The organism is Agromyces ramosus (assembly GCF_004216665.1).
Lineage (GTDB): Bacteria > Actinomycetota > Actinomycetes > Actinomycetales > Microbacteriaceae > Agromyces > Agromyces ramosus.
Genome location: NZ_SGWY01000002.1, coordinates 151,042 through 208,712, shown reverse-complemented (window position 1 = coordinate 208,712; position 57,671 = coordinate 151,042). Strand labels below are relative to the sequence as shown.

Genomic DNA, 57,671 nt, shown 5'->3' with positions numbered 1-57,671 from the left:
CGACGAGGTGTACGAGCACCTCACCTTCGGCGCACCGCACACGCCCATCGCGTCGCTTCCGGGCGCCCGCGAGCGCACGATCTCGATCTCGTCGGGCGGCAAGACCTTCAGCACCACGGGATGGAAGATCGGCTGGATCACCGCGCCGGCGGCACTCGTCACCAGCGTGCTCGCGGTGAAGCAGTACCTCACCTTCGTGAACGGCGCCCCGTTCCAGCCCGCGATCGCCACCGGCCTCGGCCTCCCCGATGCGGTGTTCGCGGATGCCGCGGCGACCCTCCGCGACAAGCGCGACCTGCTCGCCGCCGGGCTCGAGGCCGCGGGGTTCACGGTCTCGCTCCCCGACGCCGGCTACTTCGTCGTCGCGGATGCCGCACCGCTCGGGTACTCCGACGGCGCGGTGCTCTGCCGGGAGCTGCCCGAGCGCGCGGGCGTGGTCGGCGTGCCCGTGTCGGCGTTCGTCCATCCCGACCGGCAGGACGCCTACCGCAGCCTCGTGCGTTTCGCTTTCTGCAAGCGCCACGACGTGCTCGAGGAGGCGTCGGCGAGGCTGTCGCGGCTCACCGCGGGCTGATGCGCTCGGTCACGTCGAACCGGCGCAGCGCGAGCGCCGGGTTGACGCGGCGCACGGCGTCGATGCGGTCGCGGGAGACCCACGCGATCGCGACATCCGTCGCCTCGCCGATCGTGGCGACCTCCACGCCCATGGGATCGACGATCATGCTGTTGCCCGCGCCCACCGGCGGGGCGTGGTCGGCGGCGGCGACGTACATCGTGTTCTCGAGGGCGCGCGCCGTCGTGAGGACCCGCCAGTGCGCCTCCTTGAGCGGCCCCCGAACCCACTCGGCCGGCATGCACACGACATCGGCGCCCGCGTCGACGATGCGACGGGTCACCTCGGGGAAGCGGGCGTCGTAGCAGGTCTGCAGGCCGAAGCGGAGGCCGCCGGCCTCGAACACCTGCGGTGCGTCGATGTCTCCGGGCGCCACCCACTCGGACTCGCGCTGCCCGAACGCGTCGTAGAGGTGCAGCTTGCGGTAGGTGGCGACCACGCCTGCGCCCGGGGCGACGGCCACGACCGTGTTGCCCACTCGGCGCTCGTCACCGCCGAGTCGCTCGATCATGCCGGCGACGACGTGCACCTCCAGCCGGGTAGAGAGCGCCGCGAGGTGCTCGGTGAACGCGCCGCCAACCTCCTCGGCCGCCGCCTGCCAGTCCCACCCGGGCTCGGGCGTGAAGTAGCTCGAGTACTCGGGGAACACGACGAGCCCCGCGCCGCGCGCGGCGGCGAGCTCCGTGAGGCGGGTGATCTCGGAGCGGTTCGCCTCGGCGTCCGCGCCGGGTGCGAACTGGGCGACGGCGATCGGGAAGGCGCTCGAGGCGTGTCCGGACATGCGGCCAGCGTAATCGGCGCGCGCTCCCGGCCGCGACGGGATCACCCGGTGACGAGCTCGACTGTCACTCGATGATGCACGGGAGGGACTTCACGCCGAGGAGACGCCCTTCGTACGACATCACCTCGATGTCGTACGGATACCCCGGATCCACGACCACGTAGCCCGTCGAATCGTAGTACCACCAGTCCCATTCGCCGACGACGACCGGGCAACCGGGCCAGTAGTCGCCGTACGCATCGATCGTGAGCTCGGTCGGGTATCGGCGGAGGCCCGGTGGGGGGCCCGACGGCGTCGTGGAGGCGCCGGAGGCGGGACTCCCCCCGCTCTCGCCCGACTCCCCCGTCGCGGCTGCCGCGGCGGCGGCGGATGCGGCTGCGGCTGCGGCCGCCGCCTCCGCTGCCGCGACCGCTTCCCGATGCGATCCGACGACCCGGTCGGCGGCGCGGCGCAGGACGCCGATCTCGGCGACGCCGAGGTCTTCGGCCGCCCTCACGGCCGCGACGGCCCGGTCGAGCTCGTCCCTCGCCGCCTGGTCGGCGGACGAGTACTCGCCCTTCCGCGCTTCCGCGGCGTCGGCGACGGCCTGCCGGAACACCCCCAGGGCCTCTGCCACCTCATCGCGTCGCCCCGCGATGGCTCCGATGTCGCGCCCTTCGAGTGCCTCGTCGAGGGCCCGCAGGGCCGCATCGAGCGCGCTAGCGACGTCGGGTCGAGCGAGGTCGCCCGAACCTCCGATGACCGCCGCCGCCGCATCCGCGACCCGACGAGCCTGCACCCCAGCAGACGCGACCGCCGCGGCCCAGCGCTCGGACGCCTGTTCGCGCTCGTGCTCCTCGGCCGCGCGAGACGCTGCGGCCCGATCCGATGCGGAGGCCGCGGAGGCTTGGAGCCCGAAGCTGGCGGTGGCGATGAGCGCGACGAGCGCGACGACGGCGAGTTTCCCTGTGCTGGACATCGAAGAGGAGCATATGCGGTCGGTCGCGCACGGCGGCGCGCTCTCCACACCCCCAATCCGCGGGCCTGCTCCGGACGGGCCAGCGAGCCCACCTGGTCGAGCACTGGCACGATGGACGCATGATCCGGTACGCCGTCGATGCCGTCGTTGCCCTGCGTCTCGTTCGCGAGCACCGGGGCCCCCATGAACGCCACCGACTCGTCGGGCCATCGGTCCTGCGTTCGCATGCGCTCTCGATGCTCTACCGGGAGGTCCGCGACGGGAGCCTCGACGAGAAGGCGGGGCTCGAGCAGCTCGAGGCGATCGCCGGATTGAAGATCCGGCTGCTCGGCGACCGGGTCTCCAGGTCCACTGCGTGGAGGCTCGCGAAGCGACTCGGTTGGGACGACACGACCACGGCCGAGTACCTCGCGGTCGCGGTCCTCCAGGCGGATGCGCTGGTGACCGAGGACGAGCAGCTGGTCGCCGGCGCGAACGGCCTCATCCCGCTCGCCTCGTACGCCGATCTCCTCCGCTGATTCACGATTCGCGCCGCACGTCGGCCTCGACGTGGCGATAGCCCGCCGTCTCGTAGCCGACCGCGACGACGAACGGCGACAGCGTCACCACGAGGAGGCACCATCCCAGGGGAACCCCGACGGTGGCGAGCAGGACGCCGACGACCAGGAATGCGGCCATGCCGGCCGCGAGCATGACGTGGAAGGCGTCGACGGCGCGGAAGAGGATCGACCAGAGGACGAAGTAGGCCAGCGAGAAGACGAGCACGGGGATCGCGACCGACATCACGACGCCGACCGTGCCGATCTTCGTCTCGCCCTCCGCGGCGTAGGCCGCGACGTGGAGGCCGGCACCGACCGCGGCGAGCGCGCCGAACACGACGATGTGGCCGTAGCCCCATGCCCACTTGCGCTCGCGATGCCGGGCGAGGACCGGCGCGGACGGGAGGATGAAGTAGGTCCACCAGAGGCCGAAGGTGAGGCCCGTGCCGGAGACGACGATGAGGACCGCCTCGCTGCTCCAGCCGACGTGCGCGACGACCGCGGCGACCGCGGCGATCGTGCCGAGGATTCCCTCGCCCAGCGTGATGATGACGAGCAGCCCGTACCGCTCCGCGATGTGGCCGGCATGCCACGGCGTGCCCTGCCAGGCGCCGTCCGCGGCCTTCGCATTCCATGTCGCGAACGGATGGCCGGCGAACTCGGCGAGCCAGAGGACGACGAGCACTGCGACCAGGACCGGACCATCCTCGATCCTGAGGAGTGCGACGGTCAGCCACGCGGCCTGGATCAGCACGTTGAAGCCCGCATACCGCAGGGCGACGCGCCGGTTCGCGGGATCCTGCCCGGCGACGCGCAGCCACATGAGCACCAGCGACACCCGCATGATGACGTACCCCACCGCCACGAGCACGAAGTCGAACGACCCACCGCTGTCGATCGACTTGAAGACCGCGGGTATTCCGAGCGCGAGGACGATGACGCCGACCATCTGCACCATCGTCAGCACCCGTTGCAACCAGTCGTCGGTGTCGAACGCCGACGCGAACCACGTGAAGTTGATCCACGCCCAGCACACCGAGAGGAGCACGAAGGCGAATCCCCACACGGCCGTGGCGATGTGCGCCTCCGCGACGTAGTGCGCCAACTGGTCGCCCGCCTGAGAGAACGACACCACGAACGTCAGGTCGAACAGCAGCTCCAGCGGGGTGACCGGGCGATGCGCCTCCCGCGGATCCCTGCCGAGCATCCGTCGGAGGCCGTGCGGCCGCACGTACTCGACGACGGGGTCGGAACCTGACACGCGAACAGGATAGGGAACACGAGCGGGGGTCGTCCACCGAGCGCAGCCGGAGACGGCGTGGCACCCGATACCCGACGCCGACGGACGGGACCGGCGTGTGGATGTCGGTCGACGCACACCGAACCGGCCCGGAAACGCAGAGGATCCCGGCCTCTGACGAGACCGGGATCCTCTGTTTCGGTTGCGGGGGCAGGATTTGAACCTACGACCTCTGGGTTATGAGCCCAGCGAGCTACCGAACTGCTCCACCCCGCGGCACAAGAGATAACTTATCACGCGCTCCGAACGTCGGCCAAATCGTGGGCGCTCACACCACCATCGCCACGAGCACGAGCACCGGCAGCGCCACGAGCACGATCACGTTCTTCCAGTAGCGCAGCTCGGTGAACAGGATCACGAACGCCAGCACCACCATCGCGATGCTCGGGAAGGCGACCAGTGTGCGCCCCACGTCGGCGAGTCCGAGGTTCACGGCCAGGACGCCGGTGAGCACGCCGATCCCCCAGATCATGTTCGCGAAGCCCGTGTACACGGCCCACGGGCGCACGGCCTCCTCCGCCTGCGGCTCGATCAGGAAGAAGCCGTAGAGGCGCCGGCTCCGGAAGAAGAACGCCCCGAGGAGCCCGACGACGACGAGGGCGAGCCCCTCGACGACAGCGAGCACCTGGGCGACCACGCTCATGTGGCTCAGTGTGCTCGGCAGGTGCGGGGGCGACAAGTCCCCAATGCGGATGTCACGCCGCCCCGCTCGAACGGCCCTCCGAGGGTCAGACGCCCGGTGTACTGGCGACGAGTTCGTACGACAGGGGCAGCCACCGCTCGACCGGCCAGGAGAACATCCCCTGGCCGACCGGCACCGTGACCGGGAAGATCTGCCACGGCACCTGGTAGTGCTCGGTGAACGCGTCGATCGAGAGCCCGGCGTCGCGCAGCGCGCCCATGACCTCGTCGAGCGGATGCATCCACTCCCACGTCGTGGCATGCTCGATCCGCGCATCGCGGTCGGCGTAGTCGCTGGGGTCGTCGAACTCGATCGCATCGGGCTCGGCGTACGGGAATGCGAATCCCGGCAGGCCGCCGGGGCCGCCGTCGCCGTCGAACACGAATGCGGCAGGATGCCCGTCGGCGAAGTAGAGCCGGCCCCCCGGCTTCAGGTACCAGGCGACGATGCGAGCCCACTCCGCGACATCCGGAAGCCAGCCGATCGTGCCCCATGTCGTGAACACGAGGTCGAACGACCCGGGCTCGGGCAGGACGTGGCGCGCGTCGTAGACGTTGGCCTCGACGAAACCGGCCCGGTCGGCGACCCCGAGCTCGGCGGCCATCCGCCGCGCCTCCTCGACCGCCGGTCGGGAGAAGTCGAGGCCGATCACGCTCGCGCCCCGGTTCGCGAGCGAGAGCGTGTCCGATCCGAAGTGGCACTGCAGGTGCAGCACGCGCACGCCGTCGAGTCCGTCGGGATAGAGCCGCTCGATGCCGGCGCGCGCGATGGGATCGAGCACGCCCTCGCCGCGGCGCAGGGGCTCCTGGTCGTAGAAGTCCGAGGCGAGGTGGACCGGGACGCGCTCGTCCCAGTTCCTGCGGTTGTCGTCGAGCCAGTCGCCGCCGCGGAGGTCGACCGACTCGGTCACTGCCCCGCCTGCTCCGATGCGGGAGCCGTCAGCTGGATGAGCTGCGCGATGATCTCGGCGAGCTGCGCATCGGCCGCGCCGTATGCAGCCCAGTCGCCCTCCGCCAGCGCGGCCTGCTTGTTCTGGAGCGCGACCTTCGCCTCGTTCAGCAGCGCCTGCACCTCGTCGCTCGGCGCGATGGGCGTCGTCGGCTCGCCGCCCTCGGCCGGTGGCGGCGTGGGCTCGGCACCCGGATCCACCTCGTTGTCGCCGGCTTCGGCACCCGAGTCGCCGCCGAAGAGCACGTCGAGCGCGAGGTCGAGCGTGTCCTGGAACGCGATCTGGTCACCGAACGCGACGAGCACCTTCTGCAGCACCGGATAGCTCGTGTTGCCCGTGGACTTCACGTAGACCGGCTGCACGTAGAGCAGGCCGCCGCCGACCGGCACCGTGAGCAGGTTGCCGTTGATCACGTCGGACTGGCCCTGCTTCAGCAGGTTCAGCGACTGCGAGACGGTCGGATCGCTGTTGAACTTGGCCTGCACCTGGCCCGGCCCCGGCACGTTGTCGTCCTCGGGCAACGTCAGCAGCCTGAGCTTGCCGTAGCCCTCGGCCTTCTCGCCGTCGGTCGCGCCGGCATCGGCGTCGACGGCGAGGTAGCCGCGCAGCACGTTGCGGCTCTGGTCGCCACGCGCCTCGGGGATGAACGTCGAGTACAGCGAGTACGACGGTGCATCCTGCCCCGGCATCTGCATGGTCAGGTAGTACGGCGGCTGGAGGAGCGTGGTGTTCGCGCCCGCGGTCGGGTCCTTCGGCGTCGTCCAGGCGTCCTCACGCGAGTAGAACGAGCCCGGGTCGGTCACGTGGTAGCGACCGAGCACCGCCCGCTGCATCTTGAACAGGTCGGCGGGGTACCGCACGTGGCTGAGCAGGTCGCCCGACATCTCGGTCATGGGCTCGATCGTGGCCGGGAAGATCTTCTGCCACGTCTGCAGGATCGGATCCTCGTCATCCCACGCGTAGAGCTTCACCGAGCCGTCGTAGGCGTCGACGGTCGCCTTCACGGAGTTGCGGATGTAGTTCACCTCGTCGAACGGCAGCGACTGCGGCAGGGTCTCGCTGTCGGCGATCGCCTCGCTCATGCTCACCTTGTTCGAGTACGGGTACTGGTCGGTGAGGGTGTAGCCGTCGACGATCCAGACGATCCGGCCGTCGACCACCGACGGGTAGGTGTCGGAGTCGAGCGTGAGGTACGGCGCGACCTTCTTCACGCGCTCGATGGGGTCGCGGTCGTAGAGGATCTGCGAGTCGTCGTTCACCGCGTCGGAGAGGAAGATCTGCTCGGACTGGAACTTCAGGGCGTACACGAGCTTCGTGAACACGTTGTCGAGCTTGGGTCCGCCGTCGCCCTCGAACGTGGTCTGCGTCTGCTGCTCGCTCTCGCCGCCGGCGGGGTAGTCGAGCTCCACCGGATCGGCACCCTCGGGGGCGCCCACGATGGAGTACGCCGGCGAGTCCTCGCCGAAGTACACGCGCGGCTCGAACTCGCCGAGCGAACCCGTCGACGGGATGCCCGACTGGAGGAACACCGGCTGGCCGTCGACCGAGCGCTGGTTGCCCGCCGCGGCCACGAGACCGTAGCCGTGGGTGTACACGATGTGCGAGTTGAACCACGTCTCGGCGTCGCCGAGGCCGGCGAGCTGCAGGTCGCGGACGGCGACGACGGTGTCCTGCGTGGCCCCGTCGATCTCGTAGCGGTCTACGTCGAGGGCGTCGGGGAACTGGTAGTACTGGCGGAACTGCTCGAGCTGCTGGAACGCGGGGCTGATCACGAGCGGGTCCATGAGTCGGATGTTCGCGGTGGTCTCCGCGTCCTCGCGCAACGCCCCCGGCTCCGCATCCGTCTTCGCCTCGAAGGGGATGGTCTCGATGTCGTCGACGCCGTACGCCGCTCGCGTGGCGTCGATGCTGCGTTCGATGTACGGCGCCTCGAGCGACCGGGCGCTCGGGTCGACCTGGAACCGCTGGATGATCCACGGGTAGAGCGAGCCGATGATCAGGCTCGACACGATGAGCAGCGCGGTGCCGACGAGGGGCAGGCGCCAACGCCCGATCAGGGCCGTGATGAGGAACAGGATCGCGACGCCCACGGCGATCGCCGCGAGGATCTGGCGGCCGGGGATGACGGCGTTGACATCGGTGTACCCGGCACCCGTCATGAGCGTGCTGTTCTCGGTGACCGTGGCGTACTGGTCGAACCAGATGCTGATGCCCTGGAGCAGCAGGTAGAGCCCGGCGGTCACCGCGATCTGGATGCGCGCCGACTTCGAGATCACGACCTCGCGCCCGCTGACCCGGATCGACCCGTAGAGGTAGTTCGTCGCGATCACGAGGAGCAGCGACAGCAGCACGACCGCGGAGGCGAAGCCCACGATCGAGCGGTAGAAGGGCAGCTCGAACACGAAGAAGCCGACGTCGAAGTTGAACTGCTCGTCGTTCGTGCCGAAGGGCGTGCGGTTGAGCCAGGTGAGCGTGAGCTCCCAACGGCTCGACGCCGAGACGCCCGCGAAGATGCCGAGCACCACCGGGATGCCGTACATCGCGAGCCGTCGAAGCGGCTCGAAGACCTCCTGGTAGCGGTCGAGCTGCGAGTTGAGCTTCGCGTAGACCGGCCGCGTGCGGTAGGCGATCTGGATCGAGGCCCAGACGGGCACTGCCATCGCGAGGAAGCCGATCAGGAAGAGCACGAGGCGTGCGATCCACTCGGTGGTGAGCACGTTGAGGAATCCGAGCTGGTCGAACCAGAGCACGTCGGCGTAGAGTCCGACGAACACGAAGAACGCGATGATCAGCAGGGCGACCACCCCGATCGTGATGGCGATCGGCGCTCGGCGGCGCGGAATCCTCGGTTCTTGCGTCTGTGCTGACACTCTCGGCCTCATGTTCGGTCGCTGTGGGATCGAGACTCCATCCTAGGGTCGCGATCCTTGGAAACGGCTGTTCAGCCCGCGGGGCACGAGGCGAAGCCGGAGGTGTCGGTTCCCTCGCCGATCGCCTCGACGATCGCGCGCGCCTCGTCGAGCGTCGACACGGCGAACACGCTGAGTCCATCGGGCACGTGGCCGGTGACCTCGTCGCAGTTCGCGGCGGGCGCCAGGAACCAGTCGGCGCCCGCATCCTCGGCACCCCAGAGCTTCTGGCGGACGCCGCCGATGGGGCCCACCTCGCCGGCCGAGTCGATGGTGCCCGTGCCCGCCACGATCTCACCGCCGGTCATGGGCCCGGGAGTCAGCTTGTCGATGATGCCGAGCGCGAACATCATGCCCGCGCTCGGTCCGCCGACGTTGTCGAGCTGCAGTTCGACCTCGATCGGGAAGTCGTAGACCATGCGGACGCCGACGCCGAGCGCGACGGTGTCGTCGCGTTCGACAGGGGTCACGGCGATCGTCTGCTCGACTCCGTCGCGCACGACCCGGAGGTTCGCCGGCTCGTCCGGGCCGTTCTCGCGCACCGCGGCGCGCAACTCGTCGACCGAGTGGACCGCGGTGCCGTTCACCGCCGCGATGACGTCGCCCTCCTCGAGCACGCCCGCAGCCGGGGAGTCGTCGAGGACGCCCGCGACCGTGACGTCGCGCGGGAAATCGTAGCCGAGCTCGACGAGGGCCGCCGCGATGGCGTCCTGCTGCGAGTCGACCATGGCGGCCGAGTTCTGGGCGTCGCGATCGGCGTCGCTGACGCCCGGCGGGAAGATCGCCTCGACCGGGACGGCCGACCTGGTGGGGTCGAACCACGTGCCGAGCACGTCGAGCCAGCTCGGCGTCTGCCCGGGGCGCCCGAGCACGGTGACCGTGAGCAGGTTGAGCTCGCCGTCGGTCGGGAACGTCTCCTCGTCGGGGATCTCGATGAGGGGCACCTCCTCGCCCTCGTGCTCCGCGACGCCCAGGGTGTCGTAGACGGGGCCCGGCTGCTCGATCACGTACGGCGACGGCAGCAGCGCGAAGCCGACGCCGATCACGACCGCGATGCCGAGGGCGGCCCAGCCGATGCGCTCACGACGGGAGCGGCCCTGCGGGCGCGGCGACGGGTCGTCGTCGAAGAGGGCCATCCGTTGGTTCCTTCCGGGCGACCGAGTCGCCGAGTGCGAGCGCCGAGGCCGGCGTTGTTCGCGAAGGGCGGACACCGGGAAGCCCCAGCCTAGGCCATTTCCCAGACACGTGCCCGTGCGCCGGGGCTACGGTTGAAGTGACGCGACTGGAGGTGGCTCACGTGGCCGATCGGGACGACGAGCCTGGCGACAAGAACCCTGAGGACGAGTTCCGCGACATGCTCCGCGAGCTCCTCTCGGGGTCCGGCGGAATCGATCCGTCGCGACTCGCGGGCGCCGCCGGACTGCCCAACGATCCGGCGAGCCTCGCCGCGCTCTTCGGCCAGCTGCAGCAGGCGATGGACCGCGGCGGCGACGGCATCGACTGGAGCGTTGCGTTGCGCCAGGGCGAGGAGCGCGCCGCATCCGGCCAGCGGCAGCTGACGCCGGAGGAGCGCACCCGTCTCGACCAGGCCCTGCAGGTCGCCTCGCTCTGGCTCGACGAGGTCGTCGACTTCTCGGCCCTCCCCGAGACCCCCGAGCTGCTCACCCGCCGGGCATGGGTCGCCGCGACCATGCCCGTGTGGTCGCAGCTCGCCGAGCCGGTGGCGCTCAGCATCTCCGACTCCCTCACCCGGGTCATGAGCGAGCAGGCCCCCGAAGAGCTGAAGTCGATGATGCAGGGCGCGAGCCGCATGATGCGCGGCATCGGCGGCGCGCTGTTCGCGATGCAGCTCGGCCAGGTGGTCGGCCAGCTCGCGACCGAGGTGGTCTCGGGCGGCGACATCGGCATCCCGCTGCAGACCGACGGGCGGGCAGCCCTGCTGCCGCAGAACGTCGCCGAGTTCGGCGACGGCCTCGACATCCCGACCGACCAGGTCGAGCTCTACCTCGCGGTCCGAGAGCTCGCGCACGCGCGCCTCTTCCGGCACGCCAGGTGGCTGCGGCTGCACCTCATCACGGCGATCACCGCGTTCGCCAAGGGCATCGACATCGACACCGACCGGCTCGAGCAGCTCGCAGAGGGGTTCGATCCCTCGAACACCGACGAGCTCCGCGACGCCGTGGTGAACGGCGCGCTGATCAGGCCGAAGAGCGGCGCGCAGGAGGCCGCGCTCGACCGGCTCGAGACCATGCTCGCCCTCGTCGAGGGCTGGGTGGACGCGGTCACGGCCGACGCCACCGCGCGACTCCCCAAGTCCGACGCGATCGCGGAGTCGATCCGCCGACGCCGGGCCTCGGGCGGACCGGCCGAGTCGGCGTTCGCGACGCTCGTCGGGCTCGAGCTCCGACCGCGCCGCCTGCGCGAGGCCGCGGCGCTGTGGCGTGCCGTCACCGACGCCGTGGGCGTCGAGGCGCGCGACGCGCTCTGGGCGCACCCCGACCTGCTGCCCACGTCGTCCGACCTCGACGACCCGAGCCGGCTCATCGCACGACTCACCGGCGCCGACACGGCCGAGTCCGAGGCCGACGACGAGTTCGACCAGGCGCTCGAGCAGCTGCTGCGCGGTGAGACGCCCGCCGCGCCCGGCGAGGACGGCGAGGACCCGCGGGCCTGACCCCTGTGGACGGATCGCGCGCGTGCGCGCGGGGGTCGGGCATGCTCTGGGCATGGTCCCGCGCATCGACCCGGCACTCCCCCTCGTGTGGCGCTCCCCCACCGACCTGCAGCTCGGCGCGACGGCGGCGCGGGTCGTGCTCCACGATGCCGGAGCGCTCGAGACGGGACTGATCGCCGCGCTGCGCCATGGCGCGAGCATCGAGACACTCCGCACGATCGGCGCGGGCCTCGGCGGGCGCCCCGACGAGGTCGACCGGCTGCTCGCCGCGCTGCGACCGTCGTTCGAGCCCCAGCGACGGCCCGCGGCATCCGTCGACGGCCACGCCGCACCCCCCGTCGTGGTGGTCGATGCCGACGGCGCGGTCGGCGCGCGGCTCACGGCCGACCTCGCCGTGCTCGGCTACGACGTGGTCGAGGCCGATCGAGCAGACGGCGACCCGGACGCCAGCGACGCAACTCCGGGCGATCGTGCGGCGCTGGCCGTCATCGCCGCGACCTGGGCCGTGCGCCCGGCGCGCCACCTGCCCTGGCTTCGCCGCGACGTGCCGCACCTCGCCATCGTGTTCGACGACACGGGTGCGCGTGTCGGCCCGCTCGTCGAGCCCGGCCTCGGACCATGCCTCCGGTGCCTCGACCTCGCCCGCCGCGACGAGGACCCCGCGTGGCCCGTGATCGCGGCACAGCTCGCGGGTCGCGACGCCGCGACCCGCACCGACCGTGCCGCGATCCAGGTCACCGCGCTCGCGGTCGCCGTCATCGACGACCGTCTCGCGCACGACACGGCCGCGCTGACGGATGCCTCGCTGACACTCAGCCGCGAACGGCCGGGCGCCCCGCCGCGGCGACGCCGGCACGCGCCGCACCCCGAGTGCGGCTGCCGAGCTCCTGGAGGAACCGCGACGGCTCCCGTTCGCCTCGATGGGCGCCCCCCGAGCGCGGCCAGCTCAACGTCAGCCGACGCCGTGCCCGCGTGATGCCGACGTAGAGGAGTCGTCGCTCCTCGTCGATCGCGTCGAAGCCCTTCGCGTACGCGATCGGGAGCATGCCCTCGGTGAGGCCGACGATGTGCACCTCGTCCCACTCGAGGCCTTTGGCGGAGTGGAGGGTCGCGAGGGTGACCGCGGACACCGTCGGCTCGTGCTGGGCCTCCGCGCGGGCGCGGAGGTCGTCGGCGAACGCACGGAAGGTGGTGCCGTCGGGCGCGTCGTCGACGAGGCGCGCGATCGCGTTCAGCGACTCCCACCGAGCCCGCACCGCGCCCGGCCCCTCGGGCGCCTGCACGGTCCAGCCGAGCGAACGCAGCACGTCGCTCACCGACTTGAAGAGCGGTTCGCCGCTGATCGTGAGCGCCGCGGCGCGCAGCGCATGCACCGCCTCGCGCACCTCCGGCCGGTCGAAGAACCGGGCCGCCCCGCGCACCCGCGAGCCCACCCCGACCTCGTCGAGCGCGCGTTCGAGGATGGCCGACTGCGAGTTCACCCGCATCAGCACGGCGATGGTCTCGGGCGGCACGCCGGCGTCCACCCGGTCCCGGATGCGAGTGGCGACGCCCCTGGCCTCCGCGAGCTCGTCGGCGTAGTCGAGCACGACCGCCTCGCCGGGCTGCTCGCGCGCGGGCGCCGATGGCCCGGGCGACCCCGTGGTCGACGCCGACCGCGCGGACGACGTGGCCCCCGCGGTCGACGCCGGCCCCGCGGTCGACGCCGGCCCCGCGGCATCCGCCGCCGTCGCCGCGTGCCCCAGGGTGACCGCCTCGAGCTGCAGGGCACCGGCGCGGCCCCGCATGAGCCGGTTGGCGACCGCGATGATCTCCGGCGTCGAGCGGTAGTTGCGCTCGAGCCGCACGAGCGTCGCCTCCTCGTACCGCCGCTGGAAGCCGAGGAGGTAGTCGGGCGTCGCGCCCGCGAACGAGTAGATCGTCTGGCTCGCATCGCCGACGACGCACACGTCGCGGCGGCCTCCGAGCCAGAGGTCGAGCAGCTGCTGCTGGGCCGGCGAGACGTCCTGGTACTCGTCGACGACGAAGTGGCGGTAGCTCTCCCGCACGTGCATCGCGACCGAGGGCTCCGACTCGATCATGCCCGCCGTGGCGAGCAGGACGTCCTCGAAGTCGAGCATCCGGCGTTCGTCCTTGAGCTGCTCGTACCCGGCCACGAGCGCCAGGAGCTGGTCGGGCGTGAGGGTGCCCGGCGCGCCCCGCGAGGCGACGCGCTGCTCGTAGTCGTCCATCCCGAGCACGCTCACCTTGCGCCACTCGATCTCGGCCGCGACGTCGCGCAGGGTCGGCACGTCGACCCGCAGGCGCAGGCGCTCGGAGGCCTCGCCGAGCAGTCGGCCCTTGTACTCGAGCAGCCGCGGCGCCGACCCGCCGACGACGAGCGGCCAGAAGTGATTGAGCTGCGCGAGCGCCGCCGCGTGGAAGGTGCGCGCCTGCACGCCGTCGGCGCCGAGCACCCGCAACCGTGCGCGCAACTCGGCGGCGGAGCGCGCCGTGAACGTGAGCGCCATCACCCGCGCCGGGTCGTAGGCCCCCGACGCGACGCCGTAGGCGATGCGGTGTGTGATGGCGCGTGTCTTGCCGGTGCCCGCACCGGCGAGCACGCACACGGGGCCGATCAGCGCCTCGGCCACCACCCGCTGGTCGTCGTCGAGGGCGGCGAGCAGGGGGTCGGATGCCACGGTCACGTCGCCGTCCACGGACGGGACTCGGGGATCGGGCCGCCATACCAGCGCTCGAGCAACCAGCTGGCGATCGACGTGCCCCCGGGCAGGGAGATCTCCTCGGCCGCCGCGGCGAGCTCCGCGCGCGTGAACCAGCGCAGCTCGAGGATCTCGACGCCGTCGGGCGCCGCGGACGACGGCGCGGCGCCGTCGACGACGCGCGCGGTGAATCCGAGCATGAGGCTCGCGGGCAGCGGCCACGGCTGCGAGCCGCCGTACTCGACGCGATCGACGTGCACGCCGGCCTCCTCGCCGACCTCGCGCACGACCGCGGCTTCGAGCGATTCTCCCGGCTCGACGAACCCGGCGAGCAGCGAGAAGCGGTGCTGCTCCCAGAGCGCGTTGGAGCCGAGCAGCACCCGGTCGTCGTCATCGGTCACGAGCACGATCACCGCCGGGTCCGTGCGCGGGAAGAGCAGGTTGTCCTCCCGGTCGCAGCGGCGCGCCCAACCGGCCTGCACGACCGTGGTCGTCGATCCGCAGCGCGGGCAGAACGGAGCGGCCTCGTGCCAGTTGGCGAGCGCGAGCGCCTCGGTGAAGAGCCCGGCGTCACGGTCGCCGAGCACCGGCGCGGCGGCACGGAGGCCCGCCCAGCGCGCCGCCTCGGGCTCGATGAGTGCCGCGGCATCCGCATCGAAGACCCGCACCTCGACGGGGGTGCCGGCGGGCAGGTCGTCGGCGGCGCCTCCGGCGCCCGCGGCGCGGGCGTCGACGGCGAGCGTGCGCCCGAGGTACAGGCGCAGCCGCTCGCCAAGCACCGCCGACGGGTGCAGGAACTCGAGGGTCGGCGCGGAGCCCTCGACCCGCTCGGCGAGGAGCACCCGACCGCGGTGGAGCGCGATGACCCGTGCGGCCGGATCGGCGTCGAAGTGCGCCGGGAATCGGTCGTCGGCGCGGGCCGCTCCGTCACGGTCGAGTGCGGCTCGCGCGAGCGGCGGAGCTGTCGGTTCGCGCACTGGCCACCTCTCTGCGCTTCAGGGCGGAGTCGGCGGGAAGGCGTGGCGGTCGCCCGCGCGGCGGATTCGCCTGCTTAAGCTGTGTGCCATGGCCAGACCCCCTCTCACTCTAGCCGCGTTGGCCACGGCGGCGGTGCCCGGACTCGAGGTGCGTGCGGCCCGGTCGCACACGCGCCGCAGCCACGGGGGCTACGACGCCGTGGAGCTCCGCTCGGTCGACGGACGCCACCTCGTGATCCGCGCCCCGCGCTCGCAGAGCGCCGAGACGGAGCAGTCCGCCGACCTCGTCGCGATCCGCGCGATGACCCCGGGCATCAGGTCCCGCCTGCCCTTCGCGGTGCCCGGCTTCGTCGGCCAGGCCCCGATCGACGGCACGCGCGCCATCGTCACGGAGTTCCTGCCGGGTGCGGTGCGCACGGCCGACGAGCTCACCGAGCATGCGCCGCTGGCCACGGCGGTCGGCGTTGCCATCGCCGCCGTGCATGCGCTGCCGAGCGGGTTCGTCGGCGACGCGGGCCTCCCCCGCGAATCCGCCGACCAGGCACGCGACGGCGTCGTCGAGCTGATCGGCCGAACCGCGGACACCGGGCGTCTCCCGGCCGCGATCCTGCGCCGATGGGAGCAGGCGACCGATGACGAAGCGCTCTGGCGGTTCCGGCCCACCGTGGTCAACGGTGCCCTCACCGCCGACTCGATCCTCGTCGAGGGCGACGCCGTGACGGCGATCGTCGGGTGGGCGGCCCTGTCCGTCGGCGACCCCGCCCGCGACCTGCACTGGCTCCTCACCTCGCGCGGGGCATCCGCCGAGGCCGCGCTCGACGCCTACGTGGACGGACGCGGCGGCGGCGCCGACGCCCACCTCCCGCAGCGAGCCCTGCTGTACGGCGAGCTCGAACTGGCGCGGTGGCTCCTCCACGGCGTGGAGCAGCGCGACGCCGCGATCGTCGACGACGCCGTCTCGATGCTCGACGGGCTCGCGGCCAGCGTGCACGACCGTTCGAGCGAGCCGCTCTCGCCCGAGACGGGACCCATCCTCACCGTGGGCGACGTCGAGCGGATGCTCGACGACACCCCGCGCGACCGCCTCCCGAGGGAGGGCGGCGCGACGCTGCTGACCGACAGTTACGACTTCTCCGAGCTCGAGCGCCGCGAGGCCGGCGAGCGCGCTTCCCTGCCGATGGACGCCACCGCGCCGATCCCGCTCGACCTCAGCGACTGGGGCGATGCGACACCCCCGGCGACCGGCGCGTCTCAGCCGACCGCGGGGATCGACGCCGAAGCCGCGACCGAGGCCCACGAACGGCGCAATGCCGCCTCGTCGTAGAGCCGCTCGGGCCGGATGACCCGGTCGTCCTCCACGAAGTAGAACACGGCGTCGACGGTCTCGGGGGCGACACCGGCCCACATCGCGTACGCGAGGCGGTAGAGGGCCAGCTGGGTCTGCTTCAGTTCGAGGTCGCGCTCGTCGCGCGGAGCCTTGCCCGTCTTCCAGTCGACGACCTGGTGCCGGATGCCGCGTGCCGCCAGCTCCCCGTCGGGCGGCACGTCGTAGACGGCGTCGAGCTTGCACACGAACACGTGCTCGTCGATGGGCAGGTGCAGTTCCAGTTCGACCGCGACGGGCCTGCGCCCGCCCCACTCGGATGCCTCGAAGGTGGCCTGCAGGGCGCGCAGGCGCTCGACCGTGGCATCCTCGATCGACTCGCCGGGCAGTTCGACGTCGAGCGCAGCGGGATCCGACCACCCGTCATCGATGGCGGGCGCGTCGCCCTCGCCCGTGGCGCGATGCTCGACCCACGAGTGGAACAGCGTGCCGATGCGGGTCGCGCGGTAGGGGCGTTGGGGCATGGGCCGCCGAAGCTGCTCCGCGACCGCCGCGGGATCGTCGACGAAGTCCTTGAAGCGCGATGCGGGGACGCGGGTGGGGATCGCCGGGGCGTCGGGTCCCTCGAATCGTCGACGGCGGTCCTCAAGCAGCAGGCGGAGCTCGTCGGCCAGCCCGGGGCCGATTCCCGCGCCGCTCGGGCGCTCCGCGGCGGCGCGCACGGCGTCGGCGGCCGCGTGCACCCCGCCGTGCCGAGCGCCGAGGGGATCGAGCGGCCAGCGCCGACGTGCTCCCGCACCCTCGCGCGGATTCTCGGGCACCTCGGGTGCGGTGGGCAGTGCCGTGGGATCGAGGATGCCCGCCAGCGCGAGTTCGCGCAGGAACGTGCTCGGCTTGCGGGGCGACTTCTGCGATGCCCACCACGAGCCCGTGAGCAGGAGCTCGGAGCGCGTGCGGGTGAGGGCGACGTACGCGAGTCGCCGCTCCTCGTCGGCGTGCCGTGCGCGATTCTCGTCGGCGAACGCCCGCACCGCCTCGTCGAACAGGGACTGACTCTGCACCCCCCGCCACTGCAGCTCGGGCAGCTCGGCCCGATCACCCTTGAAGTCGTTCGGCAGCTCGCCGAACGCGAGCCAGCCCTTCGTGGTGCGGGGCTTGGACGGCAGCTCCTCGTCGACGAGCCGCGGGATCGCGACGACGTCCCACTCGAGGCCCTTCGATCCATGGATCGAGAGGACCTGCACCGCCCCGGGCTCGGGCTCGTCCTGACGCGGCGCGAGGCGGTCGCGCTGCTCCGCCTCGGTGAGCCATCCGAGGAAGGCGCCGAGCGTCGGGTGCTCGGCGACGTCGGCGAATCCGGCGAGCAGCTCGTCGAACGCCTCGAGGCTGGGAGCGCCGAGCGGCTGCGCCGCGTTCGCGGCCACCTCGATGTCGAGCAGCAGTTCCTGCTGGACCAGGTGCACGAAGTCGACCAGCCCGAGTCCGGCTCGGCGGCGCAGGGACTGCAGCTGGGCGCCCGCGCGGCGCATCCGACCGAGGCCCACCTCGGTGAACTCCCGGAGCGCGGTATGCCCGTCGGGCGCGGTGAGCAGGAAGTCGAGTGCGTCGACGATCGACGGCGACTCGTCGGGCGCGATGGAGGCGCGCAGCCCCTGGCGCACGTCGTCGTCGAGCCGCCGGCTGCCGAGATCGCGGTCGGCCAGCCATCGTGCCAGCCCGTTGAGCGCGGCGAGGTCGGCGGGGCCGATCCTCCAACGCGCCCCGCCGAGCACGCGCACGAGCTCGGAGCCGGCGGTGGGGTCGTGCAGCACCCGCAGCACGCAGACGAGGTCGGCGATCACCGGCTGGTCGAGCAGCCCGGCGAGGCCGAGCACGTGCACCGGCACGCCGTGCGCGCGCAGCGCCTCGGTGAAGGTGCCGACGTTCGCGAAGGTGCGGCAGAGCAGCGCCCCGCTGCGAGCCGAGCGATCGCCCGGCGCACGGACTCGCGCGGCGAACCAACGGGCGACGAGATCGGCCTCCTCCTCGATCGTCTCGGCCCAGGCGGCCTCGACGCGTCCGACGCTCGCCAACGGAGCGGGGGCCAGCGGCGCCTTCGGGATCCCCGCGTCGAGGGGCCCGATGATCGCGTTGGCGGCATCGAGGACGACCGCGGGATTGCGCCAGCTCGTCGAGAGGTCGTAGACGCCCGCCGCCGCGCCCGCCTCGGCGAAGTCGCTCGAGAACCGCGCGAGGTTGGCGGCGCTGGCGCCGCGCCATCCGTAGATCGACTGGTCGGGGTCGCCGACGGCCATCACCGAGTGCCCGCGGAACAGCGTCGCCAGCAGCCGGGTCTGCACGACGCTCGTGTCCTGGTACTCGTCGAGCAGCACCGTTCGGGCGCGCTCCCGGTGCGCGGCGACGACCTCGGGATGCCGCTCGCAGATCGCGAGCGCCAACGCGACCTGGTCCGAGAACTCGACGTAGCCGCGCTCGCGCTTGGCGGCCGCGTAGGCGTCGGCGAGGTCGAGCAGCGGCGGCAGCGCGCCCACGACGCCGAGCGCACTCGTGAACGACTCGAAGTCGGTGCGCTTGCGCGGCGCCTCGATCGGCAGCCCCTCCATCGCGAGGAAGTCCCGGGCGAACGCCTGCACGTCGTGGCTGTCGGCCACGTTCTCGGCGAGCGCCCGACTGAGCGCGAGCACCGCCCCGGTGACGCGGTCGAGCGAGGCGTCGAGCTCGACCAGGCGCGGGTCGGCCGACGTGCTCGACACCGACCGCGCCAGCATCCACGCGGATGCCTCGCCGAGCACGGCGGCGTCGGGTTCGCGGCCGATGAGCATCGCGTGCTCGCGGTAGATGCCGCTCGCGAACGCGTTGTACGTGCCGACCGCGGCGGACTCGAGCGGATCGAGGTCGACCTCGGCGATGCCCTCGGCGACGAGCTGGCCGACGCGCTCGCGCACGCGCTCGGCCAGCTCGCCGGCGGCCTTGCGCGTGAACGTGAGACCCAGCACCTCGGGCACGCCGACGTGTCCGTTGGCGAGCATCCAGACGACGCGGTTGGCCATGGTCTCGGTCTTGCCGCTCCCCGCGCCGGCCACGACGATGCTCGCGCCGTGCGGGTCGGCCTCGATCACGGCCTGCTGCTCCGCCGTGGGCGGGTGCAGGCCGAGGCGCGACGCGATCTGCAGTGCGCTGAGGCTCATGCCGACACCGCCGGCACGAGGTGCACGCGGTAATGCCACGCCCCGAAGCGGGAGCGGAAGCCGAGCTCGCCCGGACCCACGAACTCGCTGCCCGACATCGTGCGCGCCACCGATGCGAGGCGCTCCCGGAACGCCGTCTCGGCCTCCTCGTCGAACGGCTGCTGCGCACGCTCGGTGAACGCGAGCGCCCGCACGGGCTTGGCGAGGTACACGAGCTTGGCACCGCCGAGCGTTCCGGCATTCGGCACCGCGCCCGCTCGCGCCGCGAGCTGGTACGCGGCGAGCTGCGGATGCTGCGCGGTCTGGTCGGCGGTCGGCGCCGTGCGCCCGGTCTTGAGGTCGACGATCACGGTCGTGCCGTCGGGCGAGGCCTCGACGCGGTCGATCGTGCCGGCGAGCCGCACCCGGTCGACGACCAGCGTGAACCGGCCCTCGGCGCCCAGGAGCACCTTGCCGTCGTCGTCGAAGTGGGCGAGGTAGTCGGCCGCGCCCTCGGCCATGCGCCGTGCGCCTCGGCGCTCGCGTTCTGCGACCCATCCCGCCTCGAATCGCAGCTCGCGCCACCGCTCCTCGACCGCCGACCAGAGCGCCTCGATGCTCGTGTCGCCGTCGCTGCGCGTCCCGGCCTCCTCGACGACGGCGTGCACGAGCGTGCCGATCGAGGCGGCGATGCCGGACGGCGGGGATGCGACCCGGTCGATGAACCACCCGAGCGGGGATTCCTCCGCGCGATCGATCTGCGAGGGCGACACCGCCACGAGCGCCTCGGGATCGCCCTCGAGGTCGACGAGTGGCGCCGTCGTCGACGGTTCGGCGAGCCCGTACCAGTCGTCGGGATGCGCTCCGGGCACGCCCTCCTCGGCGAGCAGGGCGAGCGCCGCCGCGGCCTCGGGGTCGTCGGTCGCCACGAGTTCGCGTCGGAGCACGCCGACGAGGCCGCGGAGGTGCAGCGGCCGACGCCGGGGCCGCACCCGCTCGGTCGCGAAGGCCATGAGCATGGACGGCTGCTCCTCGTCGTTGGCGGTGCAGCTCAGCACGAGCTGGCGACGCGCCCTCGAGGCGGCGAGCGCGAAGAGGCGGAACTCGTCGCCGCGCACCGACGCGCGGGCCTCGGCCACGGTCTCGGCCGTAGGCAGCGGCGATCCCGCTCGGGCGGCGGCCACGACCCGCGGCAGCAGGCCGGCGTGCAGCAGCGTGCCCCGCGGCCGCAGGTTTGGCCACACGCCGTCCTGCAGCCCGGCGACCACGACGACGTCGAACTCCCGGCCGATGAGCGCCGGCGGCGTGGCGACGACGACGGTCTCGGCGCTGCGCCGCGGAGCGAGCGAGTCCTCGGGGAGCTCGCTCGCCAGCACCTCGTCGACGAATCGGGCGGCCGGTGCGTCGGGCTCCCGCTCGACGTACCTCGTGGCGGCCGCGAACAGGGCCACCACCGCGTCGAGCGCCCGGTTCGCCTCCTCGGCGAGGACGCCGGTGCCCCTGGCCTGCGCACCCCATTCGCCCGCGAGCCCGCTCCCCTCCCAGAGCGACCAGAGCACCTCCTCGATCGTGCCGCCGGCCTCGGCGACGCCCTTCGACGCCGCGAGCAGCCGGGCGAGCCGGGCTGCGCGGCGGCCAGGCGCCGCATCGACGGTCTCGAAGCCGCCCGGTGCGGCGAGCGCGTCGACGAGCAGCTCGTCGCCCGACCTTGCGCCGCCGGCCGCGAGCTCCTCGTGTCGCAGCGCGAGCCGCAGACGTCGGAGGCCGACTCCGTCGAGGCGGCCGAGCGGGCCCGTGAGCACCTCCACGGCGACCTCGGGGGTGAGGCGTTCGCGGCCGAGCACGAGCGAGGCGGCGGTGAGCAGCGACGCCGCCGCCGGCGCATCGCGGAGCGCGGTGCGCGCGGCGTCGCCCGCGGTGGGCACGTCGGCGAGCGCGAGTCCGCGCTCGAACGCGGGCACGTCGGCCCCCGATCGCAGGACGACCGCCATCGACGACCACGGCACGCCGTCGAGCAGGTGGCGTTCGCGCAGGAGCCCCGCGACCGACTGGCACTCGGCCGCGTGCGACGACGCCTCGATGCCGAGGAGCGGTGCGAGCGGGTCGCCGTCGGGGCCCGCCGAGCCGGCCTCACCCGCCGGCACGAGCGGCGCCTGCCGGTGGGAGCCGCCGAGCGCCGTGCCGATGTGCGCCGTGACCGACCGGACGACCTCGCGCACGGCGGGGCGGCCGCGATGCACGCCGTCGAGCACCACGCGACGCACCGGGGCGCCGTCGAGCACGACGCCCAGCGAGCCGAGCAGCTCGGGCCGGCCCCCGCGGAAGCCGTTGCTCGCGATGTCGGGGTCGCCGAACGCGACGACCGCGACGCCACGCGCGGCGAACGCCCCCAGCATCGCCGCCGTCGCCTCGGTGGCCTCCTGGGCGTCGTCGACGACGAGGAGCCGAAGTCCCGCGAGCGTGCCGAGCGCGCCGGATGCCCCGGGGTCGACCGTGCTGCGCCGCACGATCGCCGCGGCGAACGCGCCGAGCTCGGCCGAGTCGAACTGGGTGGCGCGCAGCTGCTCCTTCACCTCGGCGTACTCGGCGAGGAATCCGGCGGCGGCGACCCATTCGGGGCGCGACGCCCGCTCGCCGAGGCGGGCGAGCGTCGCGGCGTCGACGCCGTGCTCGACCGCCCGCATCATGAGGTCGCGCAGCTCCGAGCGGAATCCGCGCAGCGCACGCACCTCGGGCGTGAGCGGGTCGGGCCAGTCCGGGCCGAAGCCGTCGCGGATGCCGCCCTCGAGGAGCTCGCCCACGATCTGGTCGTGCTCGGCGCCCGTGAGCAGGGTGACGGGCTCGCCGGTGAAGGCACGCACGAGCTGGAACGCCACCGAGTTGGCCGTACGTGCGAGGGGTCCGCGCGTCGTGATCCCCAGCCGCACGGCGAGCTCGTCGCGCAGGGCGGTGGCCGACGCTCGCGTGGCCGACAGCACCAGCACCTCGTCGGTGGCGTAGCCCAGCCGCTCGACCCGGTCGGCCACGAGCTCGACGACGAGCCGCGTCTTGCCGCTGCCCGGGGCTCCGAAGACCGCCGCGTGCTCGCCGTCGAGGAGGGTCGCGACGGGGTGCAGGAGGGTCGCGGTGCCGGGCATGCCTGAACGGTAACGCGTTCCGCCGACAGTGAACGCGTACGGACCGGCGCGGCCCGTGTCGTAGTGTTTCAGCAACGGCAGAAAGGCGCACAGTGGACGTTCGCATCGGCATCCAGAACTCCCCCCGTGAACTCGGATTCGAGACCTCGCAGTCGGCGGCGGAGGTGGAGCAGGCGGTCGCGGCCGCCCTGGCCGGGCAGTCCCCGCTCCTGAAGCTCACCGACGAAAAGGGCACCGTCTACGTGGTGCCGTCCGCGGCCCTCGCGTACGTCGAGATCGGCTCGGAGGAGTCCCGCCGCGTCGGATTCGTCGCCTGACGATGGAGCTCCTCTTCGTCGTCCTGGGCGGCGCGATCCTCGGCCTCGCCGCCCGCTACTCGCTGCCCCGGCGGCACACGTACGGCAGCGCCCTCGTGCCGGCCGTCGGCGCGGGCGTCGCGGCGGTCGTCTGGGTCGCGCTGACATGGCTCGGCTGGGCGTGGGACGGCGGCTGGATCTGGGTCGTCTCGCTCGTCGCGGCGGGCCTCGCCTCCGTGGCCACCGCCTGGCTCATCGGCCCGCGGCGTGAGCGCGGCGACGCCGCGCTGTTCGAGCGGCTCGCGCGCCCGGGCGCCAACGAGCGCAGCGCCTAGCGGCGCCTCCGACGCACCGGATGCCGGCAGGCGGCCGGTCGCGCTCCCGACCCGTCGCGCGCACCCGCGCCCACGGGCGCCGCGCGGCGGGCGCAGTCAGGCCGTCAGGCCGAGGGCGTCCATGCGGCGGGTGTGGTCGGCGATGAGCTCGGTGAACACGGGCTCGACCTGCTGGCCCGCCCGATCGGGTGCCTCGGAGGCGCGCAGCGCCGATCGCGCGATGAGCAGCGTGTCGCCCACCCGGCTGCGCCCCCAGAGCGCGAGGCGGTCGGCGAGCGCCGGGTCGGCGCCGATCGCCGCGCGAAGCTCCGACTCGAGCACGAGCGCAGCGCCCTCCTCGTCGAGGATGGCACGCACGCGGGCGCCGAGGTCGACGGGGAGTCCCTCGGCGAGGCGGGAGAAGTAGCCGTCGAGCATTCCCGCGGTGACGTGGATGCCGAGCAGGAGCTCGTACCAGTCGGCGCCGGCGCTCGCCTGGCGGAAGCGGTCGGTGGCCGGCGCGAACGGCGCCATCACGTCGTCGGGCTCCACGCCGAGGCGGCGGAGCTCGGCGATCAGCGCGTGGTGCTTGCGCAGTGCGACGCCGGCCGCGGCACTCAGCCCCTCCTTGGAAGGCAGCGTGGGTGCGGTCGCCACGGCTTTCGCGAGGCTCTCGAAGAACTCGAGCTGGATGTACGCCGCCTGCCCGAGGAAGGGCACCGGCTCGGGCACCAGCTCGGTGAAGTCGACCTTCGCGAGCTCGGTGGGCATGACGCGGGGGCGCAGGCGCGGCGTCTCGGGGCGAGGACCTCGCCGATTCGTCCAGAACACCACGGACACAGCCTATCCGAGGCTCTCAGGCAGTCTCGGTTAGGCTGGGTGTGCACGTGGGCGTTGGACCCGCGGCCGTGCGCCTGAGGTAGAAGCAGGGCGCACCACGTTTCCCGCACTACCGACAGGCAGAATATTGACCACTTTCAGTGACCTCGGCGTCGCGTCCGACATCGTCGACGCCCTCGCCGGGAAGGGCATCATCGATGCCTTCCCCATCCAGGAGCAGACCATCCCCCTCGCCCTCGCGGGCCAGGACATCATCGGCCAGGCGAAGACCGGCACCGGCAAGACCTTCGGGTTCGGCCTCCCGATCATCCAGCGCCTCGGCGACGACCCCGAGGGCGGCGTCAAGGCGCTCGTCGTCGTGCCGACCCGCGAGCTCTGCGTGCAGGTGACCGAGGACCTCGTGCTCGCCGCCTCCAACCGGCCCACGAAGATCGTCTCGATCTACGGCGGCAAGGCGTACGAGGGCCAGATCGAACAGCTCAAGGCCGGCGCCCAGATCGTCGTCGGCACGCCGGGGCGCCTGCTCGACCTCGCGTCGCAGCGCCTCCTCTCGCTCAGGAACGTGAGCGAGATGGTGCTCGACGAGGCCGACAAGATGCTCGACCTCGGCTTCCTCCCCGACATCGAGAAGATCATGGCGCAGACGCCGGCCGTGCGGCACACCATGCTGTTCTCGGCCACCATGCCCGGACCGATCGTCGCCCTCGCGCGCCGCTTCATGACGCGTCCGATCCACATCCGGGCCACCGACCCCGACGAGGGCCTCACGCAGGCGAACATCAAGCACCTCGTCTACCGGGCCCACTCGCTCGACAAGGACGAGGTGATCGCCCGCATCCTGCAGTCCGAGGGTCGCGGCAAGACGATCATCTTCACGCGCACGAAGCGTGCGGCCGCCAAGCTCGTCGAGGAGCTCAACGACCGCGGCTTCAACGCGGCGGCCGTGCACGGCGACCTGAACCAGGACCAGCGCGAGCGGGCGATGGCCGCGTTCAAGGCCGGCAAGCGCGACGTGCTCATCGCCACGGATGTCGCGGCGCGTGGCATCGACGTCGACGACGTGACGCACGTGATCAACCACACCATCCCCGACGACGACAAGGCCTACCTGCACCGAGCGGGACGCACGGGACGCGCCGGCAAGACCGGCATCGCGGTGACGTTCGTCGACTGGGACGACCTCCACAAGTGGGCGCTCATCAACCGCGCCCTCGAATTCGGCCAGCCCGAGCCCGTCGAGACGTACTCCTCGTCGCCCCACCTGTTCTCCGACCTCGACATCCCCGCCGGCACGAAGGGTCGGTTGAAGCCGGCCCCCACTGCGGCGCCGACGCGCGCGAGCACGGCCGGCCGCAGCGAGGGTCGCGCCGAGGGTGACGCCGAACGGGCACCGCGGTCGCGGTCGCGTCGTCGCACCCGCGGCGGCCAGCCCGCCGGTGAGTCCGGCGCGATCGGCGAGACGGCCGACTCGGCCGTCGAGGCCGTCAAGGAGCCCGGCACCGGCACGCACGACGGCAAGGGCCACGAGCACCACGACGGCAACGCGGCGCCCGCGCGTCGCCGTCGTCGTCGCGGACCCCGCACCGCCGGAGGCGCCGCACCCGCGGCGTGAGCCCGCACGCGGCATCCGCGCTGCAGCGTCACCGCAACGGATGCCGCGCCGCACCGTGCTCCCGTCGGGCCCGTCCTACGGGGTGACGGGCGCCGAGCCGCGGCCCTCGGCGATGATGCGCTCGACGACCTCCGATGCCGTGCGGCACTCGCCGAGCCGGTTGGGCTTGCCCGTGCCGTGGTAGTCGCTGGAGCCGGTGACGGCGAGCCCGAATCGCCGCGCCAGCCCCCGCAGGCGCCGCTTCGCGTCGTCGCGGTTCTCCGGGTGGTCGACCTCGAGGCCGAACAACCCGGCGTCGGTGAGGCGCGCGAGGCGCTCGGGCGGGATCACGCGTTCCGCGCCCCTGGTGCCCGGGTGGGCCAGGACCGGCACCCCGCCGGCCGCGCGGATGAGCCGGACGCCGGTGAGCGGGTCGGGCGCGTAGTGCGGCTGCGCGTACCCCGAGCGGGGATGCAGGATGCCGGCGAACGCGGCGGACCGCGTCGTCACGAACCCGCGCGCGACGAGCGCGTCGGCGATGTGCGGGCGTCCGATCGTGGTGCCCTCCGTGGTCTGGGCGAGCACGTCGTCCCAGCTGAGGTCGTAGTCGCGCCCGATACGTCGCACGATCTCCTCGGCCCGCGTCACCCGCGATTCGCGGATGCGCGTGGTCTCGGCCAGCAGGGCCTCGTCGAGCGGATCGACCAGGTAGCCGAGCATGTGCACGCTCATGAACCCCTCGCGCGTGGAGAGCTCCATGCCCGGAATGAGCACGACGCCCGTCTCGGGCACGGCCGCCGCGGCCTCGGCCCAGCCGCTCGTGGAGTCGTGATCGGTGAGGGCGACGCCCCACAGTCCGGCCGCGGCGGCCTGGGCCATGAGCACCGCGGGCGCCTCCGTGCCGTCCGAGACCGTCGAGTGCGCATGCAGGTCGGCTTCGCCGACGACGGCGGGGGCTTCGGACATCCCCTCATGCTAGTCGCGGCATCCGTCGCGGCATCCGTCGTGGCATCCTCACCGGCGACTCCCAGCGGTTCGACGGCCGCGTCCCGGATCGCGACCGCGCCCCTCGCCTAGGGTGGGTGGAATGCTCCCCCGCATCGTCTGCTGGGCCCTCGTGCTCGGCACCGCCCTCCTCGCCGCCGTGCTGCTGTGGCCGCAGGGCGTCGGGCTGCAGAACCAATGGGTGGCCGCCCACGTCGTCGCGCTCCGTGGCGCGGCGGCGGTGGGCGCCTTCGTCGCCGCCCTCGCGTTCATGCTCTTCGCCATCCCCAGGCCCACGCGCACCTTCGGCATCGGGATGGCGGTCGTGCTCGCCCTGTTCGCGGCCGGCAACGTCGCGATCGTCGCCGCGCGCGGCACCGGCGGCTCGACGGCGGCCGGGGACGCGGCATCCGTCACCGTGCTGGGCTGGAATACGCTCGGCGAGGTGCCCGACGCGTCGACGGTCGCCGGCCTCGCGCTCGACGAGGGCGCCGACGTCGTGGTGCTGCCCGAGACCACCGCCCCGCTCGGCGAGGAGGTCGCGATCGCGATGCGCGAGGGCGGCAGCCCGATGTGGGTGCACACCGTCGCGTTCGACGAGGTCGCGAAGGCCCGCTCGACGACGATCCTCATCTCGCCCGAGCTCGGCGACTACGAGGTCGTCTCCGAACTCGTGCCCGGCCCGCCGGGCAACACGAACACGCTGCCGTCGATCGTCGCCGAGCCGGTCGACGGCGAGGGCCCCCGCATCGTGGCCGTCCACGCGGTGGCGCCGATCCGGTGGGAACTGCGCAACTGGCGCAGCGACCTCGACTGGCTGGCCGGGCAGTGCACCGGCGAGGACGTGATCATGGCGGGCGACTTCAACGCGACCGTCGACCACTTCGCCGGTCGCGGGGTCGACGGCGGCGACCTCGGCCGCTGCCGGGACGCCGCGGTCGCAGGCGGCGCGGGCGGACTGGGCACCTGGCCCACCGACCTGCCCGAACTCGTCGGCAGCCCGATCGACCACGTGCTCGCGACCCCGAACTGGCGAGTCGACGCCTTCCGGGTCGTGGGCGAGGTCGACGACGCCGGCAGCGACCACCGGCCGGTGGTCGCGACGCTCTCCCCCGCCGGCTGAGCGCGCGCACCGGTCACCGACGGCGATCACGGGCGCGCGGCATCCGCTCGGCCGGCAATGCGAGAATGGACGACATGGCCAACACGAGCGACACCAGCACCACGACCGCGCCCCTCGCCTCCGAGGAATCCGGCCGAAATGCGAATCGCTCGACCACGCCCGGCTCCGAGGGCTTCAAGGCGTTCATCGGCAGCGGCTGGGCCGAACGCGACGAGACGCTGCCGTCCGCCCGCGAGCAGGCCGCGTTCGCGGCGGCACGACGTGCCACGGTGTCGGCGGCGTTCCCCGGCGTGCGGCTCATCGTGCCAGCCGGCGACATGAAGCAGCGGGCGAACGACACCGACTACCCGTTCCGAGCCCACTCGGCGTTCGCGCACCTCACCGGCTGGGGATCCGACTCGGAGCCCGGCGCCGTGCTCGTGTTCGAGCCCACCGCCGAGGGGCACACCGCCACGGTCTACTTCCGCGAGCGCGCCGGCCGCGACTCGGAGGAGTTCTACGCGAACCCGGCCATCGGCGAGTTCTGGATCGGCGCCCGCCCGTCGCTCGCGCACGTCGCCGCAGACCTGGCGATCGAGACGCGCGGCCTGGCGGACTTCGAGCACGTGGTGCGTTCCGTCGACACGGCCACCCTCGTGGTGCGCGAGGCCGACGCCGCCATCACCGAGCAGGTCGACCACGCCCGCATCCGCTTCGCCGCCGAGGAGGCCCTGTCGACGAACGCCTCCGACGCCCCGTTCTCGCTCGAGGTGGGCGGCGAGCACGAGCCCGACGCCGAGCTCGCCCGCGTGCTCTCGGAGCTGCGCCTCGTGAAGGACGAGTACGAAATCGGCGAGATGCGCGCGGCGATCGACGCGACGCGGCGAGGCTTCACCGAGGTGCTCGGAGAACTCCCGCGCATCACCGCCGAGGTGCGCGGCGAGCGGGTCATCGAGGGCGTCTTCGCGACCCGGGCCAGGCTCGACGGCAACGACGTCGGCTACGACTCCATCGCCGCGGCGGGCCCGCACGCCACGATCCTGCACTGGACGCGCAACGACGGCCCCGTCGTGCCCGGCGACCTCGTGCTGCTCGACGCGGGCGTCGAGCGCGACAGCTACTACACCGCCGACATCACCCGCACCTTCCCCGTGAACGGCACCTTCTCCGACGTGCAGCGCCGCGTCTACGAAGCGGTGCTCGAGGCCGCGGATGCCGCGTACGCGGTCGTGCGGCCGGGCGCGATCTTCCGCGAGGTGCACGCCGCGGCGATGGAGGTCATCGCGCGCCGGACGGCCGAATGGGGCTTCCTCCCCGTGTCGGCCGAGGAGTCGCTGCAGCCCGAGAACCAGTTCCATCGCCGCTACATGGTGCACGGCACGAGCCACCACCTCGGCCTCGATGTGCACGACTGCGCGCAGGCCAGGAAGTCGATGTACATGGACGGCGTGCTCGAACCGGGCATGGTGTTCACGATCGAGCCGGGCCTGTACTTCCAGCCCGACGACCTCACCGTGCCCGCCGAGTTCCGCGGCATCGGCGTGCGCATCGAGGACGACATCCTGGTCACGGCCGATGGCGCCGAGAACCTCTCCGCGGGCATCCCGCGCACGGCCGACGAGGTCGAGGCGTGGGTGCGGGGCGCCGCGAGCGCCTAGGCGGCGCCGGTCGCCGCGGGGCGATCAGGCGTGGGGGTGCCCGAGCCTCAGCGCTCCGACGGCGGCGTCGCGGCGTCGCCGTCGGACGAGGGACGCCCGGATGTCGCGGTGTCGACCGGCTGCGCGGCCTTCGTCTCCTCCGCGGGCGCGTACTCGCCGTAGCGGGGCCGCTCGCGTGCCGCAGTGCCGGCCGCACCGGCGGCTTCGGCCGCAGCCGCCTTGCGCGCGGCATCCGTCGCCTCGCCGTAGCTCATCGGACGCGACGATGGATCGGCGGTCGGCGCGGTGGCGGGGGGCCGCCACGCCGTTGGAGACGGCGAATCGACGCCGAGCACCGAACGCGCCCGGTCGACGTGGGCCGACTCGGCGATGATCGCGTACCGCGTCGCGAGCACCTGGTTGACCGAGGTGAAGTCGCGCCGGCGCCGGTTGACCGAGTACGAGACGACGCTGAAGATCATGCCGAATCCGGCACCGATGAGCACGGCCGAGATCAGGATGCCGAACGAGGCGCCCGTGGGCGCGAAGATGAAGAACAGCAGCCCGAGGAACGTGCCGAACCAGGCGCCGGAGAGCGCGCCGGCCCCCGCCGCGCGGCCCCAGCTGAGCGTGCCCGTGATGCGCTCGACGCTCGTGAGGTCGGTGCCGACGATCGCCAGCTCCTTCACCGGGAAGGCCGCCTTCGCGAGCTTGTCGACCGCCGCCTGCGCCTCGGGATAGGTCTCGAAGCTCGCGACGGTCTCGCCCTTCGGGAGGCTCGGGAACGCGCGGGCCGTGCGGCCGCCGAACGGGGATGGGTTGCTCACGCGGCCATTCTCCCACGCGCGTCCGAGCGGTCGCCGAGAGGGCCGGGTTCCCGGCTCCGGGGGCTAAGTTGGTAGCGTGAGCGCCACGAGAGTCTTCGTCGCCCGACTCGCCGGGTGCGCCGTCTTCGACCCCGCCGGTGATCGGGTGGGCAAGGTGCGCGACGTCCTCGTCGTGTACCGCAAGAGCGACCCTCCGCGCGTGATCGGCCTCATCGTCGAGATCCCCGGCAAGCGCCGCGTGTTCGTCTCGATCGGGCGCGTCACGTCCATCGGCGGGGGCCAGATCATCACGACCGGCCTCATCAACCTCCGGCGCTTCGAGCAGCGCGGGGGCGAGGTGCGCGTGATCGCCGAGATGCTCGGCCGGAAGGTCGCCTTCAACGACGGGTCGGGCGAGGCCACGATCGAGGACGTCGCGATCGAGGAGAAGGAACCGGGCGAGTGGGAGGTCGACCAGCTCTTCGTGCGACGCCCGAAGGGCGCGTCGCCCTTCTCGAAGGGACAGTCCGCCTACGTCACGTGGCGTGAGGTGCGCGAGCTGAACGCCAGCGGCGAGGCGCAGTCCGCCGAGCAGCTCATCGCCACCTACTCCGAGCTGAAGCCGGCCGACCTCGCCAACACCCTGCTCGACCTCCCCGCCCAACGGCGGCACGAGGTCGCGGAGGAGCTCTCCGACGACCGCCTCGCCGACGTGCTCGAGGAGATGCCCGAGTCCGACCAGGTGGACATCTTGGCGCGGCTCGGCGACGACCGCGCCGCCGACGTGCTCGACCACATGCAGCCCGACGACGCCGCCGACCTCATCGCGCAGCTGCCCGAGGAACGCGGCGAGCACCTCCTCGAGCTCATGGAGCCCGAAGAGGCCGACGACGTGCGGTTCCTGCTCTCCTACGGCCCCGACACGGCCGGCGGCCTCATGACGACCGAGCCGATCATCGTCTCGGCCGACGCGACGGTCGCCGAGGGGCTCGCCCTCATCCGCCGCCACGACCTGCCGCCAGCCCTCGGTGCCGCGGTGTGCGTCACCCTGCCGCCGTACGAACCGCCCACCGGCCGTTTCCTCGGCATGGTGCACTTCCAGCGGATGCTCCGCTACCCGCCGCACGAGCGCCTGGGAACGCTCATCGACCAGGGGCTCGAGCCCGTGACCGCCGACACCTCCGCCGCCGAGGTGAGCCGCATCCTCGCGAGCTACGACCTCGTCTCGGTGCCGGTGGTCGACGAGAAGCATCGACTCGTCGGGGTGGTGACGATTGACGACGTGCTCGACTACCTCCTGCCCGATGACTGGCGAAGTCATCCCGATGAGACCGAAGTGGGCCGCCGCGCCGCGGCACGGGCCCAGCTCACCACCGGAAGCATCCCGATCCCGCACGGAAGGAGGGCAGGAGATGGCACGCGTTGACGTCGAGGACCGCCGGTTCGACACCCCGAAAGGCATGCGCCGATCTGCGCCCTTCCGCGGATCGGGCGACAACGACCGCTTCGGCCGGTTCACGGAGTGGGTCGCGCGGGGCATGGGCACCCCGGGCTTCCTGCTCGGGCTCACGGTGTTCGCGATCACCTGGATGGCGTGGAACACGTTCGCGCCCGAGAACCTGCGATTCGACTCCATCGCGATCGGGTTCACGGCGCTGACGCTCGTGCTCTCGCTGCAGGCCTCGTACGCCGCGCCCCTCATCCTGCTCGCCCAGAACCGGCAGGACGACCGCGACCGGGTGCAGATCGAGCAGGACCGGCAGCGCGCCGAGCGCAACCTCGCGGACACCGAGTACCTCGCCCGGGAGGTCGTGGCCCTGCGGCTCGCCGTGAAGGAGCTCGCCTCGAAGGACTTCATCCGCGCCGAGCTCCGCGCGATGATCGAGGAGCTCGACCGGCCCGCGGAGGAGGAGCCGGAGCATGCCGCCCGCTGACGCCGCGGCACTCGAGCAGGGGGTGCTCGTCGCGCTGGCGGGCGTGATCGACCCGGAGATCCGCAAGCCCATCACCGAGCTGGACATGGTCGAGTCGGTGTCGGCGGCCGCCGGCGGGCGCGTGCACGTCGTCATCCGGCTGACGATCGTCGGATGCCCCGCCTCCGACCGCATCGAGCGCGACGTCCGGCAGGCGGCCGAGACCGTCGCGGGGCCGGGCAATGCCGACGTCACCCTCTCGGTGATGACCCCCGAGCAGCGCGCCGCCCTGACGGAACGCCTGCGCGGCGGGCGTGCCGCACGCGGCAATCCGTTCGGTCCCGGCAGCCTCACCCGCGTCATCGCGATCACGAGCGGCAAGGGCGGCGTCGGCAAGTCCACGATCACCGCCAATCTCGCCGTGGCGCTCGCCGCACGCGGCCTCTCGGTCGGACTCGTCGACGCCGACGTGCACGGGTTCTCGATCCCCGGCCTGCTCGGCCTCGTCGACGAGCACGGGAACGCCCCCCGGCCGACGAGGGTCGACGAGATGATCCTGCCGCCCGTCGCGCACGGCGTGAAGGTGATCTCGATCGGGATGTTCGTCGAGCCGGCCGAGCCCGGCGGGCGCGCGTCATCCGTCGCCGTCGCGTGGCGCGGCCCGATGCTGCATCGCACGCTGAACCAGTTCCTCACCGACGTGTACTTCGGCGACCTCGACATGCTGCTCGTCGACCTGCCGCCCGGAACGGGCGACGTCGCGATCTCGCTCGGCCAGCTGCTGCCCAACGCCGAGGTGGTCGTCGTCACGACCCCGCAGCCCGCCGCTGCCGACGTGGCCGAGCGGTCGGGCGTCGTCGCGCGCCAGACGGGCCAGCGCATCGTCGGCGTGGTCGAGAACATGTCCGGGTTCGCGGGACCCGACGGCATGGTCGAGCTGTTCGGCGCCGGCGGCGGCGCAGTCGTCGCCGAGCGCCTCTCGGAGGGCCATCCGGCGCCCGTTCCGCTCCTCGCGAGCGTGCCGCTCAGCATCGCGCTGCGCCAGGGCGGTGACGCCGGCACGCCGGTCGTCGTCTCGGCGCCCGACGATCCGGCCGCGCGCGCGATCGAGGAGGTCGCCGCGCACCTGGCCGCCCTCCCCCGCTCGCTCGGCGGCCGCCGGCTCGACCTCTCGGTGCGGTGACCCGATGAGCCGGATGCCGCGCGCCCGCCGCGTCCGTCCGCTCGCGCTCGTCGCCGCCCTCGCGACCGTGCCCCTGCTGCTCGTCGCGTGCGCGGCGCCCGCGGAGCTCAAGCCGGCCGCGCTGCCCGACGGACTCGAGGTGCGCCTCCAGCAGGGCCGGCTCGACGTGGAGGCGCGCCGGCTCGTGGTGCGCGTGGAGAACACCGGCGGAGAGGCGGTCACGATCGACGGATTCGAGCTCGAGGCGCCGACGCTCGCGACCGCGCTCGTGCGCGAGGAGGCGTTCGAGCTGCCGCCCGGCGACGCCCTCGCGATCCGGCTCCCGCTGCCGCCGGCCGAGTGCGGCGCGGAGGCCGGCGCGGCCGTGCTCCACGTCGACGCGACGACCCCCGACGGCCCCGCCGCGGGCGAGCTCACCCCCGACGATCCGTTCGACACCCTGGCTCGCGTCGCCGACGCCGACTGCCTCGCGGAATCGGTGGACACCGTGGCGACGATCGCAGTGCCGGAGCACCTCCGGGCCATCGGGTCGGGGGTCGACCGGCGGGCCGTCATCGACGTCCTGGTGACGCCGGCGGCATCCGGCTCGGGCTCGTTCGTGATCGACCGGGTGTACGGCACGACGCTCCTGAACGCCGAGGGCGGGGTCGACTGGCCGGTCGGGGTCGAGATCTCCGCCGGCGACGCGCCGCAGACGATCTCGCTCGACGTGCGGCCCGCACGATGCGACGCCCATGCGATCGCCGACGACAAGCGCGGCACGATCCTCCCGTTCGAGATCCGCACGTCCGACGGACGCGCCGGTCGCCTGGATCGCTCGTCGGGCGCCACGCTGAAGGCGGAGCTGTACCAGTACTACGGCGAGCGCTGCGGGCTCGCGCTTCCCGCCGGGTAGGCCATCCATCCAGTATCATCCGAGGCATGGGGTCCGTTCCCGACGATCGCACGCCTCCCGACGACCGCACGCCGTCGCCCACCACGCCGCAGCAGGGAGGCTGGTTCAGCCGCGTGCCGCTGTGGGTGCGCATCGCGGTTCCCGCACTCGTGCTGGCCGGCATCGTCGCGGCCCTGGTGATCGCACTGTGGCCGCTGCCCGAACCCGCCGACGTCGCCCGCTCGATCTGCCTGTCGGGCGTACGGGCCGAGCTCGAGGCACGGGACCGCGAGGTGACCGACATGCCCCTGTTCTCCGAGGTTGAGCAGGTCGACGACACCGAGTACCGAACCCAGGGTTCCGTGGCCTACAGCGAGGGTGGGGAATCGGAGCGCCGCACCGTCCGCTGCATCGTCCGGGCCGACGAGGACGGCGAGCTGGCCGTGGCGAGCATCCGGTTCGGCCCGGCCTGAGCGACCGTCAGTCGGATGCCGCGGCGGGCGGCTCGACCACCCTCGCGAGGAGTTCCACCAGCAATCGCTCGGTGAGCGGCCCCGGCAGCGCCTCGACGAGCGCGAGCACGGGCGCCAGCCGGTCGGGCAGGGCGCGCTCGGCGCCCTGCCCGCCGAGCAGCCCGAACGCCGCGAGCAGTCCGGCCGCGGCCTCCGAGTCGAGCCCGGCGGATGCCGCGGCCACGAGGCCCTGGGCGCCCCCGGGCACCTGCGTCGCGAGCCCCGCCACCAGCGCGTCGCCGTCCACCGGCGGAGTCCCGCGCACCGCATCGGCCGCGGAGACGAGCGACACCGAGAGCTCGGCCGCCACCGTCTCGGTCACCGGGGTCACCGTGAGGTGGGTCGTATGCGGCAGGCGCGTGCCGTCGGCCTGGGTGAGGCCGGGCTGCAGCTGCAGCTGCCAGCCCGCTTCGCGCGCGGCATCCGCCCAGTGGTGCGGATCGACGCGATGCTCGGGCGCGAGGCCCTCGTCGGCGGCGACCGCGAGCAGCGGACCGGTCGGGTCGCCGACGACCCGGAGCCCCTCGATCCCGTCGAGCGTGCTGCGGAGCACGCCGGTCGCGCGAGCAGCCCGGCCGGTGAGCTCCGCGAAGCCCGGCTCGCCCAGCGCCTCGACGATCGCCCACGCGGCCGCGAGCGGCCCCGCCGGCTTGGAGCCCGTCATCGTCGGGTTGACGACGGGGTACCCGGGCCACGCGGTCGTGGCGAAGTACTGGTGGCGCTGGCGATCCCGACCGCGGGTCAGCAGCACGGAGACGCCCTTCGGCGCGTAGCCGTACTTGTGCAGGTCGGCCGAGAGGCTGGTCACGCCGGGGACGGCGAGGTCCCACGCGGGCAGCTCGTCCGGCCAGAAGGCGAGCGCGAATCCGCCGATGCATGCGTCGACGTGCAGGGCGATCCCACGCGGCGCGCAGACGGCCGCGACGTCGGCGACCGGGTCGAGCGTCGCGAACGGGTACGAGGGCGCGCTCACCACCACGAGCGCGACGTCGTCGCCCAGCCGCTGCTCGATCGCCGACGGCGTCGCGGCCCCGGTGGCCGGATCGACCGGCACGAGGTCGAGCACGAGTCCGAAGTACTCCGCCGCCTTGTGGAACGCGGCGTGCACGGTGACCGGCGCGACGAGGCGCGGCACGCGCGGCGTCCCGGCGCGGGCCGCTCGCCAGACGTCGCGCGCGGTCTTGACGGCGAGCAGGCAGCTCTCCGTGCCGCCCGACGTGATCGTGCCCACGACGACCCCGCCCTCGTCGCGCTCGCCGTGGAACACCCGGCGCGCGAAGCCGACGAGCCCCGATTCCATCGCGGCCACCGACGTGAACGTGGTCGGGTCGAGCCCGTTCACCGGCTGCACGAGCCGAGCCGCCGCCGCGGCGAGCTCGTCGAGCTCGGCCTCGCCGGAATCGTAGACGTACGAGAGCACCCGTCCGCCGTGCGTCGGTGCGTCGCCCGCTCGCAGCCGGCCCAGCTCGGCGAGGATGTCGGCCGGATCCCGGCGGAACGCGGTCACCGCGCGACCGCTTCGGCCGCGGCATCCGCCTCGATGTCACGGCGTCGCAGCGGGTACATCCCGAGCGGCACGAGGCTGAGCACGACGAGCGCCGCCGGCAGCAGGCTGAAGGCGACGATGATGCCCACGACGGCAGCGCCGGGCTGGGTGACGACGGCCGACCCGGTGGACTCTGCGTACCCGGTCAGGGCGAGCACCACGGTGAGCAGCGTCGCGCCGAGGGCCATGCCCGCGGTCTCCCCCGCCGTCCACACGCCGCCGAAGCTGCCGGCGCGGCCCTCGCCGTGCCGTCGTGCATCGTGCGAGATCACGTCGGGCAGCATCGCCATGGGCAGCGACTGCATGCCGGCGTAGGCGGCGCCGGCGACGGCCACCGGCCCGTAGACCCACGGCCCCGGTGCCCAGAGCATCCCCACGAGGCTCGCCGCGGCGACCGCGAACAGGGCGCTCGCGAGCACGTATCCGCGCTCCTTGCCGATGCGGGCGGCGAGCCGGCCCCAGAGCGGGGCGCACAGCACCGCCGGGGCGATGAGGGCGAGGAAGAGGAAGGTCAGGGCGTCCTCGGAATGGAGCACCCAGACGGCCACGTAGTTGGCGCCGGCGAGCATGACCCCCGTGGCGAGGCCCTGCAGCACGAAGGCGGACAGCAGGTCGCGGAACGGGCGGCTGCGACGCAGTGCGGCGATGCCCTCGGCGTAGCCGGCGCGGATGCTCCGCCGTGCACGCTCGCCCGCGGCGATCCCGCGCGGCGCGGTGGACGTCGCCACGAACATCCCGGCACCGATGACGAGTCCCGCCACGACCGCCATGACGAGGTAGCCGAGCGCCTCGTCGTCGCCGCCCGCCCGTCGCAGCAGCGGTCCGCCCGCACCGAACAGCAGGATCGACACGCTGAGCACCACCACGCGCCACGTCAGGAGCCGCGTGCGTGCATCGTAGTCGTCGGTGAGCTCGGCGGGCAGGGCGATGTACGGCACCTGGAAGAGGCTGAACGCCGTGGCCGTGGCCAGGAACGCGATGAACACCCAGGTGCCGGATGCCGCGGGCGCGAGGCCCGTGGGCACCGCGAACGTCACGATGAAGGCCACCGGCAGCGCGAGCGCGCCGACCCGCATCCACGTACGACGCGTGCCGGTCGCGGCGAGCATGCGGTCGCTGCGCTCGCCGATCCACGGGTCGATGAGCACGTCCCACACCTTGGCGGCGGTCACGACCAGGCCCGCCACCAGGGCGGTCACGCCGAGCGTGTCGGTGAGGTAGAACACGAGCACCAGGCCGGGCAGCGTCGCGAAGCCGCCGGTGCCGATCGAGCCGATCGCATACCGGGTCACGACGCCGCGGGACAGGGATCGCTCCGGTGCGGTCATGGAGGCAGTGTACTCACCCGGCGGCGAAGTGGGTCAATTGACCTAGACTGTGCGACATGCACGCCCCCACGGCCGGTCCCGAACTGTTCTCGCGCCTCACGGACGACGTCGTCGCGTCAGGGTCCGAGACGGTCGGAGTACCCACTCCCTCGACCGGCGAGACGCTCCACGAGCTCCCCCGCTCGAGCGCCGACGACGTGCGCGATGCGGTCGCGCGGGCCAGGCTCGCGCAGCTCGCGTGGGCGCGCGCCGGGTTCGCCGAGCGCCGTCGCGTGCTCCTGCGGGCGCACGACCTGCTGATGGACCGGGGCGAGCTGCTGCTCGACCTGGTGCAGCTCGAGAGCGGCAAGACCCGCGGCCAGGCGCTCGAGGAGCTCTACCAGGCCGCATCCGTGACGCGGTACAACGCCCTGTCGGCGAAGCGGGTGCTGCGCGGCCGCCGCCGACGGGCCGGCGTGCCGCTGGCGTCGACGACCCGCGTGCGCTACCGCGCGAAGGGCGTCGTCGGCGTGATCACGCCGTGGAACTACGCGCTGAGCCTCGCGGCGATGGACGTGGTGCCCGCCCTCGCGGCCGGCTGCGCGGTCGTGCAGAAGGCCGACGACCAGGGCGCGCTCACGATCCTCGCGCTGCGCCGCGCGTTCATCGACGCGGGCGTGCCCGAGGCGGTGTGGGCCGTCGTCGCCGGCCCGGCCTCGGAGGTCGGCGAGGCGCTCACCGACCAGGTCGACTACATCTGCTTCACCGGCTCGACCGCCACCGGGCGCAAGATCGGGGAGAAGGCCGGCCGGCGCCTCGTCGGCGCCTCGCTCGAGCTCGGCGGCAAGAACGCGATGATCGTGCTCGACGACGTCGACCCCGAGCAGGCCGCAGCGGATGCCGCGTACGCGTGCTTCTCGGCGATGGGCCAGCTGTGCGTCTCGGTCGAGCGCATCTACGTGCAGCGGAAGGTCGCGGGGCCGTTCACGAGCGCACTCGTCGAGCGGCTGGGGTCGGCCAGCCTCGGGTCGTCGCTCGACTACGGCAGCGACTTCGGGTCGCTCGCGAGCGCCGCCCAGCTCGAGCGCGTCGAGGGACACCTCGACGATGCCGTGGCGAAGGGGGCCGAGGTGCTCGTGGGCGGCCGCGCCCGACCCGAGATCGGGCCCTGGTTCTTCGAGCCCACGGTGCTCACCGGCGTCACGCCGCAGATGCGCGCCTACGCCGAGGAGACGTTCGGGGCGGTGGCGTCGCTCTACCTCGTCGACAGCGAGGAGGAGGCCATCCTCGCCGCGAACGCCAGCGAATACGGGCTGAACGCGTCGGTGCTCACACGTTCCCGACGCCGCGGGCGCCGCGTCGCCGACGCGCTCGAGGCCGGCAGCGTCAACGTCAACGAGGGCTACCGCGGCACTTTCGGGTCGGTCGACGCCCCGATGGGCGGAGTGAAGGCCTCCGGCCTCGGTCGACGCAACGGACCCGAGGGCCTGCTGCGGTTCGTGGATCCCGTCACCGTGTCGACGGCGACCGGGCTCATTCCCCTGCCGCGCTCCGGCAGGGACTTCGGCGTCATGGTGGGGCCGTTCCTGCTGCTCGCACGCGCGCTGCGGGTGATCCGGCGCCGCTGACCCGGGCGTCCTCGCTCGCGCGCCTCGTGTGCGTGCCACGGGGGCCTGCGGCGATGCGCGGAGTCAGCGCCCGACGCGACCGCCCGGTGCCTCAGGTCGCCTCGGAGTCGAACGGGGCCGGTTCGCCCGCGCCCAGTGCCTCCCGCTTGCGCTTGTGCTGTAGGTAGGCGGAGTTCTCGTTCACGGCCGCGCGTGCGACGACGGGCTTCTCGGGTTCGGCGAACGGGTCGACGTCGGTGAGTGCCTCGCGGATGATGCGGCGCGGGTCGTACTGGCGCGGGTCGAGCTTCTTCCAGTCGACGTCGAAGTCGGGGCCCATCTCCTCGCGCACCCGGTCCTTCGCGCCGGTCGCCATGTCGCGCATTGAGCGCACCAACCGACCCAGCTGGGCGGCGTAGTGCGGGAGACGCTCGGGCCCGAGCAGGAAGACGGCGATCACCCCGATGATGAGGAGCTTCTCGAACGTCAGACCGAACATTCCTACAGGATAGTCGGCGGCGAGGCGTGCGAACGCCGCATGCACGAGGCCCGTAGGCTTGGGGGTCGAGAGATGTCCCCGGGAGCGCACGTGTCCGATCGAGACCTGAACTGGAAGTACGTCGACGAGTCGGTCGTCGAGACCGATGCCGTCGTGAAGGCGCGCCAGCAGTCGCTCGAGCTGGGCATCGAACCGGTGTCCCCCGCCGTCGGAGCGCAGCTCGCCGTGATCGCGGCCGCCGCGCGCGCCGAATCGATCATCGAGGTCGGCACCGGCGTGGGCGTGTCGGGACTCTGGATGCTGCAGACGGTGCGCGGCGCGATGCTGACGTCGATCGACACCGAGAACGAGTACCAGCAGCACGCGCGCGAGCACTTCGCCGACGCGGGCATCGCCCCCGCGCGGGTGCGCCTGATCGCCGGTCGCGCGAGCGAGGTGCTCCCGCGCATGAACGAGAGCTCATACGACGTCGTCGTCATCGATGCGGATGCCCCGTCGGTGATCGAGTACGTCGAGCACGGCCTGCGCCTGGCCAAGCCCGGTGGTTCGGTGCTCGTCGCCCGCGCGCTCTGGAAGGGACGCGTGGCCGACCCCGCCCGCCGGGACGATGCCGCCACTGCATTCCGCGAGCTCATCACCGAGCTCGCGGGCTCCTCAGCGGTGGCAACGGCCGTCTCCCCTGCGGGAGACGGCCTGTTGCAGATCGTGAAGCTGGGCGCCTGACTCAGGCGGGGTTCACGACGCCGCCGAGGACGTCGTAGAGCTCCTTGGCCTCAGCGTCGTTCACCGAGACGACGAGGCGACCACCGCCTTCGAGCGGAACCCGCACGATGATGAGGCGACCCTCCTTCACAGCCTCCATAGGCCCGTCTCCAGTGCGTGGCTTCATGGCCGCCATTGAGCTACCCCTTTCGTGGCTGACACTCCCATTATCTGCCATGCCGAGCGGCGCTGGGAAATCGCGGTGAGTCTGTGGACAACGCTTCCATCGCGGGAAGCATGCGCGAAGGGCCACCCGCCGCGCTCGATTCCGTGGCTCATCAGGGTGGAGTCCAATCGCGGCCGTCGATGCCCCAGCAGATGAGAAGCCATCCGACCTGGAGCACGAGGAAGAGCACGACGAGGCCCCACCGGTACCACCGAGCCCTCGGCAGGGCGAACGCGCCGAGCAGTGGGAAGAGCGGCGCGAGAATGCGGAAGGTGCTGGACTGCGGGAAGAACACCGCCAGCAGGTACAGCCCGTAGCTGATCGACCAGATCCGGATGTCGGGTCCGAGCCGACCCACGGCGGGCGACGCGATGAAGAGCCCGAAGGCCGCGATGATCGCGACCACCGCGATCGTGCCGAGCGGCTGGCCGAGCCACCAGTCCCCCGATTGGAACCAGGCCGTGAACGGCACGAGCTCGTGGTAGCCGATGTAGGCGGAGCGCCATGCGAGCTCGGTGTCGGTGTACGCGTGCAGGTCGCCGGTGCCGACCCAGGCGATGCCGACCCACGAGAGCCCGGCGAGACCCGAGAACACGGCGACGGACGCGGCGAGCACCCGCTCGCGCACCGGGAACGGGTCGCGTCCGCGATGGAACCACCGCCACGCCCAGTGCAGGGCCAGGGCCAGCGCGAAGGCGAGCGCCCCCGGCCTCGTGAACGACCAGGCGAGGATCACCGGGAAGAGCCACGCGTACCGGCGTTCGACGAGCAGCAGGAGCGCGAGCGCCAGCCACAGGAATCCGAGCGACTCCGCGTAGCCGAACTGCAGGATCGGCGACACCGGGGCCACGCAGAAGAGCACGACCGCGAAGAGTGCCCGGTCGGGCTCGAGGAATCTCGACATGATCCGGTGGAAGACCAGCGCGGCGCCGAGTCCCGCGGCCACGGCGACCACCACCGACGCGACGTTCCACGGCACGGCCAGCCAGGTCAGCACGCCGACGAGGGCGGGATACGCCGGGAGGAACGCCCACGCGTTCTCGGCCACCTGGCCGCCGCGTGTCAGCGGCGGGTCGGCGGGGTAACCGGCGAGCCAGACGATCTGGTACCACCGCGCGTCCCACATGTTGGCGTACTCGAAGTACCCGGGCCGCGCCGCCGTCCACGGGTTCGCGCCCTGCACGCTCGCCAGGGCGAGCACGAAGCCGGTCGTCACGGCGCGCGCGGCGACGTACACGAGCGCGACCTTCCCCCACCACGGCAGGAGTCGCCAGCGCACCCTCGGCGAGGAGCGCGTCGCGCGGAACGGGTCGCGCTCGCGTTCGATCGGCGCGGAGGTCATCCCGGCCGCCCTCAGGCCGCGCCGGTGAGCCAGGCGCGCAGCGCGCGCTCGCAGGAGAGGACCTGGTCGGTCGCGACGCGCTCGTCGTCGGCGTGGGCCTTCAGCGGGTCGCCGGGGCCGAAGTTGACCGCGGGGATGCCGAGTGCGCTGAAGCGCGCGACATCCGTCCAGCCGTACTTGGGCCGCGCCTCGGCGCCGACGGCCCGCACGAACTGCTGCGCGAGCGGCGCGTCGAGGCCCGGGCGTGCGCCCTCGGCCGCGTCGACGACGGTGAGCTCGTACTCGGGGAACATCGCACGCGCGAACTCGATCGCCTCGGCGACGGTGCGGTTGGGCGCGAAGCGGTAGTTGACGTGCAGCATCGCCTCGTCGGGGATGACGTTGCCGGCGACCCCTCCGGTGACGCCGACCGCGTTGAGGCCCTCGCGGTAGGCGAGTCCGTCGACCTCGATCGTCTCCGCCTCGTAGGCCGCCAGTCGATCGATCGCGGGCGCCAGGCGGTGGATCGCGTTGTCGCCGACCCAGCTGCGGGCGGAGTGCGCGCGCAGCCCGTAGGCGCGGAGCTCGAATCGCAGGTTGCCGTTGCATCCGCCCTCGACCTGCCCGTTCGACGGCTCGCCGAGGATCGCGAAGTCGCCCGTGAAGAGGTCGGGGCGGTGCCGCGCGAGCCGCCCGAGGCCGTTCAGCTCGGCTGAGACCTCCTCGTGGTCGTACCACATCCACGTGAGGTCGACGATGGGCTCGGAGAGCTCCAGCGCGAGCTTCAGCTGCACCGCCACGCCGCCCTTCATGTCGACGGTCCCCCGTCCCCGCAGGTAGCGCTCGCCGTCGATGGTCTCGAACCGCGTCGGCAGGTTGTCGTTGATCGGCACGGTGTCCAGGTGCCCGGCGATCACCACGCGTCGTTCGCGGCCGAGGTTCGTGCGCGCGACCACGGTGTCGCCGTCGCGGATCACCTCGAGGTGCGCGGCATCCGCGAGTGCCTCGACGACGAGGTCGGCGAGCGTGGTCTCATCGCCCGAGACGCTCGGCACGTCGCAGATCGCCTGCGTGATCGCGACCGAATCGGCGGTGAGGTCGAGGAGGGGCCGGGGCGAGGCGGGATTCGGCATGCCACGAGTCTACGGACGGCGTCGGCGGCGCCCGTGCGAGCGGTGCCCGCGGGCGTCACGGATGCCTCGCGCCGGCCGCGCGCCGATACGCTGGAGGCATGCCCGCCACCACCGACACCGCCTCCTCCCCTGCCCGTCGCGTCGCGTGGGGCCACGGCCTGGCGACGATCGCCGGCGACGGCACCGTCCTCGACACGTGGTATCCCTCGCCGGCCCTCGGCGAGGTCGGCGGGGCGTCCGCACTCCCGGTCGACCTGAGGATGCTCGCCGGGCGCGATGAGCGCCGTGCGGTCACGGTCGAGCCCGTGACCGTCGAGATCGACCTGGACGCGGCACCCGCGGGCACCTCGGATGCATACCTCCGGCTGCATGTCCTCTCGCACCTGCTCGTGCGTCCGAACGAGGTGAACCTCGACGGCGTGTTCGCGCACCTGCCCGCCGTCGTGTGGACGAACGCGGGCCCGGTGCATCCGGCCGACTTCGACCGGCTCCGCCCCGCGCTGCAGCGCGCCGGCATCCACGCGATCGGGCTCGACAAGTTCCCCCGCCTGCTCGACTACGTCACGCCCGAGCGGGTGCGCATCGCGGATGCCTCGCGCGTGCGCCTCGGCGCCCACCTCGCCCCGGGCACCACGGTCATGCACGAGGGCTTCGTGAACTTCAACGCCGGCACGCTCGGCACCTCGATGGTCGAGGGGCGCGTGTCGCAGGGCGTGATCGTCGGCGACGGCAGCGACATCGGCGGAGGCGCGTCGATCATGGGCACGCTGTCGGGCGGCGGCACGCAGAAGGTCGCGATCGGCGAGCGCGCCCTCCTCGGCGCGAACTCGGGCATCGGCATCTCGATCGGCGACGACTCGGTCGTGGAGGCCGGCCTCTACGTCACGGCCGGCACCAAGGTCGTCGTCGTGGGCGGCGCCGGCGAGGCCGGGCGCACCGTGAAGGCCGTCGAGCTCTCGGGTGTGCCGAACCTGCTGTTCCGTCGGAACTCGCTCAACGGGCAGGTCGAGGTGCTCTCGCGCACGGGCGACGGGGTGGCGCTGAACGCGGCGCTGCACGCCTGACCCGGGCTCGGGCACCGTCGACTACAGTGGTGTGCTCAGGCCGCCCGTCGGCGGCCGTCGCCATGCGCATCACGAAGGAGTGACGTGGGTACCGACGCACCGCGCACCCGCAGGCACCGAGGCCTCGCCTTCCTGACCGCCCTGCTCATCACGGTGCTCGTGCTCGGCATCGCCGCGGCCGGATTCGGCTGGTGGACCGTGCAGCGCTCCTTCCCGACGACCAGCGGACGCATCGACGTGCCCGGGCTCACGGCGACCGTCACGGTGTACCGCGACGACGCCGGGATCCCGCAGCTGGTCGCCGAGACCGACCACGACCTCTTCTTCGCCCAGGGCTACGTGCACGCGCAGGACCGGTTCTGGGAGATGGACTTCCGCCGGCACGTCACGGCCGGCCGCGTCGCCGAGCTGTTCGGCGCGTCGCAGGTCGCCACCGACGCCTTCATCCGCACCCTGGACTGGCGCGGGATCGCCGAGCAGGAGTATGCGCTGCTCGACCCGACCTCCCGCGCGTTCTACGAGGCGTACGCCGAGGGCGTGAACGCCTACCTCGCGCAGCGCGACGGCGCGGATCTCTCGCTCGAGTACGCCCTGCTCGCCATGCAGAACCCGGGCTACACCCCCGAGCCGTGGACGCCAGTCGACTCCATCGCGTGGCTGAAGGCCATGGCATGGGACCTCCGGTCGAACCTGGGCGACGAGATCGACCGGGCGCTGCTCGCCGCGGAGCTGCCGCCCGAGGAGGTGGCGCGCCTGCATCCCGGATTCGCGTTCGGTTCCATGCCGACGATCGTCGAGGGGGCGCCGGCTGCCGCTCCCGCCGCGGTCGACGTCGCGCCCCCGGCGCCCGAGGCCGATCCCGACGCCGGCGCCGCGGCATCCGACCCCGCGATCGCCGCGGCCGTCGCGGCGCCCCTCGCCTCGCTCAGGGTGCTCCTCGACAGCGTGCCCGAGCTCCTCGGGCCGGAGGGCGGCGACCTCGGCTCGAACTCGTGGGTCGTGTCGGGCGCCCTCACCGAGTCGGGCACGCCCCTGCTCGCGAACGACCCGCACCTCGGGCCGGCGATGCCGTCGATCTGGGCGCAGATGGGGCTGCACTGCGCGGAGCTCCGCGACGACTGCACCTTCGACGTCGGCGGCTACTCGTTCTCGGGCCTGCCGGGCATCATCATCGGCCACAACCAGCGCATCGCGTGGGGATTCACGAACCTCGGACCCGACGTCGCCGATCTCTTCCTCGAGCGCGTCGACGGCGACACGTACGAGCTCGACGGCGCCATGGCGCCCCTCACCGTGCGCGAGGAGACCATCGAGGTCGCTGGCGGGGACCCCGTGACCGTCACGGTGCGCTCGACGGCCCGCGGACCGATCGTCACCGACATCGGCTCGGACTTCGCCGCAGTCGCGGAGGGCTACCCCGCGGCGACCGGCGAGCCCGACGGCGAGTACGAGCTCTCCCTGCAGTGGACCGCCCTGACGCCGGGGACCACGCCGCAGGCCGTCTTCGCCGTGAACCGCGCACAGGAGTGGAACGCCTTCCGGGCGGGCGCCTCGCTCTTCGACGTCCCCGCCCAGAACCTCGTCTACGCCGACGTCGACGGCAACATCGGCTACCAGGCCCCCGGAACGATCCCCGTGCGCGCGACCGGCGACGGCACGGTGCCGCTGCCGGGCTGGACGAGCGCCAACGGCTGGACGGGGACGGTCCCGTTCGAGCAGCTGCCGTCGGTGCTCAACCCCGCGCGCGGCTACATCGTGACCGCCAACAACGCGGTGAGCAACGGCGGACCCATGCTGACGCAGGACTGGGACCTCGGCTACCGCGCCCTGGGAATCGAGCGACTCCTCGACGAGCGCATCGCCTCGGGCGAGAAGCTCACCGCCGATGATCTCGCAGAGATGCAGCTCGACACGGCAGACGCCAACGCGAACGCCATGCTCCCCGTGATCGCCGGGCTCGAGCTCGACGGCGACGCCGCCCGCGGCGCCGACCTGCTCGACGGGTGGAACGGGCGCGCCGACGTCGACAGCGCCCAGGCGGCGTACTTCGCCGTGTTCTGGCGCAACCTCCTCGACGACATGTTCGACGCGCTTCCCGAGCACACGCGCCCCGAGGGCGGGGACCGGTGGTTCGGCGTCGTGTCGGGACTGCTGGGCGACCCCGGCGCCCGCTGGTGGACGAACGAGGACGCCGGCGTCGCCGGCCGCGACGCCATGCTCGCCCACGCGCTGGACGAGGCGTGGGGCGAGGCGTCCGACCGCATGGGCGGCGATCCCGACGGGTGGCGCTGGGGCCGCCTGCACACCCTCACGCTCACCAACCAGAGCTTCGGCGAGTCGGGCATCGGCCCCATGGAGTGGCTCTTCAACCGCGGTCCGTACGAGCTCGGCGGGGGCTCGTCGATCGTGAACGCCAACGGCTGGGACGCGAGCATCGGCTACGACGTCGACTGGGTGCCGTCGATGCGGATGATCGTCGACCTCGGCGACCTCGACGCGTCAACGTGGATCAACCTCACCGGTGCGTCGGGGCACGCGTTCCATCCGCACTACGCCGACCAGGCTCCGCTCTGGCAACGCGGCGAGACGCGGCCGTGGCCGTTCACGCCGGCCGCCGTTCGCGACTCGGCCGCCGACACGCTGCAACTGGACCCCGCCGGCTGACGCCGTCCGCCCGCTCCGAGCCGAGGGCACCCGCCTCAGGGCGAGGGCACCCGCCTCAGGCCGAGGCCACCAGCCTCAGGCGGACGGGTACGTGCGCGTGGGCTCGCCGATGTAGAGCTGCTGGGGGCGGCCGATCTTCGTCTGCGGGTCGAGGTTCATCTCGCGCCAGTGCGCCATCCAGCCGGGCAGGCGCCCGATCGCGAACAGCACGGTGAACATGCGCGTGGGGAAGCCCATCGCCTTGTAGATCACACCGGTGTAGAAGTCCACGTTCGGGTAGAGGCGACGCTCCTTGAAGTAGTCGTCCTCGAGGGCGATCTGCTCGAGCTCCTTCGCGAGGTCGAGCAACGGGTCGTTCACGCCAAGGCCCGCGAGCACCTCGTCGGCGGACTCCTTCACGAGCCTCGCGCGCGGGTCGTAGTTCTTGTAGACCCGGTGGCCGAAGCCCATGAGCTTGACGCCGTCCTCCTTGTTCTTCACCCGCTCGACGAACTTCGTGACGCCTTCGCCGGAGTCGCGGATGCGAGCGAGCATCTGCAGCACGGCTTCGTTGGCACCGCCGTGCAGGGGTCCGGAGAGCGCCTGGATGCCCGCCGAGATGGACGCGTAGAGGTTGGCCCCGGTCGAGCCCACGAGCCGCACCGTCGAGGTCGACGCGTTCTGCTCGTGGTCCTCGTGGAGGATGAGCAGCCGGTCGAGCGCCTTCGACAGCGTCGGGTCGATCTCGTAGGGCTCTGCCATGTTCCCGAAGTTCAGGCGCAGGAAGTTGTCGACGAAGCTCAGCGAGTTGTCGGGGTAGAGGAACGCCTGGCCGATGCTCTTCTTGTGCGCATAGGCCGCGATGACCGGCAGCTTCGCCAGGAGCCGCACCATGGTGAGCTCGACGTGGTCGAGGTCGTGCGGGTCGGAGGAGTCCTCGTAGTAGGTGGACAGTGCCGAGACGGCGCTCGAGAGCACCGACATGGGGTGCGCGGTGTGCGGCAGCGCGGAGAAGAACCGCTTGAGGTCCTCGTGGAGCAGGGTGTGCCGACGGATCTTCTCGTCGAACTCGGCGAGCTGGTCGGTGCTCGGCAGCGTGCCGTAGATGAGGAGCCAGGCCACCTCGAGGTAGGTGGACTGCTCGGCGAGCTGCTCGATCGGGTAACCGCGGTAACGCAGGATCCCCTGCTCGCCATCGATGTACGTGATCTTCGACTGCGTCGAGGCGGTGTTGACGAACCCGTAGTCGAGCGCGGTGAGGCCCGTCTGCCGGGTCAGGGTCGACAGGTCGATGCTCGAGGCTCCGTCGACGGCCCGGCGGATCGGGAACTCCGCGGTGCCGCCCGGGAACGACAGGGTGGCGCCATCGGGCTTCTGCCCGTCCGCCTGGTTCACGACGTCGCTCACGGCGCCTCCTGTGATCGTCACTTGCGCGGTCACCTGCTTTCCGGTCCGGGGCCGAAGCGGCCGAGGCCCGAATACAGCCTAGACGTGCTCCGGGCACACTGTTGCATCCACCAAGACATCGGACCATCCGTTGGCGGTCACCACAGGAGGTCGTGTCAGGACGCCACGGAGGCGCTCAGGCGCTCGGCGGCGGCGGCGATCCGCTCGTCGGTGGCGGTGAGCGAGAGGCGCACGTGGGCGGGGAAGTGCACCCCGTAGAAGTGGCCCGGACCGGCGAGGATGCCGAGGTCGGCGAGCCGCGCGATGGAGTCCCACGCGTCGCGACCCTCGGTGGCCCACAGGTAGAGTCCGCCCTCGCTGCGGTCGATGCGGAAGCCCGCCGCCTCGAGGGCCGGGCGGAGCAGGTCGCGGCGCGCGCGGTAGCGCGCCTTCTGCTCGTCGACGTGGCGCTCGTCGCCGAGGGCGACCACCATCGCCTCCTGCAGGGGTGCGGGCGGCATGAGGCCGGCGTGCTTGCGGACGTTGGTCAGCCGGGCGATCGACTCGGGACATCCGGCGATGAACGCGGCGCGATAGCCGGCCATGTTCGACTGCTTCGAGAGCGAGTAGATGGCGAGTGCGTGGTGGTGGTCGCCGTCGGTCACCCGGGGGTCGAGCAGGCTCGGCACCGGCTCGTCGGCCCATGCGCCGTCCCACCCGAGCTCGGCGTAGCACTCGTCGCTCACGATCACGGCGCCGAGCTCCAGTGCGCGGGTGCGCGCGGCCCGGAGCTCCTCGACGGAGAGCACCCGGCCGTCGGGGTTTCCCGGCGTGTTGAGCCAGACCAGCCTGGTCTCGGCCGGCCACTCCCGCGGGTCGTCGGAGGCGAGTGCACGTGCACCCGCGAACAGTGCGCCCATCTCGTAGGTGGGATACGCGGCGCGCGGGTGCACGACCACGTCGCCCTCGCCGAGGCCGAGCATGAACGGCAGCAGGGCGACGAGCTCCTTCGAGCCGATCGTCGGCAGCACGGATGCCGCGTCGAGCCCCGTGACGCCCCGGCGGCGTGCGAACCACTCGACGATCGCCGCGCGCAGGGCGGGCGTGCCCGTGGTCTGCGGATAGGCGTGGGCGTCGGTCGCCCGCGCGAGCGCCTCGCGCACGACGTCGGGGGTCGGGTCGACGGGCGAGCCGATCGAGAGGTCGACGAGGCCGTCGGCGTGAGCCGCCGCGCGCTCCCGGTAGGGCGCCATGAGGTCCCAGGGGTAGTCGGGCAGCGCTCCGAGCGCCATGGTCAGTGCGCCTGGGGCGGCAGTGCGGCGATGAGGGGGTGGTCGGTCGGGATCACGCCGACCTTCGCGGCGCCCCCGGGCGAGCCGACCTCGTCGAAGAACTCGACGTTGGCCTTGTAGTAGTCGGCCCACTCCTCGGGGAGGTCGTCCTCGTAGTAGATCGCCTCGACCGGGCAGACCGGTTCGCACGCGCCGCAGTCGACGCACTCGTCGGGGTGGATGTAGAGCGAGCGTTCACCCTCGTAGATGCAGTCGACCGGGCATTCGTCGATGCAGGCGCGGTCCTTGACGTCGACACACGGCAGGGCGATGACATAGGTCACGGTGGCTCGCTGTCCCTTCGGGAGGCTGGAATACCAGTCTATGCGCCGACGAGGGACGCGGTGCGCCGCTCGGGCAGCTTGGGCCACGCGATCACGAGCACCGCGATGAGGGCCGGCCCGACGGCCCAGATCGTGCCGATCACGTCGCCGGCGACGAGCACCGAGCCGCCGCGTCCGGGCAGCGTCAGCAGGGCCACCGTGCCGACGACGCCGACCGCCGCGGCCGCCGCGACCCATCGGCCGCCCGCGACCAGCCGGATGCCGACGAGCAACGACAGCACCCCGACGAGCGCCGCGACGATCCCCCAGGGGATGACGACCTCGCCGATGCGCACCTCATGGCGATGGCCCATCGTCGCGACAGCGCCGTAGATCACGCCGATCACGAGCGCGAGCGCGGAGGTGCCGATCCGCGCCACCAGCGACATCGGTGGCGACGCGGCCTCGGAGCTCACCGCGCCGGGGCGACGGTGTACGAGACGGCCGACCCCTGGCCGATGAGCAGCACGGTCCACTCGCCGTCGGTGTAGAACGCTGCGCCCCCGCCGTCGCCGGAGATGCTCCGGTCCTCGGTGAAGCCCGCGGCCTCGAGCTCGGCTGCCGCGTCGGCGACCGGGTCACCCGAGTCGGATGGGGTGACGACGACGACCCAGCCCTCGGCGCCGCCCGCTCCTGCGGCGACGGAGATGTCGCCTTCGATGAGGGGAACCGAGGTGGGGAAGTCCGCGGGCAGGTCTCCGTCGAGGCTCACCTCGCCGCCGGTGGCGCTCTCGATCGCATCCTCGACGCCCTGGTTCACCAGGTCGCCGGGGTTGCCGAAGCAGCCGGTGAGGAGCGATGCGGTGATTCCGGCGATCGCCACGGCGATGGCGGCTCGGGACGTGGTCGGCATGGTGGACATGCGATCTCCTCGGGAGGGTGCAGGCAGGTGCGGGGTGCGCGGAGCCCGCGGCATCCGCTTCGCGTCGGAGTCTACCGTCGGCGCATCGCGGCGACCATGCCGTAGCGTGGTCCGAGGTGCGGCGCCGGGCCGCCGGGGAGGATCGATGACGATGCCGGATGCTGCGACGACGGGCCCGGACGACGACCGATCGGTGCGCGTGGAGCGGGACGGTGGCGTGGCCATCGTGACGATCGATCGACCGGCGGCGCTGAACGCCCTCTCGGCGTCGGTGCTCGAGGAGCTCGAGCAGGTCTTCCTCGAGCTCGCGGACGCGACCCCCGCCCTGCGCGGGGTGCTCCTCGTCGGTGCGGGCGGGCGAGCGTTCGTGGCCGGTGCCGACATCCGGGCGATCTCGGCGCTCGCGCCCGCGGAGGCGACGCAGCTCGCGCGACGCGGACACCGAGCCGCCGCCGCGATCGAGGCGCTGCCCGTTCCGGTGATCGCCTGCGTCGACGGATTCGCACTCGGCGGCGGACTCGAGCTCGCGCTCGCCTGCGACCTGATCTTCGCGACCGACGCCTCGAGCTTCGGCCAGCCCGAGGTGAAGCTCGGGCTCATCCCCGGATTCGGCGGCACCGTGCGGCTCCCCCGCGCGGTCGGCCTCGCGCGCGCCAAGGAGCTCATCTACTCGGGACGTCGCATCGGCATCGACGAGGCGGTCACCGCGGGACTCGTCGCACGTCGGTTCGCCGACCGCGACGCGCTCCTCGCCGGGGCGCGCGAGACGATCGCCGGGATCGCGGTCAACTCGCCGACGGCCGTGGGACTCGCCAAGCGCGTGCTCGTGGCTGCAACCGGGCAACCGACCGACGTCGCGACGGAGCTCGAGATCGCCGGCTTCGAGGATGCGTTCCGCACCGACGACATGCGCGAGGGCGTCGCCGCGTTCCTCGAGAAGCGCGAGCCGCACTTCGGCGGCGCCTGACGCCGGCAGCCGGCCGTCGCCGGCCGTCGTCGGTCGTCGCCGGCCCGTCGCCGGCCGTGGACTCAGCCGATGTGCTCGGTGAGCCAGGCGAACCCGTCGAAGCGCGCGCCGTCGGCCCCGAACATCTCGAGGTGCAGGTGCGGCCCGGTCGACTGACCGGTCGTCCCGACGAGCCCGATCTGCTGGCCCGCGCTGACCCGCTGGCCCTCGGAGACCTGGAGCGAGCCGTACTGCATGTGCGCGTAGGAGCTCGTGATGAGCTCGCCGCCGATGTTGTGCTGCACCTCGACGTTGACGCCGAGTCCGCCGCCGTCCTCGGTGGCGAGCACGACCACGCCGTCGGCGATCGACATCACCGGAGTTCCGTTGCCGGGGTTGAAGTCGACGCCGTCGTGGAACGTGGAGCAGCCGGAGCACGGCGCCGAGCGGGGGCCGAAGCCCGACGCCCGCTTCTCCCAGCTCACGACGGGCCACACGATCGCGTCGGACTCGACGATCGACACGCTGCCGACGCTGGCGACCTCCGAGAAGATCGGCGGCGGCGCGGCCTCGACGGCGTAGCCCTCGCTGTCCATCGGCTCCAGCTCGGCCTCGCTCGCGACCTCGATGGTCTGCGGCGCGAGCGTGATCGAGTCCTCGACCGGTGCGTAGACCGAGGCCCGCGGCTCCGGGTCCGTCGCCGTGATCGCGAGCGCGGGCACGCTGGTCGCGATCATCATGCCGCCGACGAACGTCATCGCGATGACCGAGAACGCCGGACGCAGCGAGCGCGTGCGCGGCTTCGGGGCCGTGCGCACGGGTGCGGGGGTCGCGGAGGCGTCGCGTCGCGCCGAGTGCGGGGCGGATTCACGGGTCGAGCGGGTGCGGAGTCGGGCGGGGGGCTTGGGGGCGGCGCGGCGGCCGTGCTTGGCGGAGCTCATGCAGGTGCGTTACGTATCCAGATCGGGGGAGGTTTCGAGACAATCTCGCCTACCGTACGCACCGAATCTGGGAGAACCCTCCGTTACCCATCCGTTATCTCCGCGAATGGGCATCCGCTTTCCGATGCACCGGCCGCAACGAAACGAGCGGATGCCGTGGCTTCACGCACGCGACATCCGCTCGTTGCAGCGACAACCTGTGAATCAGCCTTGCTTCTTGAGGCGCGAGGTCGCGCGGGCGCGCGCGGTCTGGTCGAGTTCGACCTTGCGGATGCGCACCTTCTCGGGCGTGACCTCCACGCACTCGTCCTCGCGCGCGAACTCGAGGCACTCCTCGAGCGTGAGCTGGCGCGACGGCGTCATCGACTCGAAGGTGTCGGCGGTCGACGAACGCATGTTCGTGAGCTTCTTCTCCTTCGTGATGTTCACGTCCATGTCGTCGTTGCGCGAGTTCTCGCCGATGACCATGCCCTCGTAGACCTCCTCGGTGGGGTTCACGAAGAACGTCATGCGCTCCTGGAGCGCGATGATCGCGAACGGCGTCACCACGCCGGCCCGGTCGGCCACGATCGACCCGTTGTTCCGGGTGACGATGCTGCCGGCCCACTCGTCGTAGCCGTGCGAGATCGCGTTCGCGATGCCGGTGCCGCGGGTGATCGTCAGGAACTCGGTGCGGAAGCCGATGAGCCCGCGGCTCGGCACGATGAACTCCATGCGCACCCAGCCGGTACCGTGGTTCGCCATGTTGTCCATGCGGCCCTTGCGGGCGGCGAGGAGCTGCGTGATCGCACCGAGGTACTCCTCGGGGGCGTCGATCGTGAGGTGCTCGTAGGGCTCGTGCACCTTGCCGTCGACCGTCCGCGTGACGACCTGCGGCTTGCCGACGGTGAGCTCGAAGCCCTCGCGACGCATCTGCTCGACGAGGATCGCGAGCGCGAGCTCGCCGCGGCCCTGCACCTCCCACGCGTCGGGACGGCCGATGTCGAGCACCTTGAGCGAGACGTTGCCGACGAGCTCGCGGTCGAGGCGGTCCTTCACCATGCGCGCGGTGAGCTTGTGCCCCTTGACCTTGCCCACGATCGGCGAGGTGTTGGTGCCGATGGTCATCGAGATCGCGGGGTCGTCCACGTGGATCGCCGGCAGCGGGCGCACGTCCTCGGGGTCGGCGAGCGTCTCGCCGATGGTGATCTCCTCGATGCCGGCGACGGCGATGATGTCGCCGGGTCCGGCCTCCTCTGCGGGGAAGCGATCGAGCGCCTTGGTCTTCAGCAGCTCGGTGATGCGCACGTTCGAGTGCGAGCCGTCGTGCCGGACCCATGCGACGGTCTGGCCCTTCTTGAGGCGGCCGTTGAAGACGCGCAGCAGCGCGAGGCGGCCGAGGAACGGCGAGGCGTCGAGGTTGGTGACCCACGCCTGCAGCGGAGCCTCGTCGTCGTACGTCGGTGCCGGCACGTGCTGCAGGATCGCCTCGAAGAGCGGCTCGAGGTCCTCGGAGTCGGGCAGCTGGCCGTTCTCCGGCTTGTTGTGGGACGCGCGGCCGGCCTTGCCGGATGCGTACACCACCGGCACGTCGAGGATCGCGTCGAGGTCGAGGTCGCCATCCGTTCCGGCGGACGCCGCGTCGTCGGCCATGTCCGAGGCGAGGCCGAGGAGCAGGTCCTGGCTCTCGGCGACGACCTCGTCGATGCGCGCGTCGGGGCGGTCGGTCTTGTTCACGAGCAGGATCACGGGCAGGTGCGCCTCGAGCGCCTTGCGCAGCACGAACCGGGTCTGGGGCAGGGGCCCCTCGCTCGCGTCGACGAGCAGCACGACGCCGTCGACCATCGAGAGGCCGCGCTCGACCTCGCCGCCGAAGTCGGCGTGGCCCGGGGTGTCGATGACGTTGATGGTCACCGGGGCGGAGGTCGCGTGCACGCCGTCGTACTCGATGGCCGTGTTCTTCGCGAGGATCGTGATGCCCTTCTCGCGCTCGAGCTCGTTCGAGTCCATGGCGCGCTCGTCGACGTGGGCGTGCTCGGCGAACGAGTGGGTCTGCTTGAGCATGGCGTCGACGAGCGTGGTCTTGCCGTGGTCGACGTGGGCGACGATCGCGACGTTTCGCAGGTCGTTGCGGGTGGCGTTGGCCATGGTGGTTGGTCCTCAGTGATGCGTGTCGTCACGTGGCACCGACGCGGCCCGGGCGGGCGGCACGGCGGCAGCGCGGAAGCGCTGGGTGTGAAGGTCTGTGGGATCGCGCGAAGCTGAGAGGCGGCGCGCGCCCATCCAGCCTACCGTGCGCGGCACGGCTTCGGCTGGGAGCGCCGAACGCCCGGCATCCACGGGAGCGGATGCCGGGCGTTCGCGCGATGCCTCGGACTAGGCGCCGAGTTCGATGCCGGCCCCGGGGATGGCCGCGAGCAGGTCGCGGGTGTACTGCTCCTGGGGGTTGTCGAACACCTCGTCGGTCGTCGCCTTCTCGACGATCCGGCCGCGCTGCATGACGCAGACGTGGTCGGCGATGACGCGCACGACCGCGAGGTCGTGGGTGATGAAGAGATAGGTCAGTCCCAGCTCGGCCTGCAGGTCGGCGAGCAGGCGCAGGATCTGCGCCTGGACGAGCACGTCGAGGGCGGAGACCGCCTCGTCGAGCACGACGATCTCGGGCTTCAACGCGAGCGCACGCGCGATCGCGATGCGCTGGCGCTGGCCGCCCGAGAGCTCGTTCGGGTAGCGGCTGACGAGCGTGCGCGGCAGCGACACCTGGTCGAGCAGCTCGAGCACGCGCGCGCGGCGCGTGGCCTTCGTGCCCACCTTGTGCGTGTGCAGCGGCTCCGCGATGGTGTTGCCGATGTTGCGCAGCGGGTTCAGCGAGCCGTAGGGATCCTGGAACACGGGCTGCATCCGGCTGCGGAGGTTGAACAGCTCCTTGCCGGTCACGCTCGCGAGGTCCTTGCCGCCGACCACGATCTTTCCGCTCGTCACGTCCTCGAGCTTGAGGAGCATCTTCGCGACGGTCGACTTGCCCGAGCCCGACTCGCCGACGAGCGCCATGGTGGTGCCCTTGGGAATCTGGAACGACACGCCGTCGACCGCCGTGAAGTCGCCCGATCCGCGGATCTTGAAGACCTTGGTGAGGTCTTCGACGATGATCGCGGGCGGCGCGGACGCCGCGGCCTCGACGAGCTCGGCGCGCGCCTCGGCGGTGGCGATGAGATCGATCGTGTCGCCCGCGGCATCCGAGGCGTTGTCGGCCATCGACGACTCAGCGGCGGAGATGCTGCCGGTCGCCTGGATGCGGCGCGAGGCGAGGCTCGGCGCCGCGGCGACGAGGCGCTGCGTGTACGGGTGCTGCGGGTCCTTCAGGATCTGCACCGACGGGCCCGACTCGACGACGCGGCCCTTGTACATGACGACGAGCTGCTCGGCGCGCTCGGCGGCGAGGCCGAGGTCGTGCGTGATGAACAGCAGCGTGGTGCCGAGCTCGCGGGTCAGCGACTCGAGGTGATCGAGGATCACGCGCTGCACCGTCACGTCGAGCGCCGAGGTGGGCTCGTCGGCGATGAGCAGCTGCGGGTCTGCCGCCAGGCCCATGCCGATGAGCACGCGCTGGCGCATGCCGCCCGAGAACTGGTGCGGGAACTGCTTCAGGCGCCGGTCGGCGTCCTGGAGGCCGGCCTGCTTCAGTACCTCGATGGCGCGCTTCTTGACCTCCTTGCGGCCGGTGGCGATGCCGTTGGCCTTGATGGCCTCCTCGACCTGGAAGCCGATCGACCACACGGGGTTGAGGTTCGACATCGGGTCCTGCGGCACGAATCCGATCTTGCGACCGCGGATGGCCTCCATCTCCCTCGGCGATGCCTTGGTGAGGTCCTGGCCGTCGAGGAGGATCTGGCCGCCGGAGACGTGGCCGGTGCCGGGCAGCAGGTTGATGATCGCGTGCGCGGTCGTCGACTTGCCCGAGCCGGACTCGCCCACGATCGCGAGGCTCTGCCCGCGGTAGAGGGTGATGTTCACGCCGTCGACGGCCTTGACCAGGCCGTCCTGGGTGGAGAACCCGACCTGGAGGTCCTTGATCTCCAGGAGCGGACGCTCGCCGACGTCGACGGAGGTCTGCTGCTGCACGTTGGCTCCGTTCACGATTTCGGTCATCGCTGCGCCCTCGCCTTCGGGTCGAGGGCGTCGCGGATGACCTCGCCGAGCATGATGAAGCTCAGCACCGTGATCGACAGCGCGATCGACGGGAGGATCAGCACCTGCGGCGCCGTGCGGAGGTCGGTCTGCGCGGCGCTGATGTCATTGCCCCACGACATGGTGCTCGACGGCAGTCCGACGCCGAGGAACGACAGGGTCGCCTCCGCGACGATCGCCGATGCCAGCGAGATCGTGGTGATCACGATGACGGGCGCGATCGAGTTCGGCAGCACGTGACGCACCAGGATGCGGAACTGCGAGACGCCCAGCGCCGTGGACGCCATGACGAAGTCGGAGTTCTTCACCCTGAGGATCTCGGCTCTCAGCACACGTGCTGTCGCCGGCCACGCGAATATTCCGATGGCGAGTGAGATCACCCACACGTTCGCGTACTGCGAGAACACCGACATGATGACCACGGCCGCGAGGATGTAGGGGATCGAGAAGAAGATGTCGCCGAGGCGGGAGAGCACCGAGTCGAGCCATCCGCCGTAGAAGCCCGCGAAGGCGCCGAAGACGATGCCGAGCACGAAGACGAGCACGGTCACGATGATGCCGACCGAGAGCGACGTCGACGTGCCGTGGATGATGCGCGAGTAGATGTCGCAGCCCTGCTTCGTGAACCCGAGCGGGTGACCGTCGGTCGGGCCGCCGTTGCTGTTCGCGAGCTGGCAGTCGTTGTTCGGCGGCACCTGCGTGAACAGGCCGGGGAACAGCGCGATGACCACGACGAGCACGATCAGTGCCGACGAGATCCAGAACATCGGGCGCTTGCGCACGTCGTTCCAGGCGTCGGTCCACAGGTTCGAGGGCTTGCCCTCGGCCTTGACCGTGTCGATCGCGACGAGCGGGGTCTCCTCGACCGGAGCGACGTAGTGCTGCTGGTCGGGTCTGGTGATG

Annotated in this window: 48 protein-coding genes and 1 tRNA gene (2 of these 49 only partly in view); 19 read left to right on the top strand and 30 right to left on the bottom strand. The window is 72.3% G+C overall.

The features are described 5' to 3' along the window. Positions 1 to 574, top strand: partial view of a pyridoxal phosphate-dependent aminotransferase gene (locus tag EV187_RS07500; RefSeq protein WP_242609492.1) — the end only. It extends 644 nt beyond the left edge of the window; 574 of the gene's 1,218 nt are visible here — the last part of the coding sequence; the start codon falls outside the window, past its left edge; the stop codon is at positions 572 to 574. Here the strand turns inward: EV187_RS07500 and EV187_RS07495 are convergent. Next, positions 561 to 1,394 (bottom strand): carbon-nitrogen hydrolase family protein, encoded by an 834-nt coding sequence (locus tag EV187_RS07495; protein WP_130352459.1) that lies wholly within the window; start codon positions 1,392 to 1,394, stop codon positions 561 to 563. The two genes, EV187_RS07500 and EV187_RS07495, sit on opposite strands and share 14 nt — an antisense overlap. 64 nt (positions 1,395 to 1,458) lie before the next feature. Continuing rightward, positions 1,459 to 2,352, bottom strand: a complete 894-nt coding sequence (locus tag EV187_RS07490; RefSeq protein ID WP_130352458.1) for a hypothetical protein — start codon at positions 2,350 to 2,352, stop codon at positions 1,459 to 1,461. A gap of 119 nt (positions 2,353 to 2,471) precedes the next feature. On the opposite strand from EV187_RS07490, the gene EV187_RS07485 reads away from it, so the two are divergent. Then, a complete protein-coding gene (locus EV187_RS07485) occupies positions 2,472 to 2,870 on the top strand; it encodes a hypothetical protein (protein WP_130352457.1) in 399 nt (132 codons plus the stop codon). A 1-nt stretch (position 2,871) separates the two neighbouring features. Here the strand turns inward: EV187_RS07485 and EV187_RS07480 are convergent, their stop codons facing one another. From EV187_RS07480 to EV187_RS07455, 6 genes are all read right to left on the bottom strand, one after another. Then, entirely contained in the window at positions 2,872 to 4,152 is a 1,281-nt protein-coding gene (locus EV187_RS07480) for a low temperature requirement protein A (protein WP_242609491.1), read from the bottom strand. Between the two features lie 181 nt (positions 4,153 to 4,333). Continuing rightward, positions 4,334 to 4,407 (bottom strand) — tRNA-Met (locus EV187_RS07475). 52 nt (positions 4,408 to 4,459) lie between these two features. Further along, on the bottom strand, positions 4,460 to 4,834 hold the full coding sequence (locus tag EV187_RS18335; RefSeq protein WP_165391134.1) for a DUF1304 family protein: 375 nt from the start codon (positions 4,832 to 4,834) through the stop codon (positions 4,460 to 4,462). An 85-nt stretch (positions 4,835 to 4,919) separates the two neighbouring features. After that, positions 4,920 to 5,783, bottom strand: a complete 864-nt coding sequence (locus EV187_RS07465) for a class I SAM-dependent methyltransferase (RefSeq protein WP_165391133.1) — start codon at positions 5,781 to 5,783, stop codon at positions 4,920 to 4,922. Further along, entirely contained in the window at positions 5,780 to 8,692 is a 2,913-nt protein-coding gene (locus tag EV187_RS07460) for a UPF0182 family membrane protein (protein ID WP_242609490.1), read from the bottom strand. The genes EV187_RS07465 and EV187_RS07460 overlap by 4 nt, the downstream gene beginning before the upstream one ends. A gap of 71 nt (positions 8,693 to 8,763) precedes the next feature. Continuing rightward, positions 8,764 to 9,867 (bottom strand): YlbL family protein, encoded by a 1,104-nt coding sequence (locus EV187_RS07455; RefSeq protein ID WP_130352454.1) that lies wholly within the window; start codon positions 9,865 to 9,867, stop codon positions 8,764 to 8,766. A 218-nt stretch (positions 9,868 to 10,085) separates the two neighbouring features. Between EV187_RS07455 and EV187_RS07450 the strand changes: the two genes are divergently transcribed. Beyond that, on the top strand, positions 10,086 to 11,405 hold the full coding sequence (locus EV187_RS07450) for a zinc-dependent metalloprotease (protein WP_130353230.1): 1,320 nt from the start codon (positions 10,086 to 10,088) through the stop codon (positions 11,403 to 11,405). An 812-nt stretch (positions 11,406 to 12,217) separates the two neighbouring features. Here the strand turns inward: EV187_RS07450 and EV187_RS07445 are convergent. Both EV187_RS07445 and nudC read right to left on the bottom strand, forming a co-directional pair. Continuing rightward, complete coding sequence (locus EV187_RS07445; protein ID WP_242609489.1) at positions 12,218 to 14,104, bottom strand: ATP-dependent helicase; 1,887 nt, start codon at positions 14,102 to 14,104, stop codon at positions 12,218 to 12,220. Then, a complete protein-coding gene (gene nudC / locus EV187_RS07440) occupies positions 14,089 to 15,084 on the bottom strand; it encodes an NAD(+) diphosphatase (RefSeq protein WP_130352453.1) in 996 nt (331 codons plus the stop codon). Before nudC ends, EV187_RS07445 begins: the two co-directional genes overlap by 16 nt. A gap of 88 nt (positions 15,085 to 15,172) precedes the next feature. Here nudC and EV187_RS07435 point away from each other — a divergent pair, with 88 nt between their 5' ends. Next, positions 15,173 to 16,408 carry a phosphotransferase gene (locus EV187_RS07435; protein ID WP_207221780.1) on the top strand — a complete coding sequence of 412 codons (1,236 nt, stop codon included), beginning with the start codon at positions 15,173 to 15,175 and terminating at the stop codon, positions 16,406 to 16,408. Here the strand turns inward: EV187_RS07435 and EV187_RS07430 are convergent. Together EV187_RS07430 and EV187_RS07425 are read right to left on the bottom strand one after the other, a co-directional pair. Further along, entirely contained in the window at positions 16,336 to 19,596 is a 3,261-nt protein-coding gene (locus tag EV187_RS07430) for an ATP-dependent helicase (protein ID WP_130352452.1), read from the bottom strand. The genes EV187_RS07435 and EV187_RS07430 overlap by 73 nt on opposite strands. Next, positions 19,593 to 22,712: a UrvD/REP family ATP-dependent DNA helicase gene (locus EV187_RS07425; RefSeq protein WP_130352451.1), complete on the bottom strand. Its 3,120-nt coding sequence runs from the start codon at positions 22,710 to 22,712 to the stop codon at positions 19,593 to 19,595. The genes EV187_RS07430 and EV187_RS07425 overlap by 4 nt, the downstream gene beginning before the upstream one ends. Before the next feature lie 92 nt (positions 22,713 to 22,804). Between EV187_RS07425 and EV187_RS07420 the strand changes: the two genes are divergently transcribed. Next, a complete protein-coding gene (locus EV187_RS07420) occupies positions 22,805 to 23,029 on the top strand; it encodes a DUF3107 domain-containing protein (RefSeq protein WP_130352450.1) in 225 nt (74 codons plus the stop codon). A gap of 2 nt (positions 23,030 to 23,031) precedes the next feature. After that, positions 23,032 to 23,343 carry a hypothetical protein gene (locus tag EV187_RS18685; protein WP_242609488.1) on the top strand — a complete coding sequence of 104 codons (312 nt, stop codon included), beginning with the start codon at positions 23,032 to 23,034 and terminating at the stop codon, positions 23,341 to 23,343. A gap of 96 nt (positions 23,344 to 23,439) precedes the next feature. Here the strand turns inward: EV187_RS18685 and EV187_RS07410 are convergent, their stop codons facing one another. Continuing rightward, positions 23,440 to 24,156, bottom strand: coding sequence for a ferritin-like fold-containing protein (locus EV187_RS07410; protein WP_242609487.1), 717 nt, complete (start codon positions 24,154 to 24,156; stop codon positions 23,440 to 23,442). A 133-nt stretch (positions 24,157 to 24,289) separates the two neighbouring features. Here EV187_RS07410 and EV187_RS07405 point away from each other — a divergent pair, with 133 nt between their 5' ends. Next, positions 24,290 to 25,774 carry a DEAD/DEAH box helicase gene (locus tag EV187_RS07405; RefSeq protein ID WP_130352449.1) on the top strand — a complete coding sequence of 495 codons (1,485 nt, stop codon included), beginning with the start codon at positions 24,290 to 24,292 and terminating at the stop codon, positions 25,772 to 25,774. A gap of 75 nt (positions 25,775 to 25,849) precedes the next feature. Here EV187_RS07405 and EV187_RS07400 read toward each other — a convergent pair whose 3' ends face one another. Beyond that, positions 25,850 to 26,719 carry a PHP domain-containing protein gene (locus tag EV187_RS07400; protein ID WP_130352448.1) on the bottom strand — a complete coding sequence of 290 codons (870 nt, stop codon included), beginning with the start codon at positions 26,717 to 26,719 and terminating at the stop codon, positions 25,850 to 25,852. 121 nt (positions 26,720 to 26,840) lie between these two features. Between EV187_RS07400 and EV187_RS07395 the strand changes: the two genes are divergently transcribed. After that, the gene (locus tag EV187_RS07395; RefSeq protein ID WP_130352447.1) at positions 26,841 to 27,860 is read left to right on the top strand and encodes an endonuclease/exonuclease/phosphatase family protein; all 1,020 of its coding nucleotides are present in this window, start codon (positions 26,841 to 26,843) and stop codon (positions 27,858 to 27,860) included. A gap of 74 nt (positions 27,861 to 27,934) precedes the next feature. Continuing rightward, positions 27,935 to 29,497, top strand: a complete 1,563-nt coding sequence (locus tag EV187_RS07390; protein ID WP_130352446.1) for an aminopeptidase P family protein — start codon at positions 27,935 to 27,937, stop codon at positions 29,495 to 29,497. A 47-nt stretch (positions 29,498 to 29,544) separates the two neighbouring features. Here EV187_RS07390 and EV187_RS18520 read toward each other — a convergent pair whose 3' ends face one another. Beyond that, on the bottom strand, positions 29,545 to 30,303 hold the full coding sequence (locus EV187_RS18520) for a YflT domain-containing protein (protein WP_207221779.1): 759 nt from the start codon (positions 30,301 to 30,303) through the stop codon (positions 29,545 to 29,547). A 76-nt stretch (positions 30,304 to 30,379) separates the two neighbouring features. Between EV187_RS18520 and EV187_RS07380 the strand changes: the two genes are divergently transcribed. From EV187_RS07380 to EV187_RS07360, 5 genes are read left to right on the top strand one after another with little or no spacing between them, the layout of a single operon-like run. Continuing rightward, positions 30,380 to 31,708 carry a magnesium transporter MgtE N-terminal domain-containing protein gene (locus tag EV187_RS07380; RefSeq protein ID WP_130352445.1) on the top strand — a complete coding sequence of 443 codons (1,329 nt, stop codon included), beginning with the start codon at positions 30,380 to 30,382 and terminating at the stop codon, positions 31,706 to 31,708. Then, complete coding sequence (locus EV187_RS07375; protein WP_130352444.1) at positions 31,695 to 32,216, top strand: DUF1003 domain-containing protein; 522 nt, start codon at positions 31,695 to 31,697, stop codon at positions 32,214 to 32,216. The genes EV187_RS07380 and EV187_RS07375 overlap by 14 nt, the downstream gene beginning before the upstream one ends. Next, positions 32,203 to 33,378, top strand: a complete 1,176-nt coding sequence (locus tag EV187_RS07370; RefSeq protein ID WP_130352443.1) for an Mrp/NBP35 family ATP-binding protein — start codon at positions 32,203 to 32,205, stop codon at positions 33,376 to 33,378. Before EV187_RS07375 ends, EV187_RS07370 begins: the two co-directional genes overlap by 14 nt. Positions 33,379 to 33,391: 13 nt before the next feature. Next, positions 33,392 to 34,273 (top strand): hypothetical protein, encoded by an 882-nt coding sequence (locus tag EV187_RS07365; RefSeq protein ID WP_130352442.1) that lies wholly within the window; start codon positions 33,392 to 33,394, stop codon positions 34,271 to 34,273. Between the two features lie 26 nt (positions 34,274 to 34,299). Beyond that, a complete protein-coding gene (locus EV187_RS07360; RefSeq protein WP_130352441.1) occupies positions 34,300 to 34,725 on the top strand; it encodes a hypothetical protein in 426 nt (141 codons plus the stop codon). 7 nt (positions 34,726 to 34,732) lie between these two features. Here the strand turns inward: EV187_RS07360 and EV187_RS07355 are convergent, their stop codons facing one another. Both EV187_RS07355 and EV187_RS07350 read right to left on the bottom strand, forming a co-directional pair. Further along, positions 34,733 to 36,271, bottom strand: coding sequence for a pyridoxal phosphate-dependent decarboxylase family protein (locus tag EV187_RS07355; RefSeq protein ID WP_130352440.1), 1,539 nt, complete (start codon positions 36,269 to 36,271; stop codon positions 34,733 to 34,735). Beyond that, complete coding sequence (locus EV187_RS07350; RefSeq protein ID WP_130352439.1) at positions 36,268 to 37,638, bottom strand: MFS transporter; 1,371 nt, start codon at positions 37,636 to 37,638, stop codon at positions 36,268 to 36,270. Before EV187_RS07350 ends, EV187_RS07355 begins: the two co-directional genes overlap by 4 nt. A 56-nt stretch (positions 37,639 to 37,694) precedes the next feature. Here EV187_RS07350 and EV187_RS07345 point away from each other — a divergent pair, with 56 nt between their 5' ends. Then, positions 37,695 to 39,245, top strand: a complete 1,551-nt coding sequence (locus EV187_RS07345) for a succinic semialdehyde dehydrogenase (protein ID WP_130352438.1) — start codon at positions 37,695 to 37,697, stop codon at positions 39,243 to 39,245. A gap of 91 nt (positions 39,246 to 39,336) precedes the next feature. Here EV187_RS07345 and EV187_RS07340 read toward each other — a convergent pair whose 3' ends face one another. Continuing rightward, positions 39,337 to 39,723 carry a twin-arginine translocase TatA/TatE family subunit gene (locus EV187_RS07340; protein ID WP_130352437.1) on the bottom strand — a complete coding sequence of 129 codons (387 nt, stop codon included), beginning with the start codon at positions 39,721 to 39,723 and terminating at the stop codon, positions 39,337 to 39,339. 90 nt (positions 39,724 to 39,813) lie between these two features. Here EV187_RS07340 and EV187_RS07335 point away from each other — a divergent pair, with 90 nt between their 5' ends. Next, positions 39,814 to 40,446 (top strand): O-methyltransferase, encoded by a 633-nt coding sequence (locus EV187_RS07335; protein WP_130352436.1) that lies wholly within the window; start codon positions 39,814 to 39,816, stop codon positions 40,444 to 40,446. Position 40,447: 1 nt separating this feature from the next. Here the strand turns inward: EV187_RS07335 and EV187_RS07330 are convergent, their stop codons facing one another. From EV187_RS07330 to dapE, 3 genes are all read right to left on the bottom strand, one after another. After that, on the bottom strand, positions 40,448 to 40,621 hold the full coding sequence (locus EV187_RS07330) for a DUF3117 domain-containing protein (protein ID WP_067875042.1): 174 nt from the start codon (positions 40,619 to 40,621) through the stop codon (positions 40,448 to 40,450). 142 nt (positions 40,622 to 40,763) lie between these two features. Continuing rightward, complete coding sequence (locus EV187_RS07325; RefSeq protein WP_242609486.1) at positions 40,764 to 41,993, bottom strand: hypothetical protein; 1,230 nt, start codon at positions 41,991 to 41,993, stop codon at positions 40,764 to 40,766. An 11-nt stretch (positions 41,994 to 42,004) separates the two neighbouring features. Then, positions 42,005 to 43,105 (bottom strand): succinyl-diaminopimelate desuccinylase, encoded by a 1,101-nt coding sequence (dapE, locus tag EV187_RS07320; RefSeq protein ID WP_130352435.1) that lies wholly within the window; start codon positions 43,103 to 43,105, stop codon positions 42,005 to 42,007. Between the two features lie 98 nt (positions 43,106 to 43,203). Between dapE and dapD the strand changes: the two genes are divergently transcribed. Further along, on the top strand, positions 43,204 to 44,169 hold the full coding sequence (dapD, locus tag EV187_RS07315) for a 2,3,4,5-tetrahydropyridine-2,6-dicarboxylate N-succinyltransferase (RefSeq protein ID WP_130352434.1): 966 nt from the start codon (positions 43,204 to 43,206) through the stop codon (positions 44,167 to 44,169). A gap of 84 nt (positions 44,170 to 44,253) precedes the next feature. After that, positions 44,254 to 46,833 (top strand): penicillin acylase family protein, encoded by a 2,580-nt coding sequence (locus EV187_RS07310; RefSeq protein ID WP_130352433.1) that lies wholly within the window; start codon positions 44,254 to 44,256, stop codon positions 46,831 to 46,833. Between the two features lie 75 nt (positions 46,834 to 46,908). Here EV187_RS07310 and EV187_RS07305 read toward each other — a convergent pair whose 3' ends face one another. The 5 genes from EV187_RS07305 to EV187_RS07285 form a co-directional block, all read right to left on the bottom strand. Then, on the bottom strand, positions 46,909 to 48,207 hold the full coding sequence (locus tag EV187_RS07305) for a citrate synthase (RefSeq protein ID WP_130353226.1): 1,299 nt from the start codon (positions 48,205 to 48,207) through the stop codon (positions 46,909 to 46,911). Between the two features lie 167 nt (positions 48,208 to 48,374). After that, entirely contained in the window at positions 48,375 to 49,490 is a 1,116-nt protein-coding gene (gene dapC / locus EV187_RS07300) for a succinyldiaminopimelate transaminase (RefSeq protein ID WP_130352432.1), read from the bottom strand. Between the two features lie 2 nt (positions 49,491 to 49,492). Further along, a complete protein-coding gene (gene fdxA, locus EV187_RS07295) occupies positions 49,493 to 49,813 on the bottom strand; it encodes a ferredoxin (protein WP_130352431.1) in 321 nt (106 codons plus the stop codon). Between the two features lie 38 nt (positions 49,814 to 49,851). After that, entirely contained in the window at positions 49,852 to 50,268 is a 417-nt protein-coding gene (locus tag EV187_RS07290) for a hypothetical protein (protein WP_130352430.1), read from the bottom strand. Next, a complete protein-coding gene (locus EV187_RS07285; RefSeq protein ID WP_130352429.1) occupies positions 50,265 to 50,714 on the bottom strand; it encodes a hypothetical protein in 450 nt (149 codons plus the stop codon). The genes EV187_RS07290 and EV187_RS07285 overlap by 4 nt, the downstream gene beginning before the upstream one ends. A 151-nt stretch (positions 50,715 to 50,865) precedes the next feature. Here EV187_RS07285 and EV187_RS07280 point away from each other — a divergent pair, with 151 nt between their 5' ends. Further along, positions 50,866 to 51,681 carry an enoyl-CoA hydratase/isomerase family protein gene (locus tag EV187_RS07280; protein WP_130352428.1) on the top strand — a complete coding sequence of 272 codons (816 nt, stop codon included), beginning with the start codon at positions 50,866 to 50,868 and terminating at the stop codon, positions 51,679 to 51,681. Between the two features lie 62 nt (positions 51,682 to 51,743). Here EV187_RS07280 and EV187_RS07275 read toward each other — a convergent pair whose 3' ends face one another. The 4 genes from EV187_RS07275 to EV187_RS07260 form a co-directional block, all read right to left on the bottom strand. Further along, a complete protein-coding gene (locus tag EV187_RS07275; protein ID WP_130352427.1) occupies positions 51,744 to 52,601 on the bottom strand; it encodes a M23 family metallopeptidase in 858 nt (285 codons plus the stop codon). A 204-nt stretch (positions 52,602 to 52,805) separates the two neighbouring features. Next, on the bottom strand, positions 52,806 to 54,728 hold the full coding sequence (typA, locus tag EV187_RS07270) for a translational GTPase TypA (protein ID WP_130352426.1): 1,923 nt from the start codon (positions 54,726 to 54,728) through the stop codon (positions 52,806 to 52,808). A 228-nt stretch (positions 54,729 to 54,956) separates the two neighbouring features. After that, complete coding sequence (locus EV187_RS07265; protein ID WP_130352425.1) at positions 54,957 to 56,729, bottom strand: dipeptide ABC transporter ATP-binding protein; 1,773 nt, start codon at positions 56,727 to 56,729, stop codon at positions 54,957 to 54,959. After that, a protein-coding gene (locus tag EV187_RS07260; protein ID WP_130352424.1) for an ABC transporter permease crosses the window boundary here: on the bottom strand, positions 56,726 to 57,671 show its 3' portion. 11 nt of this gene lie beyond the right edge of the window; the window shows 946 of its 957 coding nt (coding positions 12-957); its start codon lies off the right edge, out of view — the gene reads right to left on this strand; the stop codon is at positions 56,726 to 56,728. The genes EV187_RS07265 and EV187_RS07260 overlap by 4 nt, the downstream gene beginning before the upstream one ends.

What these genes read in the sequence shown, in the direction of transcription:
- EV187_RS07495 (WP_130352459.1), bottom strand. Translation starts at nt 1,394, where the DNA reads ATGTCCGGACACGCCTCGAGCGCCTTCCCGATCGCCGTCGCCCAGTTC.
- EV187_RS07490 (WP_130352458.1), bottom strand. Translation starts at nt 2,352, where the DNA reads ATGTCCAGCACAGGGAAACTCGCCGTCGTCGCGCTCGTCGCGCTCATC.
- EV187_RS07485 (WP_130352457.1), top strand. Translation starts at nt 2,472, where the DNA reads ATGATCCGGTACGCCGTCGATGCCGTCGTTGCCCTGCGTCTCGTTCGC.
- EV187_RS18335 (WP_165391134.1), bottom strand. Translation starts at nt 4,834, where the DNA reads ATGAGCGTGGTCGCCCAGGTGCTCGCTGTCGTCGAGGGGCTCGCCCTC.
- EV187_RS07455 (WP_130352454.1), bottom strand. Translation starts at nt 9,867, where the DNA reads ATGGCCCTCTTCGACGACGACCCGTCGCCGCGCCCGCAGGGCCGCTCC.
- EV187_RS07450 (WP_130353230.1), top strand. Translation starts at nt 10,086, where the DNA reads ATGCTCCGCGAGCTCCTCTCGGGGTCCGGCGGAATCGATCCGTCGCGA.
- EV187_RS07435 (WP_207221780.1), top strand. Translation starts at nt 15,173, where the DNA reads ATGGCCAGACCCCCTCTCACTCTAGCCGCGTTGGCCACGGCGGCGGTG.
- EV187_RS07430 (WP_130352452.1), bottom strand. Translation starts at nt 19,596, where the DNA reads ATGAGCCTCAGCGCACTGCAGATCGCGTCGCGCCTCGGCCTGCACCCG.
- EV187_RS07425 (WP_130352451.1), bottom strand. Translation starts at nt 22,712, where the DNA reads ATGCCCGGCACCGCGACCCTCCTGCACCCCGTCGCGACCCTCCTCGAC.
- EV187_RS18685 (WP_242609488.1), top strand. Translation starts at nt 23,032, where the DNA reads ATGGAGCTCCTCTTCGTCGTCCTGGGCGGCGCGATCCTCGGCCTCGCC.
- EV187_RS07400 (WP_130352448.1), bottom strand. Translation starts at nt 26,719, where the DNA reads ATGTCCGAAGCCCCCGCCGTCGTCGGCGAAGCCGACCTGCATGCGCAC.
- EV187_RS07395 (WP_130352447.1), top strand. Translation starts at nt 26,841, where the DNA reads ATGCTCCCCCGCATCGTCTGCTGGGCCCTCGTGCTCGGCACCGCCCTC.
- EV187_RS07390 (WP_130352446.1), top strand. Translation starts at nt 27,935, where the DNA reads ATGGCCAACACGAGCGACACCAGCACCACGACCGCGCCCCTCGCCTCC.
- EV187_RS07375 (WP_130352444.1), top strand. Translation starts at nt 31,695, where the DNA reads ATGGCACGCGTTGACGTCGAGGACCGCCGGTTCGACACCCCGAAAGGC.
- EV187_RS07370 (WP_130352443.1), top strand. Translation starts at nt 32,203, where the DNA reads ATGCCGCCCGCTGACGCCGCGGCACTCGAGCAGGGGGTGCTCGTCGCG.
- EV187_RS07365 (WP_130352442.1), top strand. Translation starts at nt 33,392, where the DNA reads ATGCCGCGCGCCCGCCGCGTCCGTCCGCTCGCGCTCGTCGCCGCCCTC.
- EV187_RS07360 (WP_130352441.1), top strand. Translation starts at nt 34,300, where the DNA reads ATGGGGTCCGTTCCCGACGATCGCACGCCTCCCGACGACCGCACGCCG.
- EV187_RS07350 (WP_130352439.1), bottom strand. Translation starts at nt 37,638, where the DNA reads ATGACCGCACCGGAGCGATCCCTGTCCCGCGGCGTCGTGACCCGGTAT.
- EV187_RS07345 (WP_130352438.1), top strand. Translation starts at nt 37,695, where the DNA reads ATGCACGCCCCCACGGCCGGTCCCGAACTGTTCTCGCGCCTCACGGAC.
- EV187_RS07340 (WP_130352437.1), bottom strand. Translation starts at nt 39,723, where the DNA reads ATGTTCGGTCTGACGTTCGAGAAGCTCCTCATCATCGGGGTGATCGCC.
- EV187_RS07330 (WP_067875042.1), bottom strand. Translation starts at nt 40,621, where the DNA reads ATGGCGGCCATGAAGCCACGCACTGGAGACGGGCCTATGGAGGCTGTG.
- EV187_RS07325 (WP_242609486.1), bottom strand. Translation starts at nt 41,993, where the DNA reads ATGACCTCCGCGCCGATCGAACGCGAGCGCGACCCGTTCCGCGCGACG.
- dapE (WP_130352435.1), bottom strand. Translation starts at nt 43,105, where the DNA reads ATGCCGAATCCCGCCTCGCCCCGGCCCCTCCTCGACCTCACCGCCGAT.
- dapD (WP_130352434.1), top strand. Translation starts at nt 43,204, where the DNA reads ATGCCCGCCACCACCGACACCGCCTCCTCCCCTGCCCGTCGCGTCGCG.
- dapC (WP_130352432.1), bottom strand. Translation starts at nt 49,490, where the DNA reads ATGGCGCTCGGAGCGCTGCCCGACTACCCCTGGGACCTCATGGCGCCC.
- EV187_RS07285 (WP_130352429.1), bottom strand. Translation starts at nt 50,714, where the DNA reads ATGTCCACCATGCCGACCACGTCCCGAGCCGCCATCGCCGTGGCGATC.
- EV187_RS07280 (WP_130352428.1), top strand. Translation starts at nt 50,866, where the DNA reads ATGCCGGATGCTGCGACGACGGGCCCGGACGACGACCGATCGGTGCGC.
- EV187_RS07275 (WP_130352427.1), bottom strand. Translation starts at nt 52,601, where the DNA reads ATGAGCTCCGCCAAGCACGGCCGCCGCGCCGCCCCCAAGCCCCCCGCC.
- typA (WP_130352426.1), bottom strand. Translation starts at nt 54,728, where the DNA reads ATGGCCAACGCCACCCGCAACGACCTGCGAAACGTCGCGATCGTCGCC.
- EV187_RS07265 (WP_130352425.1), bottom strand. Translation starts at nt 56,729, where the DNA reads ATGACCGAAATCGTGAACGGAGCCAACGTGCAGCAGCAGACCTCCGTC.